General features: G+C 68.3%; 52 protein-coding genes and 1 pseudogene (1 of these 53 running past the window's edge). 31 read left to right on the top strand and 22 right to left on the bottom strand.

Annotated features, from left to right (window positions below; translation table 11 throughout):
• The 5 genes in view from L324_RS30965 to L324_RS30945 are tightly spaced (at most 10 nt apart) and all read left to right on the top strand, a layout consistent with a single transcriptional unit that may run on beyond the window.
• Positions 1-2,519: the 3' portion of a type VII secretion protein EccC gene (locus L324_RS30965; RefSeq protein ID WP_037317033.1), read on the top strand. It extends 1,468 nt beyond the left edge of the window; 2,519 of the gene's 3,987 nt are visible here — the last part of the coding sequence; the start codon falls outside the window, past its left edge; the stop codon is at positions 2,517-2,519.
• The gene (locus L324_RS30960) at positions 2,509-2,889 is read left to right on the top strand and encodes a hypothetical protein (RefSeq protein ID WP_037317030.1); all 381 of its coding nucleotides are present in this window, start codon (positions 2,509-2,511) and stop codon (positions 2,887-2,889) included. Before L324_RS30965 ends, L324_RS30960 begins: the two co-directional genes overlap by 11 nt.
• A 9-nt stretch (positions 2,890-2,898) precedes the next feature.
• On the top strand, positions 2,899-4,266 hold the full coding sequence (locus tag L324_RS30955; protein WP_037317027.1) for a hypothetical protein: 1,368 nt from the start codon (positions 2,899-2,901) through the stop codon (positions 4,264-4,266).
• 10 nt (positions 4,267-4,276) lie between these two features.
• Positions 4,277-4,693: a hypothetical protein gene (locus L324_RS30950; protein WP_037317024.1), complete on the top strand. Its 417-nt coding sequence runs from the start codon at positions 4,277-4,279 to the stop codon at positions 4,691-4,693.
• A 10-nt stretch (positions 4,694-4,703) separates the two neighbouring features.
• A complete protein-coding gene (locus L324_RS30945; RefSeq protein ID WP_037317022.1) occupies positions 4,704-5,843 on the top strand; it encodes a hypothetical protein in 1,140 nt (379 codons plus the stop codon).
• Between the two features lie 83 nt (positions 5,844-5,926).
• Here the strand turns inward: L324_RS30945 and eccB are convergent, their stop codons facing one another.
• The gene (gene eccB, locus L324_RS30940) at positions 5,927-7,360 is read right to left on the bottom strand and encodes a type VII secretion protein EccB (protein ID WP_037317019.1); all 1,434 of its coding nucleotides are present in this window, start codon (positions 7,358-7,360) and stop codon (positions 5,927-5,929) included.
• Positions 7,361-7,364: 4 nt separating this feature from the next.
• A complete protein-coding gene (eccD, locus tag L324_RS30935; protein WP_037317016.1) occupies positions 7,365-8,747 on the bottom strand; it encodes a type VII secretion integral membrane protein EccD in 1,383 nt (460 codons plus the stop codon).
• 102 nt (positions 8,748-8,849) lie between these two features.
• Here eccD and L324_RS30930 point away from each other — a divergent pair, with 102 nt between their 5' ends.
• Positions 8,850-10,274, top strand: coding sequence for a serine/threonine protein kinase (locus L324_RS30930; RefSeq protein WP_037317013.1), 1,425 nt, complete (start codon positions 8,850-8,852; stop codon positions 10,272-10,274).
• Positions 10,275-10,341: 67 nt separating this feature from the next.
• Here the strand turns inward: L324_RS30930 and L324_RS30925 are convergent, their stop codons facing one another.
• Genes L324_RS30925 through L324_RS30910 form a run of 4 tightly spaced genes read right to left on the bottom strand, consistent with a single transcriptional unit; the run spans position 10,342 to position 16,743 of the window.
• Positions 10,342-12,504 carry a transglutaminase TgpA family protein gene (locus L324_RS30925; protein WP_037317010.1) on the bottom strand — a complete coding sequence of 721 codons (2,163 nt, stop codon included), beginning with the start codon at positions 12,502-12,504 and terminating at the stop codon, positions 10,342-10,344.
• A complete protein-coding gene (locus L324_RS30920; RefSeq protein ID WP_037317007.1) occupies positions 12,501-13,628 on the bottom strand; it encodes a DUF58 domain-containing protein in 1,128 nt (375 codons plus the stop codon). The genes L324_RS30925 and L324_RS30920 overlap by 4 nt, the downstream gene beginning before the upstream one ends.
• Positions 13,629-13,630: 2 nt before the next feature.
• Positions 13,631-14,584 (bottom strand): AAA family ATPase, encoded by a 954-nt coding sequence (locus tag L324_RS30915; RefSeq protein ID WP_037317004.1) that lies wholly within the window; start codon positions 14,582-14,584, stop codon positions 13,631-13,633.
• Positions 14,581-16,743 (bottom strand): fibronectin type III domain-containing protein, encoded by a 2,163-nt coding sequence (locus tag L324_RS30910; protein WP_037317001.1) that lies wholly within the window; start codon positions 16,741-16,743, stop codon positions 14,581-14,583. The genes L324_RS30915 and L324_RS30910 overlap by 4 nt, the downstream gene beginning before the upstream one ends.
• Before the next feature lie 125 nt (positions 16,744-16,868).
• Between L324_RS30910 and L324_RS30905 the strand changes: the two genes are divergently transcribed.
• The gene (locus tag L324_RS30905; protein ID WP_162835889.1) at positions 16,869-18,179 is read left to right on the top strand and encodes a type VII secretion protein EccE; all 1,311 of its coding nucleotides are present in this window, start codon (positions 16,869-16,871) and stop codon (positions 18,177-18,179) included.
• On the opposite strand, the gene L324_RS30900 is transcribed toward L324_RS30905, so the two are convergent.
• Entirely contained in the window at positions 18,172-18,648 is a 477-nt protein-coding gene (locus tag L324_RS30900; RefSeq protein WP_037316998.1) for a TspO/MBR family protein, read from the bottom strand. The two genes, L324_RS30905 and L324_RS30900, sit on opposite strands and share 8 nt — an antisense overlap.
• A 166-nt stretch (positions 18,649-18,814) precedes the next feature.
• On the opposite strand from L324_RS30900, the gene L324_RS43925 reads away from it, so the two are divergent.
• Positions 18,815-18,940, top strand: a complete 126-nt coding sequence (locus L324_RS43925; protein ID WP_007031507.1) for a hypothetical protein — start codon at positions 18,815-18,817, stop codon at positions 18,938-18,940.
• Between the two features lie 241 nt (positions 18,941-19,181).
• Here L324_RS43925 and L324_RS30895 read toward each other — a convergent pair whose 3' ends face one another.
• Positions 19,182-19,796, bottom strand: a complete 615-nt coding sequence (locus tag L324_RS30895; RefSeq protein WP_037316995.1) for a hypothetical protein — start codon at positions 19,794-19,796, stop codon at positions 19,182-19,184.
• A gap of 107 nt (positions 19,797-19,903) precedes the next feature.
• Between L324_RS30895 and L324_RS30890 the strand changes: the two genes are divergently transcribed.
• Both L324_RS30890 and L324_RS30885 read left to right on the top strand, forming a co-directional pair.
• Positions 19,904-20,344, top strand: coding sequence for an Hsp20/alpha crystallin family protein (locus L324_RS30890; protein WP_037316992.1), 441 nt, complete (start codon positions 19,904-19,906; stop codon positions 20,342-20,344).
• An 83-nt stretch (positions 20,345-20,427) separates the two neighbouring features.
• The gene (locus L324_RS30885; RefSeq protein WP_152547058.1) at positions 20,428-20,871 is read left to right on the top strand and encodes a DUF6292 family protein; all 444 of its coding nucleotides are present in this window, start codon (positions 20,428-20,430) and stop codon (positions 20,869-20,871) included.
• Here L324_RS30885 and L324_RS41175 read toward each other — a convergent pair.
• Together L324_RS41175 and L324_RS43745 are read right to left on the bottom strand one after the other, a co-directional pair.
• Positions 20,840-21,242, bottom strand: a pseudogene (locus L324_RS41175) (LysR substrate-binding domain-containing protein). The gene L324_RS30885 and the pseudogene L324_RS41175 overlap by 32 nt on opposite strands.
• A gap of 17 nt (positions 21,243-21,259) precedes the next feature.
• Positions 21,260-21,457, bottom strand: a complete 198-nt coding sequence (locus L324_RS43745) for a helix-turn-helix domain-containing protein (protein WP_051174181.1) — start codon at positions 21,455-21,457, stop codon at positions 21,260-21,262.
• Between the two features lie 159 nt (positions 21,458-21,616).
• Between L324_RS43745 and L324_RS30875 the strand changes: the two genes are divergently transcribed.
• Positions 21,617-22,114: a pyridoxamine 5'-phosphate oxidase family protein gene (locus L324_RS30875; protein ID WP_037316989.1), complete on the top strand. Its 498-nt coding sequence runs from the start codon at positions 21,617-21,619 to the stop codon at positions 22,112-22,114.
• A gap of 60 nt (positions 22,115-22,174) precedes the next feature.
• Here L324_RS30875 and L324_RS30870 read toward each other — a convergent pair whose 3' ends face one another.
• Positions 22,175-23,065, bottom strand: coding sequence for an alpha/beta fold hydrolase (locus L324_RS30870; RefSeq protein WP_037316986.1), 891 nt, complete (start codon positions 23,063-23,065; stop codon positions 22,175-22,177).
• Positions 23,066-23,143: 78 nt separating this feature from the next.
• Here L324_RS30870 and L324_RS30865 point away from each other — a divergent pair, with 78 nt between their 5' ends.
• A complete protein-coding gene (locus tag L324_RS30865; protein WP_037316983.1) occupies positions 23,144-23,770 on the top strand; it encodes a winged helix-turn-helix transcriptional regulator in 627 nt (208 codons plus the stop codon).
• Between the two features lie 92 nt (positions 23,771-23,862).
• A complete protein-coding gene (gene mbp1, locus L324_RS30860; protein ID WP_037316980.1) occupies positions 23,863-24,099 on the top strand; it encodes a microaggregate-binding protein 1 in 237 nt (78 codons plus the stop codon).
• 66 nt (positions 24,100-24,165) lie between these two features.
• On the opposite strand, the gene L324_RS30855 is transcribed toward mbp1, so the two are convergent.
• Positions 24,166-25,023, bottom strand: a complete 858-nt coding sequence (locus L324_RS30855; RefSeq protein ID WP_037316977.1) for a SigB/SigF/SigG family RNA polymerase sigma factor — start codon at positions 25,021-25,023, stop codon at positions 24,166-24,168.
• 194 nt (positions 25,024-25,217) lie between these two features.
• Between L324_RS30855 and L324_RS30850 the strand changes: the two genes are divergently transcribed.
• Positions 25,218-25,550, top strand: a complete 333-nt coding sequence (locus L324_RS30850) for a hypothetical protein (RefSeq protein ID WP_037316973.1) — start codon at positions 25,218-25,220, stop codon at positions 25,548-25,550.
• A gap of 4 nt (positions 25,551-25,554) precedes the next feature.
• Here the strand turns inward: L324_RS30850 and L324_RS30845 are convergent, their stop codons facing one another.
• Positions 25,555-25,896 (bottom strand): STAS domain-containing protein, encoded by a 342-nt coding sequence (locus L324_RS30845; RefSeq protein WP_051174180.1) that lies wholly within the window; start codon positions 25,894-25,896, stop codon positions 25,555-25,557.
• Positions 25,897-25,970: 74 nt separating this feature from the next.
• Here L324_RS30845 and L324_RS30840 point away from each other — a divergent pair, with 74 nt between their 5' ends.
• A complete protein-coding gene (locus L324_RS30840) occupies positions 25,971-26,348 on the top strand; it encodes a VOC family protein (protein ID WP_037316970.1) in 378 nt (125 codons plus the stop codon).
• A gap of 134 nt (positions 26,349-26,482) precedes the next feature.
• The gene (locus L324_RS30835) at positions 26,483-27,262 is read left to right on the top strand and encodes a GAF and ANTAR domain-containing protein (protein ID WP_037316967.1); all 780 of its coding nucleotides are present in this window, start codon (positions 26,483-26,485) and stop codon (positions 27,260-27,262) included.
• A 412-nt stretch (positions 27,263-27,674) separates the two neighbouring features.
• Here L324_RS30835 and katG read toward each other — a convergent pair whose 3' ends face one another.
• Positions 27,675-29,909: a catalase/peroxidase HPI gene (katG, locus tag L324_RS30830; protein ID WP_037316964.1), complete on the bottom strand. Its 2,235-nt coding sequence runs from the start codon at positions 29,907-29,909 to the stop codon at positions 27,675-27,677.
• A 23-nt stretch (positions 29,910-29,932) separates the two neighbouring features.
• A complete protein-coding gene (locus tag L324_RS30825) occupies positions 29,933-30,358 on the bottom strand; it encodes a Fur family transcriptional regulator (protein WP_037316961.1) in 426 nt (141 codons plus the stop codon).
• 762 nt (positions 30,359-31,120) lie between these two features.
• Between L324_RS30825 and L324_RS30820 the strand changes: the two genes are divergently transcribed.
• The 5 genes from L324_RS30820 (at position 31,121) to L324_RS30805 (ending at position 37,814) form a co-directional block, all read left to right on the top strand.
• Complete coding sequence (locus L324_RS30820; protein ID WP_081736525.1) at positions 31,121-31,825, top strand: response regulator transcription factor; 705 nt, start codon at positions 31,121-31,123, stop codon at positions 31,823-31,825.
• A 100-nt stretch (positions 31,826-31,925) separates the two neighbouring features.
• Positions 31,926-32,423, top strand: coding sequence for a lamin tail domain-containing protein (locus L324_RS30815; RefSeq protein WP_037316959.1), 498 nt, complete (start codon positions 31,926-31,928; stop codon positions 32,421-32,423).
• A 56-nt stretch (positions 32,424-32,479) separates the two neighbouring features.
• Positions 32,480-32,842: a helix-turn-helix domain-containing protein gene (locus L324_RS41820; RefSeq protein ID WP_235783699.1), complete on the top strand. Its 363-nt coding sequence runs from the start codon at positions 32,480-32,482 to the stop codon at positions 32,840-32,842.
• Between the two features lie 79 nt (positions 32,843-32,921).
• On the top strand, positions 32,922-33,551 hold the full coding sequence (locus L324_RS30810) for a lamin tail domain-containing protein (protein WP_235783698.1): 630 nt from the start codon (positions 32,922-32,924) through the stop codon (positions 33,549-33,551).
• Positions 33,552-33,836: 285 nt separating this feature from the next.
• Positions 33,837-37,814, top strand: coding sequence for a S8 family serine peptidase (locus L324_RS30805; RefSeq protein ID WP_235783697.1), 3,978 nt, complete (start codon positions 33,837-33,839; stop codon positions 37,812-37,814).
• Here the strand turns inward: L324_RS30805 and L324_RS30800 are convergent.
• Positions 37,777-38,811: a helix-turn-helix domain-containing protein gene (locus L324_RS30800; protein WP_037316950.1), complete on the bottom strand. Its 1,035-nt coding sequence runs from the start codon at positions 38,809-38,811 to the stop codon at positions 37,777-37,779. The two genes, L324_RS30805 and L324_RS30800, sit on opposite strands and share 38 nt — an antisense overlap.
• Positions 38,812-39,205: 394 nt before the next feature.
• On the opposite strand from L324_RS30800, the gene L324_RS30795 reads away from it, so the two are divergent.
• From L324_RS30795 to L324_RS41055, 3 genes are all read left to right on the top strand, one after another.
• On the top strand, positions 39,206-40,996 hold the full coding sequence (locus L324_RS30795) for a sensor histidine kinase (RefSeq protein WP_051174178.1): 1,791 nt from the start codon (positions 39,206-39,208) through the stop codon (positions 40,994-40,996).
• A 378-nt stretch (positions 40,997-41,374) separates the two neighbouring features.
• Positions 41,375-42,088, top strand: a complete 714-nt coding sequence (locus tag L324_RS30790; RefSeq protein ID WP_201769692.1) for a hypothetical protein — start codon at positions 41,375-41,377, stop codon at positions 42,086-42,088.
• A gap of 53 nt (positions 42,089-42,141) precedes the next feature.
• Complete coding sequence (locus L324_RS41055) at positions 42,142-42,990, top strand: hypothetical protein (RefSeq protein WP_152547057.1); 849 nt, start codon at positions 42,142-42,144, stop codon at positions 42,988-42,990.
• Positions 42,991-43,525: 535 nt separating this feature from the next.
• On the opposite strand, the gene L324_RS30780 is transcribed toward L324_RS41055, so the two are convergent.
• Positions 43,526-43,888 (bottom strand): STAS domain-containing protein, encoded by a 363-nt coding sequence (locus L324_RS30780; protein WP_235783696.1) that lies wholly within the window; start codon positions 43,886-43,888, stop codon positions 43,526-43,528.
• Between the two features lie 456 nt (positions 43,889-44,344).
• Between L324_RS30780 and L324_RS30775 the strand changes: the two genes are divergently transcribed.
• Complete coding sequence (locus L324_RS30775) at positions 44,345-44,635, top strand: hypothetical protein (RefSeq protein WP_037316943.1); 291 nt, start codon at positions 44,345-44,347, stop codon at positions 44,633-44,635.
• A gap of 87 nt (positions 44,636-44,722) precedes the next feature.
• The gene (locus L324_RS30770; protein WP_235783695.1) at positions 44,723-45,079 is read left to right on the top strand and encodes an HPF/RaiA family ribosome-associated protein; all 357 of its coding nucleotides are present in this window, start codon (positions 44,723-44,725) and stop codon (positions 45,077-45,079) included.
• 24 nt (positions 45,080-45,103) lie between these two features.
• Here the strand turns inward: L324_RS30770 and L324_RS30765 are convergent, their stop codons facing one another.
• On the bottom strand, positions 45,104-45,634 hold the full coding sequence (locus L324_RS30765) for a DUF5994 family protein (protein WP_051174174.1): 531 nt from the start codon (positions 45,632-45,634) through the stop codon (positions 45,104-45,106).
• Between the two features lie 365 nt (positions 45,635-45,999).
• Between L324_RS30765 and L324_RS30760 the strand changes: the two genes are divergently transcribed.
• The 5 genes from L324_RS30760 (at position 46,000) to L324_RS41815 (ending at position 50,442) form a co-directional block, all read left to right on the top strand.
• A complete protein-coding gene (locus L324_RS30760) occupies positions 46,000-47,133 on the top strand; it encodes an AI-2E family transporter (protein WP_051174173.1) in 1,134 nt (377 codons plus the stop codon).
• A gap of 53 nt (positions 47,134-47,186) precedes the next feature.
• On the top strand, positions 47,187-47,360 hold the full coding sequence (locus tag L324_RS42900) for a hypothetical protein (protein WP_161780897.1): 174 nt from the start codon (positions 47,187-47,189) through the stop codon (positions 47,358-47,360).
• A gap of 33 nt (positions 47,361-47,393) precedes the next feature.
• On the top strand, positions 47,394-47,678 hold the full coding sequence (locus tag L324_RS30750) for a hypothetical protein (RefSeq protein ID WP_051174172.1): 285 nt from the start codon (positions 47,394-47,396) through the stop codon (positions 47,676-47,678).
• Between the two features lie 635 nt (positions 47,679-48,313).
• Complete coding sequence (locus tag L324_RS30745; RefSeq protein ID WP_037316934.1) at positions 48,314-49,306, top strand: aldo/keto reductase; 993 nt, start codon at positions 48,314-48,316, stop codon at positions 49,304-49,306.
• Between the two features lie 350 nt (positions 49,307-49,656).
• The gene (locus tag L324_RS41815) at positions 49,657-50,442 is read left to right on the top strand and encodes a DUF2637 domain-containing protein (protein ID WP_081736524.1); all 786 of its coding nucleotides are present in this window, start codon (positions 49,657-49,659) and stop codon (positions 50,440-50,442) included.
• A gap of 663 nt (positions 50,443-51,105) precedes the next feature.
• Here L324_RS41815 and L324_RS30735 read toward each other — a convergent pair.
• The 4 genes from L324_RS30735 to L324_RS30720 form a co-directional block, all read right to left on the bottom strand.
• Complete coding sequence (locus L324_RS30735; protein ID WP_161780896.1) at positions 51,106-52,692, bottom strand: alpha/beta fold hydrolase; 1,587 nt, start codon at positions 52,690-52,692, stop codon at positions 51,106-51,108.
• A gap of 386 nt (positions 52,693-53,078) precedes the next feature.
• Positions 53,079-53,858, bottom strand: a complete 780-nt coding sequence (locus L324_RS30730; RefSeq protein ID WP_161780895.1) for a S1 family peptidase — start codon at positions 53,856-53,858, stop codon at positions 53,079-53,081.
• 308 nt (positions 53,859-54,166) lie between these two features.
• Complete coding sequence (locus L324_RS30725; protein WP_037316925.1) at positions 54,167-54,601, bottom strand: LuxR C-terminal-related transcriptional regulator; 435 nt, start codon at positions 54,599-54,601, stop codon at positions 54,167-54,169.
• A 314-nt stretch (positions 54,602-54,915) separates the two neighbouring features.
• Positions 54,916-56,967, bottom strand: coding sequence for an alpha/beta fold hydrolase (locus L324_RS30720; RefSeq protein ID WP_268871962.1), 2,052 nt, complete (start codon positions 56,965-56,967; stop codon positions 54,916-54,918).
• Positions 56,968-57,671 lie beyond the last annotated feature (704 nt).

Raw genomic sequence — 57,671 nt, 5'->3', positions numbered from 1 at the left:
CCCTCGTCCTCGCGCTGGCCGTCACACATCCGCCGAGTTCGCTGAACTTCGCACTGGTCGACTTCAAGGGCGGCGCCACCTTCACCCGGCTGGACGCCTTGCCGCACACCAGCGCGGTGATCACCAACCTCGCCGACGAACTGCATCTCGTCGACCGGATGACCGACGCGATCAACGGCGAACTGATCCGCCGTCAGGAGCTGCTGCGGGCGGCGGGCGACTTCACGTCCATGCGCGAGTACGAGAAGGCACGGACGGCGGGAGCCCCGCTGCCCGAGGTGCCGACGCTGCTGGTGATCTGCGACGAGTTCTCCGAACTGCTGTCCGCCAAGCCTGATTTCATCGACATGTTCGTCCAGATAGGACGGCTGGGGCGCTCCCTTGGCGTGCATCTGCTGCTGGCCTCGCAGCGGCTGGAAGAAGGCAGGCTGCGCGGCCTGGAAACCCATCTGTCCTACCGGATCGGGCTCCGCACGTTCTCCGAGATGGAGAGCCGGACGGTACTCGGGGTCACCGACGCCTTCAAGCTGCCGCGTGCCCCCGGGCACGGCTACCTCAAGGTCGGGACCGAGCAGATGGACCGGTTCCGCTCCGCCTACGTGTCCGGCGTGTACCAGCGTGCCGTCGGCGGCGGGGTGACCGCCACGCCGGGGGAACGCCTGGTGCTGCGGGAGTACACCACCGCCTACGTCGCCGAGGAGTTCGACGCCGAGCCGGAGGAGACCACCGAACCGGACGACGACGCCGTCGGCGAGACCTTGCTGGACATCCTGGTCGACCGGCTGGCCGGGAAGGGCACCCCGGCCCATCAGGTGTGGTTGCCACCGCTGTCGGAGTCGCCGACGCTCGACGCCCTGCTGCCGTCGCTGGTCGTGGATCCCGTGCGCGGGCTCACCGCCGGGGCGAACGCTTCCCTGCGGCCGGTGCTGGGGATCGTGGACCGGCCGTTCGAACAGCGACGGGACCCGCTGATGCTGGACCTGACCGGCGCGGCGGGGCACGTCCTGGTGCTGGGGGCGCCCCAGACCGGGAAGAGCACGGTCCTGCGCACGCTGATCACCAGCCTCGCGCTCACGCACACGCCCAGGGAAGTCCAGTTCTACTGCCTCGACTTCGGTGGCGGGACACTCACGTCGATCGCCGGCCTGCCGCATGTCGCCGGTGTTTCGGGCAGGCTCGACACCGGCGCCGTCCGGCGGACGGTCGCCGAGGTGGCGACGATCCTGGCCCAGCGGGAACGGATGTTCGCCGAGCACCAGATCGACGGCATCGCCACCTATCGCAGGCTGCGGGCCGAGAACCGGTTCCCGGCGGAACGGCACGGTGACGTCTTCCTCGTCATCGACGGCTGGCAGACCCTGCGCAACGACTTCGCCGAACTCGAGGAGACGGTCGGTGACATCGCCGCGCGCGGTCTCTCCTACGGCGTGCACGTCGTGGCAGCCTGCTCGCGTTCGTTCGATCTGCGGATGAACGTCCGGGATCTGTTCGCCAGCAGGCTGGAACTGAAGATCGGCGACCCCATCGACTCCGTGATCGACCGGCGCGCCGCGATGAGCGTCCCCGCCGACGCGCCAGGGCACGGAATCGCCATGAGCGGGCATCAGATGCTGGTCGCGCTGCCCCGGATCGACGGCGTCACCGAGGCGGACAACCTCGCCGACGGCATCGGTGCCCTCGTCGAAGCGGTGAAGTCGGCTTGGCCCGGCGAGCCCGCGCCTTCGGTCCGGTTGCTGCCTGGAATCCTTTCCTACGACGAACTTCCCGCCTCCGACGGCGCGGAGGGCGAAGAGCCGGGACTCGCGGTCGGGATCCACGAACGCGATCTTTCGCCGATGCGGCTCGACTTCGCCACCGACCCGCACTTCTTCGTCCTGGCGGACACCCAGAGCGGGAAGACCGCGTTCCTCCGGGTGCTCGCCAAGCGGATCCAGAAGGCCTACCGGCCCGACGAAGCCCGCGTCATCCTGGTCGACCACCGCCGGAGCCTGCTCGGTGAAGTGGGCGAGGAACACCTTCTCGGCTACGGCACCGACGACGAGCGAAGCGGCCGGATGCTCGCGGAGACCGCCGCGGCGCTGAGGAAACGGCTTCCCGGCCAGGACGTCACCCCCGAGCAACTGCGGAAGCGGAACTGGTGGCAGGGGCCGGAGATCTTCATCCTCGTCGACGACTACGACATGGTCGCCACGCACAAGGAACATCCGCTCATGGTGTTGCTGCCCCTGATCGCGCAGGGTTCCGACATCGGCCTGCACGTGGTGCTGGCCCGCCGCACCGGTGGCGCGGGCCGCGGGCTGTTCGAGCCTTTCCTCGGCAGGCTCAGGGAAGTCGGCACGCCCGGCCTGATGATGTCCGGCGACCGTGACGAAGGCCCGCTGCTGGGCGGAATGCGAGCGCAGGTCCTGCCGCCGGGACGCGGCTGGCTGGTGGACCGCCGCGGCCAAAAGGATCTCGTGCAGCTCGCCTGGCTACCCCCGATGACCGAGAACGACCGGAGGAATGACGATGAGCGGTGACCGGATCAGCGGCGACACGGACGCGATGCGTGAATTCGCGTCGCGGATCATGGCCAGTATCGAGGCGACCCCGGTCAGCCCCATTGCCCGGATCGAAGAATCGACACCGTGCGCGGGTGGACTGGACGACCTCTGCATGCATCTCACGCACGCCGAGAACGAAACCATTCCCAAGGTCCAGACCTTCATCACGATGGTCGAGCAGGGATTCGCGGCTTACGCCTCCTTCGTCCAGCAGACGGCCACGAACTATCTCCGCGCCGACGAGGCGGGCAGGCAGGAGATCTTGACCGCTTTCGTCACGCGGCCCAAGGACGACCTTCCCTCGATCGATCCCCGGCTGCTCGACCCGCGTGCCGGACGGCGCTGAGGCGATCCCATGGCTTCCATCGAAGAGATGTACCAGCAGATCTACGCAGAGGTGCAGGGCCACATCCCCAAACTGGCGAGCACCGCGTGGCTGTGGCGAGAGGCACGAACCTGGATCGGCGAGCAGGCGAAGCTCCTTCGCCAGCAGGCGAATCAGCTCGTCACGCAGGACCGCTGGCCGGACGCGGCCGGACAGCGGTTCCTCCAGAGGGTGAACACGGACCTCGCCACCATGAGTTCCTGGACGGACCCGAGCTCAAGGATCACCGTCGGCAAGCATGTCACCACGTCGAACGTGTTCGACACCATCAGCGCACTGGACAGCGGGTTGTGGGGGGCCCAGCGCGCCGCGGAGCGGCTGGTCCTCCACTACAACGGACTGTCCGACGAGGAGAAAGGCAAGCAGCGGCAGGATATCGAGGGGAAGATCGCCGGGGAGATCACCAAGCTCGCTCCGCTCTACGAGGCCGCGGCGCTGGGCATGAGGGGCGCCGTCGGTGTGGACTGGTCGGGCCCGCGGGCCGCCACGTCCCGGCAGGGTCAGCAGGGACCGGCAACGAACCCCGGTCCCGCCTCGAACGCTGGTCCCACCTCGGCTTCTCCCAATGCCGCACCGTCGCCCACCGATCCGCAACCGCAAGAGCCCACGCCGGCCGAAGAAGCGCCCGAGGCGACGGATCCGCTCAAGGACGCCCTTGAAGCCGCGCCTGGTGCTTTGGACGCGCTGAGTCAGGCGATGCAGTCGGCACAACAACTCTTGGGCGGCGGAACCAGCTCGCCGAGCCCGTTGCCGCTCGACCCGGTCGATCCACTCGGCCCGGGCGACCCGCTCTCGCGCTCGCCGGCATCAGCGGAGCAGCTCGCGCGGATCGGCGACGGTGCTTCGGGCCTGCCGAGTCTGGCCGGAGGTGGAGTGGGCCCCGTCGGTGGTCCCGCCGGTGTGGGTGGTGGGCCGGGCTCTCCGGCCGCGCCGATCGGCCCTTCTTCACCCGGAGGCATCGGCAGCACCGCCTTCCCGCCCGTGACTTCGTTGTCCACCACGGGTTCCAGCGGCGCGAGCGCCTCCGGCAGCCCGGGCACGATGCCGCCGGCACAACAGCAACCACAGCACGGCGGAGCGAAGACCGGCGGCGGGATCAAACCCGGCGCCGCCGAACACGCCGCCACCGGACGATCCCGTGACCGCAAACCCGGTACGACGCCGGGTGTTTCGCTACTGGGCCGGTCCGGACGCGGCCGTCCCGTCCACCGTGCCACCGAACCGGCTCCCGCGCCCCGGCGCTGGGACCAGGAGAACGACACGGTGCAGCTGCTCGACGAAGAGCTGTGGCAGGTCGACCAGGAAGACAGTGGTCCGCGCTACCGCGCCGGACAGTGAGGAGGGGTAGATGCCCGATCAAATCAACGCGGATACCGAGTCGATGAGCGCCTATTCGAGCAAGCTCACCGCCCCGGAGATGCCGCCGTCACTCGCCCGGCTGGGGACGCCGGTGAATCTGGCCGGTCTCTTCGAAGGTATCGCGATGTCGGTGCTCGACAAGGCCGCCACCGCGAGTATGGCCGCGTTCATGACGAAGATGACCGAAGAGATGGTCACCGACTCGACGAAGGTCAAAACCGCCGCGCTCACCTACAGCGCGGCGGATGTCACCAGCGCCCTCGAACTGGCCACGTCCGCCACCAAGGTGCTCAAGCAGGGCATCGACCTGGTGAAGAAGACGGCCGGTTCCGGGCAGCAGCAACCGTCCACCACCGAAGAACCGGCCGACCGGCCTGCGGGCGACGCCCCGCAGAGCCTGGTCTGAGGAGCTGATCATGGCTGTTCCCTACAATCTGCTGCCGATCGAGGCACATCTGGCGATGATCACCGCCGAACAGGCCAACATCGCCGTCCTCACCGACGCGGCGCGTATGTGGACCGAATCCCGCGCCTGGATCGAAAACGCCACGACCGAATTGCACACGCGGGTGAACGAGCTGTCGCCGACCTGGAAGGACGACGCCGGCCGCGCCCACGAAGAGAAGGCGCAGCGCTCGCTCGCCGAACTCCGGTTCTGGGGTGAGCGCATCGATCTGGCCCAGCCCGCCGAAACCCTGACGACGCTCGCGAGCGGGATCCAGGAGACCATGCAGGAAGTGGCGGTGCTGCACGGGAAGTACGTGGCGGCGTTGTCCAATCCGTTCACCGCGTGGGCAGCTCCGCTCATCCAGCAGGCGTCGGGCGCGCGGATGACCGCGCTCGGCGCGCAGTTCGACATGTCGATGCTCAAGGTCGTTTCGGCGTCCGGGATCCAGCAGCCCGATCACATGATGCCCGAGATGCCACGGCCCGCCGCGGAGGGGAACTCTCCCGCCGACTTCATCAAGGCGGCCGAGGCGGGGATGAACGCGCTTTCGGAGGTGCAGGGGCTGGCCGAATCGGCCGGTGTCGGCGGCGGGAGCGGCGGCACCCTCCCGGACGTCGAACTGCCGGACATTCCCGGCTATGACGGATCTTCCGGTGTCTCGCTGGCCGGTCTCGCACCGCTGCCGACGGCGGGCGCGGTCCCCGCCCTCGGCGGGCTGCCGGGAGGTTCGGGGGCACCGCCGGTGCCGACGGGACTGCTCGGCGGTATCGGCGTGGCGGGCGGGCTGACCGGGCTCCCGGTGGCGGCCAAGCCGGTCGGGACGAAGAAGGCCCCCAGCCTGGCTTCCGAAATCCAGCCGGGGGCCGCGACGACATCCGGCACGAAGGCGGCGACCGGCCCGATGTCGCCGATGTCGCCGCCGCACGCCGGTGGGCAGAACACGGCGAGCACGCTTCGCCCGTCGTCCCGGGACCAGCCGACGGGACGGAACGGCTCCGCCCGGCGGGCCTCCTCCGGCAAGAGCGACGGGGTTCCGGCGAAGTTGCGCGGCCGGGCCGCCAACGGCACGCAGGACGGCGGGTTCACGCTGCCGCACGGGCGTCGCTGAGCTGAAGTAGCTGAAGGGCGCTTTCCCCGCATCAGATGCGGGGAAAGCGCCCTTCACCGCGTGAGACGCGGGGAAAGTTCCCTTCAGCCGCCCAGGGTCTGGCGACGGGCGGCGGCGGGGTCCAGGCTCGGGCCCTCGGGCAGCCGCGCCACCAGACCGGCGGGCAGCCGGACGGGACGCGCCGACGGGTAGCCGAGCATCTTCAGCACGTCCGGCGAAGCCAGCGGATAGCGGCGCCCCATGTCGGTCACCACGGTGAGCGTCCCGGCGGGTGCCGAAGGCGAAGGCATCGCCTCGACGACGATCGCGCTGCCCGGGGGCACGTGGACGCGATCCGCGAGCGGCGTGCCGGTGGCGGTCCGGCGCGCGGTGGTCGACATCGGGTCGGCGGGCGGCAGCGCGGGATCGACGGTCAGCGAAGGGGCCGCGGAGCCGTCGCCGAAGGTGGCGCACACGGTGGTGTCCTGGTCGCGCAGGCGCGCGATCCCGGGACGGGCGGCGGGGGCCGCGCCCGCTTCGGCCTGGACCGGGTCCAGTTGCCGGGACATGGTGGCCAGCGAAGGCGGCAGCGGCACGGTTTTCGGCTCGGCACCGGGATAGGCGGCGAGCATCTGGGCGCTCGCGCGCTGGACGTCGTACTGCAGTTCGGTGATCGGCCGCAGGGCGTCCCGTTCGGCGAGGTAGTGCTGTTCGCCGCCGCCGGAGGTCTGCACCATCAACAGCATCCCGTTCCGGATGTCGCTCCGGCCCGGCACCGCGGTGGACACCTCCCCGGCCGCCGCGACCGGCAGCGGCCCGATCGGCGTGCCTTCCGGCAGCACGTCGAGCCACGCCCGGCCGACCCTCGCCCACGGTTCGGCGGTGAGCGCGAGGCCGGTGCCGACGGCGCCGTAGTCGTTGATCTTGTGCCGGTGCCCGCGCCACACCAGGAACCGGTCGCCGGTCGACGTCGATTCCACGAGGAGCGCCTGATCCCCCAGCTCCGCACCGCCGGACGGCGAAGCGCCCGCCAGCAGGACCGATTCCTCGATCCGGCTGCCCGCGAGGTCGCTGGCGGGTGCGGAGCAGAGCGACCACGAGCCGGTGAGCAGTTTCTCGGTGCCGGGCAAGGCGTCCGGCGCGTCGGCGATGCCGATCCGGGGCCCGCGCGGGACTCCGGTGAGCGAGTCGCGCGAAACCCGTTCCGTCGTGCGGTGGTCGCCGAGCAACAGTAGCGCCGACGCGTAGTTCGCGACGGGGTGCAGTCTGCCGTCCAGGTAGACGTATCTGGTGCCGGTCTCCTTTTCCACGATCACCGCGGAGTCCTTGCGCCACGCGTTGTTCCCGCCCGGCACGATCATCCCGTACACCCCGACGCACGCCAGCGCCACGATCGCCAGCGCGACACTGGCGAACGCGGCGCCGGACGGACGGCGGAACGGCGGCTGCTCCGGATCGGTCTCCCTGGTGACGAGCGCGGAGATCGCGCGCTGCACCAGGAACTGGTATGCCTGCAGTTGGTCCCTTTTGGACGCCATGGTTTCAGCCCCCCAGTCCGCGCACGTAGCCGTACAGGCCGAGCACCGAACACGCCACCGGCACGATGGCGATCATCACCAGGATTTCGAGATACTCGGCGATCCGGCCGAGGTACGGGTTCGCGGCGCGGGTGCTCAGCACGACACCGGAGGCGACCACGATCGCGGCCACCGCCAGCGACAGCGGCCCGGCCAGGACGAGCAGCAGCGAGCGGTCCGCCATGAGCGGACCCGCCAGCAGGCAGCCCGCCCCGAAGATCCCGGTCACCAGCACCAGCAGCCGTTGCCGCAGGATCGGGTACAACCGCGCCCGTAGCCCGAAACCGGCCGCGAGCAGGGCGACGAGCGCGACCGCGGCCTCGCTGTCGCTCCGGATCAGCTGCAGCTGGCAGTACATGACGACGAGCGCCGCACCGCCCAGCATCCCGGTGAGCAGCGCGTCCGCTCTGGCCACGGCGGCGTGCACGAGGTCGAGCGGTGGCTGGGGATCGTCGCGGACGAGATCCGCGGTCGAACGCGGCAGCACCGGCATCGGCACCCGGCCGAGCCGCAGCGCCAGCGGCGCGAACGTGGTCGAAAGCACGAGGACGCCGCCCCCGATCACGGCCGCCGACCGATAGCCCGCCAGGTCGTCGAACGTGGCCAGCCAGCCGCCGAGCACGCCGAGCAGGCCGACGGTGGCCGCTCCCGCGAACAGTTCCGGCGCGGCGGTGACGCCGAGATGGCCGACCACGGCCGCGAGCAGCAAGGCGGCGCTCGCCAGCAGCAGATGACCGGCGGACAGCGCGCCGAGCGGATCGTCGCCCGCCAGCAGCAGACCGCCGCCGGTGAAGGCGAACGGGAGCGCGACGGCGGCGAGGACGGCACCGGCCCCGGCGTCCCGGAGTGCCCGCGCGAGCAGCACGCCCGCGGCCAGCAACAGCGCGGAGACCGCGAGGGCCCACGACGCCGGCGACGTCCAGGGCGGTCCGGCGCGCAGCACGGCTATGAGGCCGAAGGCCATCGCCACCGCGCCGACCGCGAGCCCGGCCTGCCGCGTATGCCGCGGCCCCCATGCCTTGCCGGTGCGGCCGGACCCGGTGGCGATCGCGTCCACGAGGTCGTCGTACTCGGGCTCCGGCCATTCGGCGCGGCGCGGTGTCAGATGGAGGATCTCGCCGTCCCGGACCCGGTGCGCGCCCAGCGTCCGGTCCAGATCGAAGGCGGTCCCGTCGGCGCGGCGCAACTGCCAACCGCCGCCGGCGACGCGAGCGTCCGCCATCCCCTCGCCCGCCCGTGCGAGCAGGCCGGGGAGGATTTCGGCGACGGAAGCGTGTTCCGGCAGCGCCATGTCGATGCGCCGGTGCGGAGTGGTGATGGTGACCCTGACCAGGCCGGCAGTCTGCATGGGAAAAGGGTCTGCCACCGGCCGGGCCGCCGGGCCGGTTCGGCAGGAACCTGCCGCCGGGAAAGTACGCCGAAACCGGCTTTCTTGCGCGACAATGGACCCATGAGCATCGAGACCACCGCCGGCGCACCGGGACTGCTCGCCCAGGGCCCCGTCGCCACCGTCTACGCGGGCCGGGATCCCGCTACGGGCAACGACTTCGCGGTGAAGATGTTCCCGTCCTCCGTCGATCGCGAGACCTCGGCGTGGCTCGAACGCGAGCGCAAGGCGCTGGCCGCCGTGCGGGCGACCCGGTCCGTCCTGCAGATCGACGACGTCATGGCCTACCCCGACGGCCGGTGGGGTCTCCGCCGTGAACTGTGCCCGGGTTCCCTCGCCGGACTGCTGGATTCCGGTGCCCGGCTGGGAGTTCCCGACGTGCTCGCCCTCGGCGCCGCGGTCGCGTCGGCGCTCGCCGCGGCGCACGGGGCAGACGTTCTGCACGGTGGCGTGAGCCCGCACAACGTGCTGTACCGCGCGTCCGGCGAATTCGTGCTCGCCGACTTCGGGGTGGCGCTGCGACGCCGGTTCCCGCGCGACCCGATGTACGCGGTCGAGTACACCGCGCCGGAAACCCTGCGCGACGACACGCTTTCCGCCGCGTCCGACCTTTATGGACTCGGCGCGGTGCTCTACGCCGCGCTGACCGGCACACCGCCCTTTCCCCGGCACACCGGGCAACAGCCCGGCGAGCGGATCCTCCAGGTACTGCGGGAACCGGTGGCGCCGATCCAGGACACGAGTGTCCCGAGGGAACTCGCCGGCACGATCCTCCGGTTGCTGGCCAAGGATCCGGCCGACCGGCCGCAGGACGTGGCCTCGCTGGCCCGGCTGTTCACGAAACTGCGCCGGCCGGGCGGCGAGGTCGTCACCGGCGAATCCCCTGACCTGCCAGGCGAAGAAGAGGAAGTGGACGTCGAATTCGACGACTTCGCCGAGGTTTCCCGGCCCGCCGCTGCGCCGTCGCCGGTCCCGCAGGCCCAGCCCGTGCAGGTGGTGCAGGCGCCGCCGTCGGGCGGCCGCACGCTGATCCGCGAGTTCAGCGGTCCCCTCAAGCGGGACCGCGGGATTCCCTGGCGGCCCATCGCGTTGACGGGCGCCGGGGTGCTCCTCGCCGGGCTGGCCGTGGTTCCGCTGGTCCTCGGCCCGGCGGAGATCGGCGGGCAGGCCGTCCCGGTGGCGGCCTCGGTCCCGCCGCCGTCACCGGCCTCCGCTCCGGCGCCGGACGTCAAGCTGGCGCTCGCCCCTCCGCAGGATCAGAGCGACCACGTTCAGCTGACCTGGACCGCGGAAGGCGAACTGGACTTCGTCGTGATCATGGCCGGCGAGCGGCTCGAACCGAAACAGCTCGTCGCCCACCGCCAGCGCGCACTGGAGATCCCGGTCGACCCGGCGCGCCGGTACTGCTTCCAGCTCAGGGCGACCGACGGCCGTCACGTCTACACGACCGACCCGGTCCCGATCCGCGGCGCGCGCTGCACCCCGTAGCCGCCGTCACCCCTCGTGAGTGGTAATGACGGTTCTAACCGTCATTACCACTCACGAGGCTTTCGCGTCACTCCTTGAACGGCAGCAGGGTCCGCGGCTCGAGTGCCGCCAGCACCCGAGCCGCGAACGGTCTGGTGGCGAGCCCCTTGCGCACCTCGCCGACCTCCTGCCAGGCCCGCCGGACGGCGCCGTCGCCCACCGGGACCCCGGACCACAACGTCACGTCCAGCACCTTGGCCAGCCTGGCGACCGGCTCCCGGATCCCTTCTCCGGCAAGGGAACCCGCCGACTCGGCGAGATCGCGTGGAGTCATACCGATCCGGAACGGCACGCCGTGCGCGCGCAACCGGTCCCGGATCTCGTCCCAGGCACCGAGCACCCCTTCGGCACCGGACCGGCGACGGCGCCTTCTGGTACGGACGACCTTCGCCACCGGGACCCCGAAGAGCCACGCGAGTCCGAAAAGGACGATCGCCGCGCCGAGCGCCGGCCACCACCAGTCCGCGCCCGCGTCGGCGCTCTGGTCCTCGGGGGCGTCCGGCGGGGTACCCGGCGGCAGCTGCGGCGGCCGCAGTTCCTGCTCGGCGGGCAGCTGGGCCCTCGCCCGCGCGACCGCCTTGCCGGGACCGCCCTGTTCCTGTCCCGACCTGCCCGCGGTGGCTGTCGGGTCGAGCGCGACCCAGCCCGCCCCGGCGACCGCGACTTCGGGCCACGCCAGCACATCGCGGTTGCGGACGACCTTCATCCCGCCGTCGGTTTCGGCCGAACCGCGGAATCCGACCACCAGCCGGGCCGGGATACCGCTCATCCGCGCCAAGACCACGTACGCGGCGGCGAACTGTTCGCTCGTCCCCCGCTTGCTCTCCAGCAGGAAATGCCGCAGCTGCGGCCAGCCGTGCCCGGTCGGCAGGTCCTCCTTGTCCACCGCGACCTGATAGTTCTTGCTGAGGAAGCGTTCCAGCTGCAACGCGGACTGGAACGTCGGGCGCAGACCGCGCACGGCGTCCTTGGCCACCTGCTCGACCTCCGGGGGCACCGTGCCGAGACCGCCGAGGCCGCCCGGCGCGCGGGCGTCGACCTCCCCGGCGCCGAGATCGACCTCGGGCGAGGACCAGCTGAGCCGGTAGGCCCGCTCGGGGCCGGACGACGGCGAATCCATCATCAGGGTGCCCGCGGACTGGTCCACCAGCGGGGTCAGGCCGTCGACGCCGGTGAGGTCCGCATGGCTCGGCAGCCACGGTCCGGCGAGTCCGCGCACGCGCAGCTCGGCGGCGCCCGCCGCACCGTCCGGGGCGCCGTCAAGGCCCGCGCCGAGCCGCCGGAGCCGGGAATCGGCCAGCCAGTTCGCCCCGTCGAAGCCGTTCAGCACGATCAGCCGCCATTGATCGACGGGGGTGTCGCTGCGGTAGCGGAACACCTCGTCGTCCGGGCGGCCGAGCCGCTGGGCGATCTCGTCCAGTGGATTGCCCAGCCTGCTCCGCGGCGGCGGCGCGGCATGAGCGTCCTTGAGGGTCAGTGGAGCGCGGCCCGCCGGATCGAATGCGGCGAACGCGACGGCTCCGGCCACGAGTGCGACCACAGTGGACAGTGCGGGCCACACCGCCGATCCCTTCATCCGCCAGGAGAACCGCGGCCCGCCCGGGGCCCGGCTCACCGGCGAGGTGCGACGGCCCGTCCACAGCAGCAGCCCGGCGGGCAGCGCGTACCCCAGTGCCGCCGCCACCGCGGTGATACCCGTCAACGCCTGATACGCCTGGGCGAGCCCGGCGACGAGCAGGCTCGGCACCAGCGCCACGAGCGGTTTCTTCAGCCGCAGGACCAGTTCCAGCCCGAGCACGACGGCGAGCAACACCGACAGCGGGACGAACAGCAGCTGCTCCGGAACCGGCCGGGCGGGCCAGGTGGACTGGAGCGTGAGTTGCCAGCCTTCGGTGAAGCCGCGGGCCACCGCGCGCACCGACTCCCCGGTGGGCAGGAAGGCGAGGGTGGTCGAGTTCAGCACGGTCTCGATCAAGCCGAGGATGCCGAGCAGTGCCACGAGCAAAGGCCGAGAGGGAGCCAGTTTCGGGAACTTCGCGGTCAGTTCGACGCACCCGTAGCCGATGAGGACGACCACGAGGACCGGGACGAGCAACGACTTCCAGCCGAACACCGGGGCGAACAGCAACCCGGCGACCCCGGTGGCGCCGAGGAGCCCGGCGACCGCGATCCGGTCGAACCGGGCGCTCACGCGGTCCCCGCCAGGGAGTTCCACTGGGCGGCGGCACCGGCGGCGTCGACCGCGATGATCACGCCACCGGACCCCGCCGACGGCCTGAGGTCACCGAGCCGGACCACCGTGTCCGGCCGCCACCGGGCGGCGTGGCCGAGGTCGGCGTCCGGTCCGGTGATCACGACCAGTACCCCGCCGGGCCGTTCACCGGCGGCGAGGACCGAGGGCAGCAGCGGCGCGCCGTCGGCCGCGTCCTGGGTGACGAGCGCGAGTTCGTCCAGCAGCGTCCTGGCCGCGCGCACCCCGCTGTCGGTCAAGGTGTCCGAGCCCGTCGCGGTGATCAGGCGGCAGTGCTGCCCGGCCGACGCCGACGCGTAGCACAACGAGGCCGCCACCTCGACGGCTTCCTCGAACACCGCGGGGCTCATCGACGCGCGGCGCGTGTCGAGTACGGCGGTGAACCGCGGCTGGGCGGGATCCGCGTATTCGCGCACCATGAGCCGTCCGGTCCGGGCGGTCGCCTTCCAGTGCAGATGCCGGACCTCGTCGCCGATCACGTACTCGCGGACCGCGCGCAGATCGGCCGAACCACGCAACGGCGGATCGGTGATCGGGCCTTCGTGGTGGTGCCGCGGATGACCGGCCTGAGCCGGGCGCACCGCGTGCCGGCGCGGGTGAACCCACAACCACGCCGTGCCGCCGATGGTCTGGTCACCGCGTGCGAGGTCGAACAGATCCGGCCGGTGCACCACCAGCGGACCGACCCGCAGTTTCCCGCGGGCCGTCGTCGGCAGTTCGTAGTGGTACGTCGCCTCCGTGCCGGGGGCGAGCGGGCGGACGCGCAGGCGATGCGTTTCGGTCCCGATCCCGTCCCCCGCCGAGAATCCGCCGTGCCTTCGCGCACCGGTGTTGCGTACGACGAGCGAAGCCAGCGCGGGTTTCCCGCGTTCGACGCGGTCCGGCTGGACGGTCCGGCCGATCTCCACCTTCGGCCGGAACCTGGTGGTGGCCAAGGCGATCAGTACCGCGCCCGCCGCGATCCCGGCGAAGGCACGGAAAAACGTGTACCCGGCCAGCTCGCCGAGGGCGTAGAACCCGGCGGCGAAGGCGAGGACGAGCACGCCGCGGCGGGTGAGCCGCACGCCTACCTCCCCATCGCGGCCATGGGAGCGGCCGTCGCGCCCAGGAGTTCGTCGACGATGTCGGCGGTCCGCCGCTGGTTGAGTTCCGCGTCGGGGGTCAGCACGAGACGGTGGTCGAGTACCGGATGCGCGACGTCCTTGACGTCGTCCGGGGTGACGAAATCGCGGCCGTAGGTGGCGCCGAGCGCCTGTGCCGCCCGGATCAGCGCGATGCTGCCGCGCGGGCTCGCGCCGTAGCGGACGTCCGGATGCGCGCGGCTCGCCGCGGCGAGGCGGACCGCGTAGTTGACGATCTCCGGTGCCAGATGGGACTTCCGGACCTCGTCGATCACCCGCTGGACGTCGTCGATGCTCAGCACCGGCTTCAGTTCATCCGGGGTCACCCCGGCGCAGTCCCCCATCACGACCCGCATCTCGGATTCCAGATCCGGGTAGCCGACGGAAATGCGCATGAGGAACCGGTCCAGCTGGGCTTCGGGAAGCCTGTAGGTGCCCTCGAGTTCGATCGGGTTCTGCGTGGCCACCACGAGGAACGGCCGCGGCACCGCCTGGCCGACCGAATCGACGGTGACCCGGCGTTCGGCCATCACCTCCAGCAGCGCGGCCTGCGTCTTCGGCGTCCCCCGGTTGATCTCGTCCGCCAGCACCACGTTGGCGAAGATCCCGCCGGGGTGGAACTGGAACCGCTCGGAGTTCTGGTGGTAGACCATCACGCCGGTGATGTCACCGGGCAGCAGGTCGGGCGTGAACTGGATCCGGCTCCACCGGCCGCCGATACTGGCGGCGAGGCAGCGCGCGATCGTCGTCTTGCCGACGCCCGGCACGTCCTCCATCAGCAGGTGTCCCTCGGCGAACAGCGCCGCCACGGTGAGCCGGACGACCTCGGGTTTGCCGCGCACCACCGATTGCACGTTCTCGGCGATCTGCTCGTAGGCGACCCTGGGGGTGAGTGTCACAGAACTTCCTTGTCCTTTCGTCGGCGCAAGCCGACCAACGCGAGCGGGCCGAGCCAGAACAACGCGCCGCCGTTGATCGTCGGCACACCTCGCCAGGTGTCCGTGGCGGTGCCCGCGTCCGTTTTGATGGTGGCATCGATCGTGATCGCACCGACCCAGCCCACCTCCGGGATGACCAGGGTCGTGGCCCCCGAACAGGCCGCCGGCTTGTTCGTGCCGAAGAATTCCGCCGTGCACGTCGCGGGGAGGCCCTTCCCGTCGGCGTTCACGGAGACGAACAGCGTGTTGTTCTTGCCCCGCACCTGGGTGATGGTGATCTTCGGCGGCCCCGAAGCCACCGGGACGCTGACCTTCCTGCTGCCCGCGGCCCCGGTGAGCGCGGGCCCCGAACCGAACTTCGTGACCGCGCGGACAGTGACGGTCGCGGTGCCGGTGATCCCGGTGAATTCCGTCGCCGTGGCCGAAAGCCTGCGCTCGCCCTGGCCCGTCATACCCACCAGGTAGTGCACCAGCGTGCCACCTCGGAGATCGGGCTGGGTCCAGCTCACCGAAACCTTGCCGCCCGCGCCCGCTTTCGCGGTGACCGCCGGTGCCGCGGCCGGCCGGGACGCCGGTCCCGGGACGACGGCCTTGGCGCTGGCGCCCGCTCCGATGCCCGCCGAGTTCTCCGCGACCACGGTGATCACGTACGGGGTTCCGTTGCTGAGGCCGGAAACGGTGGCGCCGCGCGCCGATCCGCCGACCCGCAGGGATCCGCCCGACCAGGTCAGCCGGTAGCCGGTGACCCGCGCGCCGTTGTCGGCGGCCGGGTTCCACGAGACCTTGATCGAACCGTCGCCCGCGGTCGCGCCCACGTTCCTGGGCGCGCCGGGCGGGGTCGCCTTCGCCACCGGGGGCACGGGTTTCTTGGTGGGAGGTGGCTGCTGCTGCTGGTGTTGCGGTTGCTGCGGTTGCTGGGGCTGTTGCGGTTGCTGCGGCGGGGCTTCGTTGCCGGGCTGCGACTGCGGTTCCGCGGGCGCGCCGGCGGTCTGGCTGTTGGCCGCCTTGTCGACGTCGACGTCGAGCACCTTGCCGTCCTCGCCGTTGACCACCAGCACATGCGAACCGTCGGAGCTGTCGACGTAGATCCGGTTGTCCTCACCCTTGGCCAGCCTCGGCGCCGCCCCCTGACCGGGCACCTTCGTGGTGGACTTGAGCGTGCCGGAGCCGTCGTAGGTCAGCACCTCCTGGCGGGTTTCGTCGACCATGGCCACGACGTTCGACGACGAGACCGGGCCGTTGAACCGGCTGCCCTTGCTCAACTCGACCGAGATCGGTTTCGCGGACGGGCGGTCCTGGTCGAGGCCGCCGATGTCGATGAGGTGCAGCTGGTTGCGTTCCGGGTCGGCGATGGCCAGCCGGTCCCCGACAGCGCTGTTGGCCACCTGTGCCGACGGCGAGAGCTTGATACCGAGCGGGAGGCCGTCGCCGAGCCCGTCCAGGCCGACCCGGTGCAGGCTGTCGCCGGTGGTGTCGAGGACGACCGGCCGGTCGCCGACCAGGGTGAGCCCTCCGCCGTGTCCCGGCGGGAGGTTCGCGACGCAGGTGAGGACCGCGGCGCCCTTGGGCAGCTCGCAGAGGGCGCCGTTGTCGACGCGGTGCGACCACACGGTGCCGTCGGCGGTCGCGACCGGTCGCGACAGTGGCCCCCCTGCGGGCACCGTCGCGGCCGGATCACCGAGGCGCACGATCTGGCCCGCGTTGCGGTAGACCAGGTAGGGACCGCCCGCGACCTCCATCACGAACGGGGTTTCCGGCGCGGGCGCCGGAGTGGACTCCTCCACGCTCAAGGTCGCCTTGTCGAACTCCGTGACGCGGTTGCGCTCGACCACGTAGCCCGAATCGTCCCCCTGCACGACCTGGCTACCGGGTTCGGCGCCGGGCACGTTCGCGCGCGCGTCGACGCGGTTGGTCGAACCGTCGACGTGGAACGCCGACTGGGCGGCGTCGTTGTAGACCCAGTGCCCGACCTGGACGAACTCCAGCCCGTCCGGGGTCGACGCCTGCCCGGTCACGGCCAAGCCGACCAGTGCCAGGCAGCCCGCGACCACCAGCGCCACGGCAGCCCTGGTCCGCGCCATCACGCTGAACCGCGTCGTGCCCTGCTCCTCGGTGTTCACGCGCTCAAGCTAGAGAGTGACCATGAAATTTCGATGAAACCGCCTGTCCGGGGCCTGCCGCCTCGTGTCATCGAAACCTCATGTTGGCCGGGCACGCTGAACCGGACTCCTGAGGAGGCTCGACGATGACCGATCTCGGCGCGGCCAGGACGGGCGCGCGGTACCCCGCCCCACCCCAGCCGCTTCCCCAGGCGGCACCGGCCGTACCGAGGGCCGATGCCCTGCCCGACCCGCTCGCCTACGCCGCGCCCGCCGCCAGGGCCGCGGCGCGCGAGGCCGCGGTCGCCGCCCTGACCGCCGCCCGGCAGGCGGAGCGACCGCCGTGGTCCGCCGCGATGCCCGTGCCCGCACCGCGGAACGCCGCGCCGCCGCCGAATCCGCCGATACCCGCTCCGGTACGGCGTCCCGGTCTTTTCGGCGGCATCGGGATCCCGCAGATCCTCTGCTGGCAGCTCGTCCTCGTCGCGCTCGTCCTGGTGGCGGGGCGGCCGTGGCCGCTGGCCGCCGCGGTGGTCACCGCGGCGGTGGTGACCCTGGCGCTGACCGCCGTCCGGATACGCGGACGCTGGCTCTACGCCTGGCTCGGCTCGGCCTCGGGCTACCTGCTGCGCGACCGCGACCGGGATCTCCGGAACGCGGGCGAGGCGGGCCGGGCGCTGCTGCGCCTGGTGTCGCCGGAAGCGGCGGGTACCACCGGTGAGATCGGTGACGAGACGGTGTTCATGGTCAGCCGCGCCGATGGGGTCACCGCTGTCCTGCAACCGAAATCGGCCGCGCGCGACCGGCCGATGCCGCCGCCGGAAACCTTGCTGCCGCCGCCGGAACAGGCGCTGGACTCCGCCGCGCAGGTCATCCAGCACGTCGGCGCGGACCGCTCCCGTCCGCCGCGCGGGTGGATCGCGCTGCAGGCGCTGCGCACGGTCGACGTCCACCGGGACGCCGATGTGCGGCAGGCCTTGGGGAACACGGTCCGGCGGGTGCGGCGGCAGCTCCGTCGCGACGGCCTGCCGGTGCGCGCCCTCGCCGAAAACGAGGTCTTCGGCGCCCTCGCGTCGCTGGCGCATGTCACGGCGGGCAGGGCGCGTATCCGGGAGGAATGGCGGTTCTGGCACAGCGGCCCGATCTGCCAGGCGACCTTCCGCCTCGACGGCTGGTCCTCGCTGTCCCCGGCGCTCGCGGCCCAGTCGTCGCGCCGTCTGCTCGCCGCCGCGCCCGGCGCCGCGGTGACGCTCGCCGTGACCGCGCGCCGGGGCACCGCCGAGACCGAACCCCGGGCCGACGCCGTGATCCGGGTCGCCGCCGCGGGCGTCCGCGCGGTGGAACACGCCGTACGGGACCTGGAACTCGCCGCCCGCCGGGGCGGGCTCACCCTGGACCGGCTCGACGGCAGGCACGCCCGGGGAGTGGCCGCGACCCTGCCGATCGGGGTCAGTTGAGTACGACGATCGCGATGTTGAGCGCCGTCGCGTACGACGTCCAGGCGAGGTACGGCAGCAGCAACGCGGCCGAAGCGCGGGAACGACGGCGGAAGTAGAGCGCGGTGACGACGATGGCGGCGTCGAGCAGGACGATGTCCGCCAAGGCGAGACCGTACGCGCCGGCGGCGAAGAACAGCGGGGTCCAGGCGGCGTTCAGGACCAGTTGCACCGCGTACCAGGTCAGCCCGCGGCGCTCACCGCCGGATTTCCAGTACAGCCAGCCCGAAATCGCGATCCCGAGGTACAGCACCGTCCACACCGGACCGAACAGCCAGGCGGGCGGCGCGAACGGCGGCAGATCGAGTCCACTGTAGACGGACCGGGCGTCGGCCGCGGCCAGCCCGCCGACCAGCGCGACCACGGCGACCGCGGCCAGGAACGGAAGGAACGCCAGCGGCGTGCGGAGTCGTGCGGGGATCGTGGTCATCCTCGGCTCCCGTCTGTCACGTGTTTTCGAGCCTAAGGCCGAGGCCGGGGTCTCGCGCGCTCAAACCCGTCGCGCCCGCGCCCTCGGCTGTGGCGCGCGTCACGGAATGACCGGCGATCTTCAGCGCTACAGAGAGTAGGAATCCGTTCTTACCCAAGGGAGTGACATGTCCGCCACCGCCACGCCGGAAGAAACCGCTCTGGCCGTCCCCGCGCTCGACGACTTCGACTTCCCGCTCACCGACGGTGCCGCCTGCCGCATCGACGACCCCGACTGCGAAGCCTGCCAGTAAGTCCGTGCTGGCCCCGGCGCCGGGCGCGCGGGGCTGAAGGGGACTTTCCCCTCATCACATGCGGCGAAGGGCGCTTTCCCCTCATCACATGCGGCGAAGGGCGCTTTCCCCTCATCACATGCGGCGAAGGGCGCTTTCCCCTCATCACATGCGGTGAAAGCGCCCTTCAGCCCGGCTCTGCGAAGAGGCCTCCATGCCAAGGGGCCTCCACGTGAAGGGGCCTTCGTGCACCGAGGACCCCTCACGTCGAGGACTGGCGATCCCGCCGGTTGTCGACGGCGTCCCGCCGGACCTGATCGGTATGCGCGCCGATCTCCCCGAGCCGCCGGGCGAAACCGGTGTGCTCGCGGGGAAGGTGGGCACGCAGGTCGGCCAGCGGCGCCAGGAGACCGGTCACGTCGTTCTCGCCGAGCGCCGTGCTGAGCCTGTCGGCGCTTTCCCTTGCCCTGCCGTCCAATCCGTCCAGCGCACCGGCCTGCCCGGCCAGCTGCCGCAGGATCGCCGAGTTGCGCCGCGCCCACTCCGCCACCGCCCGGTCGCCCGCCCGCCGGTCGCGTTCCGCGTCGACCCGCGCCTCCCCGGTGTTCTCCCCGGTGACGGACGGCCGCAAGCGCAGGAACCGCCGTTCAGCCGCCTGACGGCTCGCGACCCCCAGCGCCGGCGCGATCGCGGTCCAGCTCGCCCCGCTCGCCCGGGCGGCCGCGATCAGCTCCGGTTCCCACGCGGCCATTTCCTCGCGTACCGCGCGCAACGCGGCCAGCGCCGCCAAGAGCCGTTCCGGTTCCGTGGCACCGGAACGGGCCTCGGCCACCACGTCATGCACGGTCCGCACCGTCCGTGCCGGGTCTGCGTCCATATGTGTCATCCCATCGACGACTCGACAGTTGTCATCATTTCGATGACATGTTAGAACAGTAGTGCGTGTTGACACCAGAGACAGCGAACCCCAGGAGGTGGAACCCGATGTTGATGCGCACCGACCCGTTCCGTGAGCTGGACCGCCTCACCCAGCAGATGTTCGGCACCGCGACCCCGGGCACCTGGTCCAAGCCGGCCACCATGCCGATGGACGCCTACCGCGACGGCGAGGAGTTCGTCGTCTGCTTCGACCTTCCCGGCGTCGCCGCCGACGCGATCGAACTGGACATCGAGCGCAACGTCCTGACGGTCAAGGCGGAGCGGCGGCCGACCACCGGGAACGACGTCCAGATGCAGGTTTCCGAACGCCCGCTCGGCGTCTTCTCCCGCCAGCTGTTCCTCGGTGAGGCCCTTGACACCGAGCACATCGCGGCCGACTACCAGGCCGGGGTACTGACCCTGCGCATCCCGATCGCCGAGAAGGCCAAGCCGCGGCGCATCTCGATCACCGGCGCCGAAAGCGATCGCAAGGAGATCCAGGCCTGAGCATCCGTCCGGTCCGGGGCCCCGGGTCCCGGACCGGACGGCCGAGGAAAGGAAAGGGCACCTCGTTGACCGCCACGCTCACCATGCCGGTCCGCAACCCCCACCCCGCCCTCGACGCGGTGTGGGGCTACCTCGCCGAAGTCACCGGCGCCCTCGGCGTCGGCCTCGAATCCTGCACCGTCGACAACGACAGCCCGGTCTCGGCCTACGTCGCCCTCGACGAGCAGCTCCCCGGCCACCCCGGACGAGACGTCGCCCTGCTGTGGGACGAGATCCACGGCTGGTCCGTGGCGATCGAGACCCATTCCGGCGAGGACCTCATCGTCCTCCGCTACCTCGGCGGGCAGACCGTCGTCCCGCCGCCCGCACGGGTCGCGCGGTTCGTCGCGGCGTTGCGCGAGGACGACCACCGCGTCGGGCAGCTCACGCCGCCGTCACTGCGCGAGGCGACCGGTCTGGCCGACCTCGAACTCGTCCTCGACCGGGGCACCCGGCCTACGCGGGCCGGGTCGGCTCGCCCGGTCTGACCTGCTCGACGGCGTGGCGCAGCGCGGCGATCATGGCCGCGGTCGCGGGCGGATCCGGCGGGTCGCCATAGGTTGCCAGGTACACGCGCCGCCGGAAATCGCTCAGGACGCTGGCCTCGATCCCGGGCGCGCGGTGGGTGCGCAACGCCAGCCCCGGTGTGGTGGTCACGCCCATCCCCGCGGCGACCAGTGCCTGCTGGACGATGACATCGTCACTGACGTACGCGATGGGCGGGGCCGGGTTCGAGGCTGAGCAGGTACATCGGGTCCTCGAACAGCGGCGTGGCGCGCAGGTCGTCCGGGATCGCGTCGTCGTAACGGAAAACGACCGCGACATCGACGTCCCCGGCCCGCAGCAGATCGAGTGCCACCCGCGGATGCGCCTCGGTCAGGTCCAGCTCGATGCCGGGGTGTTCGCGGACAGTTCCGCGGCGGCGGTGTCGACCCGGGCGAGGATCTCGGTGGCGCGGCGGGCCAGATGATGACTGACGGCGGGCTGGGAGTAGTTCAGCTGCTTGGCGGCCTTGGTGACCGAGCCGTGCGCGGCGATCGCCGCGAGCACCCGTAGCCGCAGGATATCCAGCATGCATAAAGAGTACGCATGATTTCGCCTGGATATTGTCATTAGACGAATGAGTGAGCGCGCGGAACGCTGAACGGGACGAACCCGCGGGACAAATCTCCCGGGGACATCACCCGTGTCGGGTCCAGCGCCCGCCGCTACTGCACCTGAGGAGCCCGGACCATGGACCAGCACGCCATCGACGAGGTACTGAAGCGCCCGCACAGCCAGGAACTGCTGGCCCGCGACCTGGCGCGCCTGGCCTTCGTCGCGCCGGACGGCACGCCGCGGTCGATCCCGATCGCGATCCATTGGAACGGCTCGGAAATCGTCATGTGCACCTCCACGAACGCGCGGAAGCTGGCGATGCTGCGCCGCAACCCCGCGGTCGCGCTGACGATCGACACCGAGTCGCACCCGCCGAAGATCCTGCTCATCCGCGGCCAGGCGGAACTGGATGTCGTCGACGGTATCCCGGACGAATACCTGCAGTTCAACGGCACCTACGAGATGACGCCGGAACAACGCGCCGAATGGGAGGAGGGGGTGAAGGCACTCTACGACGGCATGGTCCGGATCGTGGTGAAACCGACCTGGGTCAAGCTGATCGACTTCGAAACCACCCTGCCCGCCAACATCGAGGAGCTCATGCGGCGACAGAAGGACCGTCAGAGCGCCTGACCACGGATCCGCGCCACCGAAGGAGCGCGGCCACCGGCTCTGTCGCACTGGCCGAGCGGCTCACCTGACCGGACGGCCGGCCCAATCGCGGAACGCGGCGACGAACTCCTCGGGCGCGTCGGATTCAACGTAGGTTCCGGCGCCTTCGACGATCACGGTCTTGTGGTCGGTGAAGGTGGCTTCGAGGCGTTCACGCTCCTGGGGGCGGAAGGCGATGTCGGCGTCACCCCACACGATCAAAGTCGGGAGATGGGCGATGTCGGCGAGACCGGCCTCGATCTCGGCGAAGAAGGCACGGCTGGTGCGGACCCGGGCCGGGAACACGGCGGACGCCCGGCGGCGCTCGGGCGTGTCCATGGCCCGCCGGTAGTGGGTCATCTCGGCCGCCGTCGGCTTCTTCCTTCGGTGTCCCAAGGGAATGAACACGTTGACGATGAGGTTCAGCCGCCGGGCGAGGAAACGGCCCAGCGGCCCGCCGAAGATGCGGGAGAAGTATTCGAAGTGGAAGACGCCGTTGACCGGCCAGGCCCAGGTGTCGGCGAGCACCAGCCGGTCGAAGACGGCAGGACGCCGCTGCACGGCGGCCAGACCGATCAGCCCGCCCCAGTCCTGCCCGACCAGGGTGACCCCTTCGAGGCCGAGCGTGTCGACGAAGGCGGTGACCACGTCCGCGTGTTCCTCGGGCAGGTAGCGGTAGCCGGGCTTCGACGTCGACAACCCGAAGCCGGGGTAGTCGAGAGCGACGCACCGGAAGTCGTCGCGCAGCGCGCTGATGACGTCGCGCCAGAGGAACGACCACGTCGGATTGCCGTGCAGGAGCAGCAAAGTGGGGCCTGATCCCTCGTCGACGTAGTGCACCGTGTGCCCGTCGATCGCGACGAACCGGCTCTCGAACGGGAACAGGCTGTCGTCGACCCAGGCGGGTCGCACGCTCTCGATGGCGTCGGCCATGGCGGTCCCTCTCGGCTCGGTCCTACGGTAAACTTGAGCTTGTCACGCACACTTGAGAAAAACAAGCAGAGGTACGCGATGCGAAGCTACGGCCAGTACTGCGGGCTCGCCCGGTCCCTCGAAGTCGTCGGTGATCGGTGGAATCTGCTCATCGTCCGGCAGCTCCTCATCGCCCCCGCCCGCTACCGTGACCTGCTCGACGGCCTGCCCGGCATCGCGACCAACCTGCTCGCGGACCGGCTCCGCGACCTCGAAGCCTCGGGCGTGATCGAGCGGCGGCTGGCGGGCTCGGGCAGCGTGGTCGAGTACGCCCTCACGCCTTGGGGCGCCGAGCTGCGCCGGCCGATCGAGGGCCTCATCCGCTGGTCCGCGCCGCTCATGACCCGCGGCCCCGACGGCGACACCTTCCGCCCGGAGTGGCTGGCCCTCGCCGTCCCCGCCCTGCTCGACGCCCGGGTCGGCACCCGCCCCTCGGCGACGATCGGGCTCGAGATCGGCGGGCCACCCTACCAGCTCCGCGCGACACGCGCCGGGTTCGAGGTCGTCCCGCGGGACGGCCGCGACCTCGACGCCACCGTCCGCGCCGAACCCGCCTACGTCCTCGCGCTCGCCGCGGGCGCCCTCAGTCTCGGCGACGCCCGCGCTCTCGGAGCGGTCGAAGTCGACGGCGACGAGGCGGTCGTCCGCGCCGTGTTCGCCGCCTGACCAGCCCCCGAATACTCCTCCCGATTCCGGGTATTCGCCGACCGGGCCCCGAAATTCGCGGCCCAGCGCACGAAGTACCCAGGGAGGCGCAGATGACCGACCGGAGCGACGCGTCCGCGGAAGGCGTCAAGGGCGCCGTCGAGGACATCAAGGGCAAGGTCAAGGAGACCGCGGGCACCTTCGCGGGCAACGACTCGTTGGAACGCGAAGGCAAGGCGCAGCAGCAAAAGGCGTCCGCCCAGGAGAACGTCGCCGAGAAGGAGTCCGAGGCGGATCGCGCCAGGGCGGAGGCCGACAGGGCCGAGGCACGCGAGCGCAGGGAGCAATAACCGCGCGAAGCGGGAGCCCGCCGGACACCACGTCCGGCGGGTTCCCCGAGGCTCATTCGGACAGGCTCATTCGGAACCGTCGAGCCGCCCGCGCAGGTCGTGCAGGATCTTCGTGAGCAACCGGGAAACATGCATCTGGGAGATCCCGATCCGCTCGGCGATCTGTGACTGGGTCAGGCCGTCGAAGAACCGCATCGTGACGATCGCCCGTTCCCGTTCCGGCAGCCGCTTCAGCAGGGGGACCACGGTGTGACGGTCCTCGATGAGTTCGAAGCGATCGTCCAGTTCCCCCACGACGTCGGACAGCGGCAACGAACCCTCACCGTCGTTGACGGGCCGGTCCAGTGACGACGTCTGATAGCTGTTCGCGGCGAGAAGACCCTCGCGGACGGTGTCGACATCGAGGTCGAGATGACCGGCCAGCTCGCGGGGCGTCGGCGCGCGGCCGAGAACCTGGGTGAGTTCCGTGGTCCCCCGCGAAAGCCGGGTGCGCAGTTCCTGCATCCCGCGCGGTACGTGCACCGCCCAGCCGGTGTCGCGGAAGAAGCGACGGACTTCGCCCATGACGGTCGGTACCGCGTAAGCCAGGAAATCCCCGCCCTGAGCGGGATCGAACCGGTCCACTGCCTTCATCAGGCCGACCCTGGCCACCTGCACCAGGTCTTCACGCGGCTGGCCGCGTCCGCTGAACCGGACGGCGATGTGCTCGGCGATCGGCAAGAGTTCGAGGATCAGCCGTTCACGCAGCCGCCGCCGTTCCGGGTGCCCGGCGGGCAGAGCCGACAGTTCGGCGAACAGGGGGCGGCAGTGCGAGTAGTCGTCACTGCGCCGCGGCCTGCCGTTTCGGCGGTCGGCAGGGGCGGGCAACGTCTCGTCGCGCCACGCGGGCTCGACGAGTTCTTCGACCAGGGCCGGCGCGCTCATCGGGCCATTCGTCCCTTGTGGACAGGCGCGGGCCCGAGGGTCACCCCGGTGCTCAACGCTGACATAGCTCCACTCCCATCGTCTTGCTGCCTGATACCCGCAAGCCCGGCCCGACAAACACCGACCGGGTGAACGAGGTCGCGGTTTGCCGGTCAACCGAGCGGGTATCCGCAGGTCACGACGAAGGAGGAGCGATGCCGGAGCAGGGCTGGAGCGACAAACGCGAACGTCAGTACAAGCACATCAAGTCTTCGCAGAAGAAGCGCGGGGCCGGCGACGATCGCGCCGAGGAGATCGCCGCGCGCACGGTCAACAAGAACCGCGCGCAGTCCGGGGAGTCGCGGACCGCGAGCAAGAGTTCGACGCGGGACACCTCGCCGCAGAAACGCGGCGGGAAGCGCTCCGGCAACCGGCAGGGTCCCGGCGGGCCGACCAAGGACCAGCTCTACAACGAGGCGAAGAAGCGCAACATCAAGGGCCGCTCCAGCATGACCAAGAAGGAGCTGCAGAACGCCTTGGGCCGCTGAATCCCTATCCGGCCAGCTTCAGTGTCGACGACAGGCCGGTGAGTTCGATGGCCCGTCGCACGACCCTGGACGGCGCGATACTCAGGTCGATGCCCGACTCCACGCAGTAACGGTGCAGCTGGAGCAATCCGGACAGCCCCGAGGAGTCGCAGAAACCGACGCCGGTCATGTCGATCACCGCGGCGGCGGGACCGGTTTCCAGCAGCTCGAGGATCTTCGTACGGAAGCGGGGGCTGCTGGAGATGTCGATGTCGCCCGCCACCTCGACGGTGAGGACATCGTCCGAGCGATCCGCCTCGATCACGGCAAGTAGTGCGGGTTGCGCGGTCTCGGTGTTGAACGCCATTCTTCGACGGTAAAAGCCCGGAGGCGGCCCTGCAACCGACAGGGCCACCCGTGACTCGCTGCTACCCTCGCCTCATGGCCTGCCGTATCACCGAACTCGTCCTCGACTGCGCCGATCCGGTCCGGATGGCGGAGTTCTGGTGCGAAGTCCTCGGCTACGTCGAACTCGGCAAAGAGGGCGCCGACATCGAGATCGGCCCGCCGGACACCGGATTCGGCGGGCCGCAACCCACGCTGATCCTCAGCCTCAGCGACGATCCGAAGCCGGCCAAGCTTCCCCTGCACCTCGACGTGAACCCCACCGACCGCGATCAGGACGCGGAACTGGAGCGGTTGCTCGCCGCGGGTGCGCGGAAGGCCGACATCGGCCAGACCGGGCTGGAGTCGTGGCATGTGCTCGCCGATCCCGAGGACAACGTGTTCTGCCTCCTTCGCCGTCGCGTCGATCCCTGAGACACCAAGCACTTCGGTCAGGTCCATTAGTCCACAGTGGACTACCGACCGGACAGGACCGGACCGCCGGGTTGGCGGGTGGCCGCATCGGGTATCCGGGGAGGAACACCGAAACCTAGTGGATTGGTCCCCCGATGACAGACGAACGACTGTGGCAGCGTGACAAGGCCGAGTTCAGCTCGGGCTTGAACGCCTCCGGCCCGTTGTCCGAGCAGTTCGTCGAGCTCACCCGCCTCCTGCTGGCCGCTTCGACGCCGGCCCAGGTCCTCGAACAGATCGTCGCGGCCGCGTACCGGGTGGTGCCGGGCGCTGATCTGGTGTCGGTCACCCTCCGGGCCCCGGACGGGACCTTCCACACCCCCGTCGAGACCGGCAAGGTGGCCGTCGAACTCGACGCGGTGCAGTACCGCGCCGGAACGGGACCCTGCGTCGATGCCGCCGCCAGCGGGAGCCCCGGCCACGTCAGCAGCGACGATCTCGCGAACGAGCCGAGGTGGCCGGACTTCTCCCGGGCCGCGGTGCGGCACGGCTTCACCGCGATCCTGTCGACCGTACTGGTGCCCGACGCGGCCCCGCCCCGGCTTCCCGGGGCGCTGAACATCTACAGCCGCGGTCCGGACGTGCTCGGTCCCGCCGCCAGGGACGTGGCGCTGCTGCTGGCCACCCACGGTTCACTCGCGCTGGCCGGTACCACCGCGGTGAGCCGGGCGGAACTGGAAGCGAGCCATCTGCGCCGGGCCGTCGAATCCCGCGACGTCATCGGGCAGGCCAAAGGGATCCTCATGCACCGGCGCGGCCTGACCGCCGACGAGGCCTTCGACCTGCTGCGCCGCACCTCCCAGGACCTCAACGTCAAACTCGCCGAACTCGCGCGCACCCTCGCCGACCGGCACACGGAACTCGACGCCCCCTGAAGCGCGTGAAGGCCCCCTTCCTCCATCCATGCCCCCGCCACCGCCCTCATGTACCGGGGAAGGTGTGAAGGTCGAGTTTCCTCGGCTGAACCGAGGGAAGGGGGTCTTCACGCGCTACCGCTGTGACTGATGGTGCCACTGAGCCTGTTAGCGATGGTCCGAGCTGGCCGTGAATGCCTCCTTCCCTACCTTCAGGGTAGGCAAGGAGGCCTTCACGGACACCCGCCGCGAGTAGGCGGTTTGGGCGCGTGGGTCGTGAGTGGTAAGTGCCGTTAGAACGACACTTACCACTCACGACCCACTTGACCGACTCCCTACCGCAGACTCAACGGACGCGCTGGCGCGTGAAGGCCCCCTTTCCTCGGCTGAGCCGAGGAAAGGGGGCCTTCACGCGGGATCCGCGCGACCGGCGTCAGTCGAGGTCGAACCGGTCGAGTTCCATCACCTTGGTCCACGCCGCGGCGAAGTCGGCGGCGAACCGCTCGCGGGCACTCTGCCCCGCGTAGACCTCGGAAAGCGCGCGCAGCTGCGAGTTGGAGCCGAAGACGAGGTCGACCGCGGTGGCCGTCCACTTCACCTCGTCCGTGGCGACGTCGCGGATCTCGTACACGTTCTCCTCGGACTCCGACACCTTCCACCGGGTCCCCGGCGAGAGGAGATTGGTGAAGAAGTCGTTGGTCAGCACGCCCGGCCGGTCGGTGAGGACGCCGTGCTTGCCGCCGCCGAAGGCGATCCCGAGGGAGCGCAGGCCGCCGACGAGGACGGTCATCTCGGGCGCGGTCAGGTCGAGCATGTAGGCACGCTCGACGAGCAGGACCTCCGGCTGGAGCTTCTCCCCGGGCCGCAGGTAGTTGCGGAACCCGTCGGCGCGCGGTTCGAGAAGCGCGAACGAGTCGACGTCCGTTTCCTCCTGCGAGGCGTCGGTGCGGCCCGGGTGGAAGGGCACGGTCACCTCGGTGCCGGCGTCACGCGCCGCCTTCTCGACGGCGGCCGAGCCCGCCAGCACGATCAGGTCGGCCAGGGAGATCTTGGCCCCGCCGGCGGCGTTGAACTCGCGCTGGATGCCCTCCAGGGTCTCCAGGACACTCGCGAGCTGCTTGGGCTCGTTGACCTCCCAGTCGCGCTGGGGCGCGAGCCGGATCCGCGCCCCGTTGGCGCCGCCGCGTTTGTCGGTGGACCGGAAGCTCGCCGCGGACGCCCAGGCGGTGGTGATCAGCTGGGCGGTCGTCAGACCGGATTCGAGCACCTTCGTCTTGAGCGCGGCGATGTCGGCGTCACCGACGAGTTCGTGGTCGACGTCCGGTACCGGGTCCTGCCACAGCTGCGGTTCGGGGACCCACGGTCCCAGGAACCGGCTGACCGGGCCCATGTCGCGGTGCAGCAGCTTGTACCAGGCCTTCGCGAACGCCAGCGCGAACTCGTCCGGGTTCTCCAGGAACCGGCGCGAGATCTTCTCGTACGTCGGGTCGATGCGCAGCGCCAGATCCGTCGTGAGCATGGTCGGCTTGTGCTTCTTGGCCGGGTCGTGGGCGTCCGGGATGATCGCCTCGGCGTCCTTAGCGACGTACTGCTTGGCGCCGCCGGGGCTCGTGGTGAGCTCCCATTCGTAGCCGAAGAGGATCTCGAAGAAGCGGTTGCTCCACTGCGTCGGCTTGTCGGTCCACGTCACCTCCAGACCGCTGGTGATCGCGTCGGCGCCCTTGCCGCTGCCGTGCGTGCTCAGCCAGCCGAGACCCTGCGCCTCGATCGGGGCGGCTTCGGGCTCCGGCCCCACGTGGTCGTCCGCGACCCCGGCGCCGTGGGTCTTGCCGAAGGTGTGGCCACCGGCGATGAGCGCGACGGTCTCCTCGTCGTTCATCGCCATCCGGGCGAAGGTCTCCCGGATGAAGTGAGCCGCCGCGGCCGGGTCCGCGCTGCCGCGGGGCCCCTCGGGGTTGACGTAGATGAGCCCCATCTCGGTCGCGCCGACCTCGGGCACCATTTCCGTGTCGCTCGCGTAGCGCTCGTCACCCAGCCAGGTGTCTTCCGGACCCCAGAAGATCTCCTCGGGCTCCCAGGTGTCCTCGCGGCCGAAACCGAAGCCGAACGTCTTGAAGCCCATCGATTCCAGCGCGACGTTGCCCGCGAGCACGAGCAGGTCGGCCCACGAGATCTGCTGGCCGTACTTCTCCTTGACCGGCCACAACAGCCGTCGTGCCTTGTCGAGGTTGGCGTTGTCGGGCCAGCTGTTGAGCGGGGCGAACCGCTGGGCGCCGTCACCGGCCCCGCCGCGGCCGTCGTGGATCCGGTAGGTGCCCGCGGCGTGCCAGCTCATCCGGATCATCAGGCCGCCGTAGTGGCCGAAGTCGGCGGGCCACCAGTCCTGCGAGGTGGTGAGGACCTCGGTGATGTCCCGTTTGAGGGCCTCGACGTCGAGCTTGGCGAATTCCTTGGCGTAGCTGAAGTTCTCGCCGAGCGGATTGGACTTCGACGAGTGGGCGTGCAGCACCGAGAGGTCGAGCTGGTTGGGCCACCAGTCCTTGTTGGTGCGCGGACGACCACCCGACTTCGGCGTCGGAGAGTCGATCGCCGGGTTCTCGCTCTCGCTACCCTGTGCGGTCACGGAGTCGTGGGCAACCGGGCAGCCCTGGTCCGGGGTGTCGCTCATTTTCTTCCTTCCGGGCAGGCGAATCATCGCTGGATGGGTTCGGCCGCGCAGCCGGGGCAGGTGCCCCAGTAGACGACCTCCGCCTCGTCGATCACGAAGCCGTGATCGCCCGAGGCGGTAAGACAAGGGGCGTGGCCGACGGCGCAGTCGACGTCCGCGATCGCCCCGCACGAACGACAGACGACATGGTGGTGGTTGTCCCCCACCCGGGTCTCGTAGCGGGCGAGCGCGCCGGCGGGCTGGATACGGCGGACCAGACCCGTTTCGGTGAGCGCCTTCAGCACGTCGTACACCGCCTGGTGCGAGACCGTGGGAAGTTCGGCCCGCACCAGCGCGATCACCGTTTCGGTGTCGACGTGCGGATGCTCGCGCAGCGCGGCGAGCACGGCCAGCCTCGGCCGGGTCACGCGCAACGAGACGGCACGCAACCGTGCCTCGAAGTCGGACATCACCCACGACGATAAAAGCCAGTCTGGAACGAGTCAAATCAGGGCGGCGAATTCCCCCGGCCGGGTCTGCCCGGACCTCATGCCTCGCCGGCGACGGTGGCGACATCGACGCACAGTCCCTTGTGGACACGGACCGCCCTTCGCCGAACTCCTCAGGACGGCACCCCGATTCCTGTCGATCGATCTGCTCGACAAGGGCCGAAGGGCGCTTTCCCCGCATCGCATGCGACGAGAACGCCCTTCGCCGCATGCGACGAGAGGAAAGACCGCTTCAACCGCCTCGAGTTTTTTCAACGAAAAGAACCAAGCCCTTACGATGAACGGCCGTGAACGGATATGCCGGGTGCCGGTTCACGACCCGGTGAGTAACAGATGAAGACCAACCCGTCGGATCATCCTTCCCCCCCAAGTGGCCTTGACCACACAACAGAGTACGGCTTTCCACGTGTCCGGCGCGACGCGTTCGGGATTTGTATCCCCGTTCCGCCGTCCGGCCCAAATCCGGCCACCGCACGGGCGGCTTTTCGCCCTTGTCACCCGATTGCTGGTCCTCACCGGCGAGGAGAAGCGGGAAGATCCATGCCGGACCGCGACGAAAGAGGATTCGACCGAAAAATGATTACCGACGTCGCCGCGGCGATCGGTTTGACGGATCGCCCGAGCGGGCAGACCTGTCCTCGGCGAATGCGGGCACCGCCCGGCCCGGACCGACCGCACGGCCCGGAGCCACACCGGGCGCCCGTCAATACCCCAAGGGGAACCATGAACCGCGTCACCACGCTCGTAGTAGACGATCAGCCCCTCATCAGATACGCGCTCAGCAGGCTGTTGCGGGATTCGGCGGGGGTGGGGGCGGTGGCCGAAGCCGCGAGCGAGCCGGAAGCGTTGTGGCAGTGCGAAAAGAGTCATCCCGACATGGTCATCACCGAGCTGTCGATCTGGGGTGAGCCGGCCGGGACCACGATCTGCCGGTTCATCAAGGAACACTTCGAGCGCGCCGCCGTCCTGGTCTTCGCCGGCGACGCCTCCCCCTCGGCCATCGCCATGGCACTGAACGCGGGAGCGGACAGCTTCGTGCACAAGTCGGCCAGCGGCGGCCAGGTGATGTCGGCGGTGCGCTCCACCCTCGCCGGGCAGCGAGTGTGCCTGCAGGCGGGCGGAATCCCGCCGTCGGTCACCGAAGCCGTGCCGTACGCGAGTGTGATGACCAGGCGGGAGGAGGAGATCCTCGCGCTGATCCTCTACCGGTGGTCGAACGACGAGATCGCCGAAGAACTGCACCTCGCGACGCAGACGGTGAAGAACTACGTCAGCCGGATCCTGCAGAAACTGGGCTTCGGCAGCAGGCGCGACCTGTTCCGGGCACTGCGATTCCGGCCCGGCGGCAGCCCGCTCCCACGGCTGGAGAACACCTTCCACGAAGGCGAGACATACGCCGCGGACAGGCTGGCCGGGTACCGGGGCTAGGTCGTATGGGTGAGCGACGTACCGGGAGTACCGAGACCGGATCAGGTTCGGTACCCGCCGTATCCTGTGGCGCCGAGATCGTTTTTCTAGCGTTGCTGTCATGAGGAAGCCAAGTTCCCTGTTCTTGATCCTCGCGCTCGTCGGCACCCCCGCCGCGGATACCGTCCGGTCTTCGTCGGCCAAGATCCATGAGGTGCTCGGCGGTCCGGCCGGTTACATCGACCTGCACAACACCGGCCACATCCCACTCGACATCGGCGGCTGGTCCGTACAGGCGTGCACAGGCGGAGCCGCACCGGTCGAACTGGCCACCCTGCCCGCCGGGAGCGAGATCCCCGCGGGTGATCACTTCCTCATCACCGGACAGGCTTTCGGCGGGACCGCGCAGATGGTCGTCGAGGCGATCGCCGGGGACGGCGAGCTGCTGCTGGACCAGCGCGGAGCCCGGGTCGACAGCGTCGGATGGGCACCGTCGTCGCCCTGCCGCGAGGACCAGGCCGCCGTCGCCTGTCCCGGTTTCGCCCAGGCGAGGGACGCCGTCAGCCGTGACACCGACAACAACAAGGCCGACTTCGATTGCGTACGGCCGCTCGGCTGACCGTCGTCCGCCAGTCCGGTTTCACACCTGTATGCGGGTACCAGAAAGGTGCGGTCGTGACCGCGAACAGCAAATGCGGGGATGCGACCCCGCTAGGCGAACTACTCGCCGGACAACGAATCGAGAAAGGCCTGTCACAAGGTGATCTGGTCGCGAAGTTGCATACCCTCTCCGGCAACGACAGCATCACCCGAGAAGACATTTCCCGCTGGGAGCGAGGAAAACGCATCCCCGGTCCGTATTGGCGACAGTGGCTCAGTGGCGTACTGGACACCTCCGATCAGGAACTCGAGCTCGCCGCCGCGGTCGCGAGAAGGCAGCGGCGGAAGACGCACCCGGGCGGCGGTGGACAATTACCGGCCGAGGAGAAAGTACCGAAAAACTGGCCCCTTCCCGGCGGCACCCCGATTCTCGGATGATTAGGTGGTCGCCATCGGGAGACAAAAGCTCCCGGTCCGGCGAGAGAAATCCCCGACAATCAAGTTGAAAGGAATTCCCGTGCGACGAATTCTGGGCGCCTCCGCGGTATTCGCTATGCTGGCACTGGGCATGGCGGGCGGTGTCGCGAACGCGGCAGGCGACAGCGAAGGAACCGAGGCCGCCCCGCTCGCCTCGTCCACCGTGGTCGTCAACGAGGTTTCGACCCGCGGTCTGAACGGCAACCTCGACGAGTTCATCGAGCTGCGCAACGTCTCGAACCAGCCCCAGGACGTGAGCGGCTACACGATCCGCATCTACTCGCCGTCGAACGTCGTGACCGACACGATCGTCCTGCCCGCGGGCACGATCCTGCAGCCCAAGGGCAACGCCGGGCAGTACGCGGTGCTGGTCGGGCAGAACTTCTCCGGCACCATCGTCGACCAGACCTACGTCATTCCGTTCACGCTGGCCAGCGTCGAGGGCATCCCGACCCTCGGTGGCCTCGCGTTGCAGAACATGTCCGGCGCGAAGATCGACGGTGTCGCCTTCAGCAACGCCGTGGTGACCCCGCGTGAAGGCAACGCCGCGATTCCGGAGAACGCCCTCACCGATCAGCTCAACGCGGCGAACACCCGCAACATCCTGAGCACCGACACCGACAACAACCGGCAGGACTTCTCGCTCCAGCTGCGCACCCCGGGTCTGTAGTCCGACCCGTCACGACCGGGCCCGGGCCGCCGTCGGCGGTCCGGGCCCTTCCATGGCGGGATCTCGCCAACGGCGACATACCGCCAACAAGAGTTATATTCTTCTGGGAACTCCTGCCTCATCCTCTGAAAAACATCTTCGCGGCGGCCTTGACCAAGGCCGCTTCGCACTATCAGAGGAGAGTGAGGCTCGATGTTCCCCCGTTCCCCTCATCCGACGAGACCCGCACGGCACCCGTTGGCGATTCTGGCGGCCTCCGCACTGATCGCCCTTTCTCCACTCCCGGTGACCGCGACCGCCGCGGCCGCCGCCGTCCCGGGACCCGCTCCCGCTCCCGCTCCCGCCGCCGGACGGCCGGACGTCCATCGTGTCACGTTGCTCACCGGTGACGTGGTGACCTACGAACGAGACGGCGCCGGGCACGACAGCGCACAGGTCGAGCCGGCGGTGCGACCGGACCGGCCGAGCCCGGCGTTCCAGATCACGACCACGGCCGAAGGGCTGATGGTGTATCCGTCGGACGCGCTTCCGTTCGTCGGCAAGGGATTGCTGAGCCCGGAGTTGTTCAACGTCACCGCGCTGGTCGGAGACCGGCGTGACGACGCGGCGAGTGCCACGATTCCCGTCATAGTGCGCTACGGCGACCGGGCGGATCTGTCCGCGCGGTCTCTGGACGCGAAGGCGAAGACGCTTCCGCAGACCCAGCGACTCACGCCGCTCGTCACGGCCAACGGAGTGGGAGTGCAGGTCAAGAAGGCGGGGACCGCCGAGTTCTGGCGTTCGCTCGTCGCGTTCGACCCGGGCGGGAAACCCGTTCTCAACCAAGGGATCTCCCAGGTCCGGCTGGACAGGAAGGTCCGGGTGGCGCTGGACAGGAGCACCGCGCAGGTCGGCGCGCCGTCGGCGTGGAGCGGCGGATGGACCGGGAAAGGGACCACGGTCGCGGTGGTGGACAGCGGGATCGACGCGAACCATCCCGACCTGGTGGGCAAGGTGACCGCCTCGGCCGATTTCACCGGAGAAGGCGACGTGGTGGACCGCCACGGGCACGGCACCCACTGCGCGTCGATCATCGCCGGCACCGGCGCGGCCTCCGGTGGCCGGTACAAGGGCATGGCACCGGACGCGAACCTGATGGTGGCCAAGGTTTTCGACGCCTCCGGTGAGGCCGACACCGCACAGGTCATGGCCGGGATCGACTGGACCGTCGCGCAGGGCGCGAAGATCGTGAACCTCAGCCTCGGCGCCGGCGTCAGCGACGGAGCCGACCCCCTGAGCGAACAGATCGACACGCTTTCGGCGAAGTCCGGCACCTTGTTCGTGGTGGCGGCCGGGAACTCCGGGCCGGGCGACCGGACCGTCACGACGCCGGGGGCGGCGACGTCCGCGCTCACCGTCGGGGCGGTCGACAGGGACAACAAGGCCGCCTGGTTCAGCAGCCGCGGCCCGCGGCTGCGGGACGCGTCGGTCAAGCCGGAGATCACCGCGCCGGGCGTCGGGATCGTGGCCGGCCGGGCCGCGGACACGGCGATGGGCGAACCGGTGGACGACTACTACACCGCGGCATCGGGCACTTCGATGGCGACCCCGCACGTCGCCGGCGCCGCGGCGATCCTGCTGCAGCAGCAGCCAGGGCTCACCGGGCAGGCACTGAAGAACACGCTCGTCACCACGGCCAAGGACGTCGGTCTTCGCTGGTACGAGCAGGGATCCGGGCTTCTCGACGTCGCACGGGCCGTCTCGCAGAAGGCGACCGGCACCGCCGTCGCGAGCTTCGGCCGTAACGAGCGGACGGCCAACGCCGCGGGACAGGTCGTCCGGCAGCTGTCCTACACCAACGCGGGGGACCAGCCGCTGGCACTGAACCTGAAGCTGACCGTGCGGCCGTGGGACGGCGGCGCCAACCCGGGCACCGGGATGCGCCTGGGGAAGACGGCCCTGTCGATCCCGCCGAAGTCCACCACCACCGTCGACCTCGCCGTGGACCCGAGCGAAGGGGTGCCAGGCGTCTACGGCGGCGCCGTGGAGGCCACGACCTCGGACGGGACCAACGCCGTACGGACACCCGTAAGCACCTATAACGCCGCTGAACTGTTCCCGGTGACGGTCCGGGTACGGGATTCGGCGGGTGGGCCGGCTCAGATCGCGTCGGCTCAGCTGATCGACGACGCGGGCGGTGCGGGTAACCGCAACGACCCGTTCCTCGACCAGGTCAGCCACCAGATCGGCCTGGTCGACGGGGTCGGCCGGGTGCTCGTGCCCGCCGGACGTTATTCGGCAGTCGGCTGGGTTATGGAGCGCGGGCTGACGGTGCGCCGCTGGTCGGCGATGAGCACGGCGCAGGTCGCCGTCACGGCCCCGGCCGAGATCACGCTGAACGCGGCGAGCGCCGTCCCGGCGGGGCTGATCACACCCACCCCCACCGACCTTCGGGACCGCACGGTGATGCTGCGGCGCGTGATCCCCGGTGGAGCGGGCGTGAGCGGCTACGTCGGCGAAGCAGGGCTGGTCTCGGGTGCTGGCTGGGAAGTCCGCGTCACCCCCGCGGCGGCCACGTCGGCAGGGGCGATTTCGTTGCAGGACAGCGCGACGCTGGCCCAGACCGCGGTCGAGATGCGGACCGTCGGAGGCGGCTCCACCGTGCTGAATCCGGCGTACGACGTGCCGACGTTGACGGCGAAGGCACCCGGTGAACAAACGCTGCCGGTCGTGTTCGGCGGCGCGGGTGGCGCGAGTGATCTCGCCGGGCTGGACGTCCGCGGAAAGGCCGTCCTGGTGAGGATTCCGGTCCAAGCCGGGTCGGCGAACCCGGTGGGTGACGTCTCCACCGGCATCGCGAACGCGGCACGCGCGGTGTCCGCCGCGGGCGGGGCGGCGTTGATCCCGTACGCCGGCACACCGGGTTCGCTGAGCATCCCGGGACTGAGCAGTGCGGTCGTGCCGACCCTGTCCCTCGGCTGGGACGAAGGGGAAAAGCTGCGGACCGCCGGTGCTGTTTCGGTGCGCCTGCTGGTGCGCGCGACTCCGGACGTGATGTACAACCTCAGCTACCTCGACGCCAACGGTGTGCCGAAGGAGCTCGTCCGGCGGGTCGACCAGAAGTCGCTGGTCGCCACGAAAACCGCCTATCAGTCCGAAAAACCGGGGCTGACCGGGCAGAAGAACTGGTACGCCTTCCCGACCGGCCTGTGGAAGACGCAGGCGGTACAGGGCACGAAGATCCCGGTGCCGGGCAAGTGGACCGAGTACACCGGCCCGGCCGACGACCGGCTGGTCTGGAAACGCGTGGTCACCCTTTCCGGCAACGACGCCGCGGGCCGTCGTGCCACACTGGCCATGAACGCGCAGAACGTCTACCGCGCGGGCGAACGGTCGAGGCCGGACGAATACTGGTTCCGCGCGTCGCTGCACAGCGGGTCGGTCGAACTGCCGTCCGACCATCCGGCTCGCTACCCGGCGACGGCGGCAGGCTGGACGGTGCTGTGCTCGATGTGCCGCGGTGGCAAGGATCCCGACCTGTTCGTTCCCGCATTGCAGTGGATGGACGGCACGGGCGGGGCCGGTTCGGGCGGGCACTACACGAATCCCTATGAGAACGCGCGGTACTTCGCGGTGAGCACGGCGCGGCTGTACCGGGACGGCACCGAGATCCCCCGGTCCAATGCGGACGATCCGCTCGCACTGGCCCCGGAGTTCCGGCTCGCCCCGGCCCCCGCCACCTACCGGCTGGACGTGACCGACGTGATGCCCGGCCAGGCACAGGTCGGCGCTCCGAGCGGGGTGCTGTTCCAGCACGCACCGAGGACCGATACATCGTGGACCTTCACCTCGGCACGGTCCGACGCCGCGGCACCTCTCGGGTTCTCCTGCCACAACGCGGGCACCGCGTGTTCCTTCCAGCCGCTCATCCAGCTGGACCACCGGTTGCCGCTGGATCTCGGCGGCCGCGCACCGGCCGGGCGCCCGTTCACCTTCGACGTCTTCGCCGGGTCGCACAGCGGCGCGCGGGGCGGCGGGCCGGTCACGCAGCTGCGCGTCTCGGCGTCGGCGGACGGCGGGCGCACCTGGACGGCGTCGACCGTCCGGCCGAACGGGAACGGGCTGTGGTCGGTGACGGTCACCCATCCGCAACTCGCGGCGAGCGACGGGTTCGTCTGGCTGCGGACGGAAGCACGGGACAGCTCCGGCAACACCGTGACGCAGACGGTCCAGCGGGCCTACGCGCTCACGGACGTGGCGAAGGTGAACCCGCGCCTTCGCTGACGTCCTCCTCACTCGCGGGTTGGGTCGCCGGCAAGGTGACCCAACCCCGGGTGGCGACCTGGAGCCCGGCCTGGAACCGGGTCGTCGCGCCGAGGGCGGTCATGAGGTCGCGGAGGCGCCGCTGGAACGTCCGGTAGCTCATGCCGAGTTGCTTGGCGATGCTTCGGTCGGGCAATCCGGTGGTGAGCAAGGCGAGCAGGCGGGCGTCGTCGGAGGGCGCGACGTCCGCCAGCTCGGCCGAACCGGGCAGGCGCAGCGGAAGTCCGCTCTGCCAAAGGAAAGAGAAGACCGCGCTGAGCGCGTCGAGCAACGCGCACGGGTGGATCACCAGTGCCGTGCCGACCTCGGGGAGATCGGACCGCAGCGGCACCAGTCCGATCCGGCGGTCGACCACGATCATCTTCAGCGGGGCGGTGGTGACCACGCGGGCCTCCTCGCCGAGGGCGAGGCCCGCCTCGAGGTCGGACGCCAGGTCGTGCAGTTCCAGCGCGCTGCGCTCGTAAACCCCGCGAAACCGCACGCCCCGGCCGAGGAGGTCACGTTCGGCGGGGTGCAGCACACTCGGCGTCTGCGCGTAAGGCGGTTTGTCGACGAACGCGACCTCCTGCTCGGCCGAGCGCAGCAGCTGATCTGCCCGGTCGGCGATGAGCGAATCCCCGTGGATCACCTCGATGAGATCGACCGGACGTTCACCGGACGTCGCCCGGTACCGCTCGCGCAACCTGTCGGCGACCAGCCGCGCACTCGCGAGTTCCTGCTCCTTCTGCCGGAGCATCGCCTCCAGCGCGATCTCCGGTCGCACCGCCGAATACGTCTCCGCCTGCCCGGGAAGCTTGGTGAGCAAACCTTTTTCGGTCAGCACGCGCAGAACCGGGAGCAGCCGCTGTCCGGACAACCCGGTCCGCCGCCGGATTTCGGCGACGGTCATCGCACCGGCGCCGGCGAAGGCATCGTAGACCTCGACGTCGATTTCCCTCAAACCGATGATTTCCAGCAAATTCTCTCCCGCCGCAGCCGCGGTCGCCGTCGTCCGACCATACCGCTGGACTCCGGCGGGCAAAAGAGACAACGTCGTGCCCAGATCATCCACTGTGGACAGAATCGTCTCGGTCGTGGTCGGGGATTTCCGTGGGGGTGATGGCCAGGTACCCGCGATGATCCGGCGAGAACACGATTTGCCACGACCATATCGTTCTGTGCTGGTTCGTGAGATACTGCGGGCATCTGGCGCGTCGGGATTCCTGCCCGGACCCTTGCGCTTCCTCGCCGCTGGTGACGTCACCTGTCCCAGATTCGGTGACGTCGGAGACTTTGTGCGCTCGACCCCGGTCACCATCGACGTCATACCGGGCTGATGGAAGTGAAGACCGATTCCCGACAGGGAGGATGCCATGGGCGAGCAGCCCGATGGCCGGCACGAACCCCGCGTCATCGAACAGAACACGGAGACAGAGACGCCGCGCGTCGCCCCGGCCGGGCCGCGGGTGGCCGCTGAGGAACCACTGACCTTCCCCGACGCCCCTCGGCTCGGGCTCGACCGGCTACTGGGCCAGATGGTGGAACACGCACAGGAGGTGCTGGACACCCAGGGGCGGCTGCGCGGGCTGCTGCGCGCCAACCGGGTGGTGACCTCCGACCTGACACTTCCCGCGGTGCTGCGGCACGTCGTGGAAGCGGCCCGCGACCTGGTCGGCGCCCGCTATGCCGCGCTGGGCGTGATCGCCCCCGACGGGAGCCTGGCCGAGTTCATTCACAGGGGTATGCCCCCGGAAACGGTGCGGCGGATCGGACACCTGCCCCAGGGCAAAGGACTGCTCGGCGCGTTGATCGCCGACCCACATCCGATCCGCCTGGACCGGATCGAGGACGACGACCGGTCCTCGGGATTCCCCGAGGGTCACCCTGAGATGCACGGCTTCCTCGGCGTACCGATCCGCGCGCGCTCAACGGTGTTCGGCAATCTGTATCTCGCCGAGAGCGTCCGGGGCCGGTTCAGCGCCGAGGACGAAGAACTCGCCACCGCCCTGGCGTCCACCGCCGGAGTCGCGATCGAGAACGCCCGGCTGTTCGCCTCCGCTCAGTCCCGCCAGGACTGGCTACAGGCTTCGGCCGCGATCACCCGCGAGATCCTGACGCCGGCCACGAGCGATCCACTGGGACTTGTCGCCGAGCACGGCCGCCGGACCTCCAACGCGGACATCGTGACCATCTCCCGGCCCGACGATGACCGCCGGCGCCTGCGTGTCGAGGTCGCGGCAGGCCCTGCCGCGGCCGCGTTGCTCGGCACCGGTGTGCCCATCCATGACTCGCTCTCCGGCCAGGTCTACACCACCGGCAGGCCCCTCCTGGGCACCTGGCCACAAGAACAGTCCTCGGCCACCGCCGACGCACCGACCGGGATGGACATCGAGTCGATCCTGATCGTCCCGCTGAGTGACCAGAGGGTGACCGGGACCATCACCGCCGCGCGGCGGCACGGTCGTCCCGCCTTCACCGCCGAGGACCTCGACATGGCGGCATCGTTCGCCCACCAGGCCTGTATCGCGATCGAACTCGCCGACGCACGCGCCGAGCAGCAACGCGTCGCGGTGTTCGACGAACGCGAAAGGATCGCGGCGGATCTGCACGACAGCGTCATCCAACGCCTGTTCGCGACCATCCTGTCACTCCAGGGAACCGTGTCCGGTCTTGGCTCGAATCCCGCCGCCGAACGGCTCCTCGGCACGATCGACGACCTGGACGCCACCATCGGCCAGATCCGCAACACGATCTTCCAGCTCGGCCGCATCACCCCGCTCGCCGACATCAGCCTCCGCGGCCGCCTGCTGGACGTCGTCACCGACATGACACAGACTCTCGGGTTCGCCCCCAGTGTGCGGTTCGCCGGACAGCTGGAAAGCAACGCCACGCCCACTCTCGCTGTCGACTTACTGGCGGCACTGGGCGAAGCCTTGAACGATATCGCCCAGCACGCCAACGCCACTCACGCCGACGTGGAGATCACCGCCCACGACGAACAAATCACCCTCGGCATCACCGACAACGGCATCGACCCCACCGAACGGCACAGCGGTCCGACCGAGGCACGCACCAGGGCCGAGAGCCATGGCGGGCGCCGCACCCTCGCCCCACACCACCCCACCGGCAGCGTCCTGACCTGGCACCTTCCGTACTTCCCCTGATACCTGGAGCCGGCCGATGGTCCGGCTCCTCACTTTCCTCCACTTTCATACCGTCCACACGCCCGGCCGATTTCGAGGAATACACCGCGGGAACACAAGCTTTCCGCGGTGCACCACCGGTTCCTTACCCGCGATATTCGCCGTGAAACATTTCGGAATTTCACTTGATCGAAAGCAGGCGAGAGACACCGAAATCGCCTCCCTGTTTATTTCCGACCAAGGAGTGTAGGGTTCGAGATGGTTGTTCATTGGCCGCCGGTGACCGCTTTCCAGCGGGACGTTTGAGCTTCTTGCTCCTCCACCATCGGTCTCGGATTCAGGAAAGTCGAAATGCGACACAATCGCACGTTACCCACCCTTGCCTGCACCATCGCCCTGGTGACCGGATCGGCTGTTCTCCTGCCCGCCTCGGCGCTGGCACGAACCGAATCCGTTCCCTGCGACGAGGCGTCGCTGGTCTCCGCGCTCGACGCGGCCAACGCGGCGGGAGGGGGCACCGTGACCTTGACGCCGGGCTGCACCTACACCCTCGCCACCGCCCACGGCGACGACGGTGTGCACGGTCCGGCCGGCCTTCCGATCATCACCTCGCCCATCATCTTCGAGGGCAACGCCAACACCATCACCCGCGCACCGGCAGCGGCCTCCTTCCGCATCGGCCAGGTGGCTCCCACCGGTGGTATCACCCTCAAAGCGGTCACCATCAGCAATGGTCACGCGGCCGTCGTGGGCACCGACGACGGAGGGGGCATCCTCAGCTTCGGCGCGGTCACCCTCACCGGCAGCGCGTTGTCCGGTAACACCGCCAACGGCCGGGGCGGCGCCTTGTACAGCACCGGAACCCCTGCCGCGGCAACGTTCACCAGCAGTACGGTCAGCGGTAACACCGCGGGCCAAGGCGGCGGAATCGCCAGCCTGAACGGGACACTCACGCTCACCAGCAGCGTGGTCAACACCAACGCGGCGACGGTGAATCCCGGCGGGATCTACTACGTGGCGGGGTCGGCGACGCTGAACACCTCCACGGTGACCGCCAACACCGCGACCAACTGCACCGGAAGCCCCTCCCCCGTCCCCGGATGCATCGGATAGTTTCCCGGTCCTTTGTGGCCGCCCCCAGATCTGATTCCAGGAAAGAAGAAGAAATGCGAAGAAACCGCAGTATGCTGCGGGCCGTCGTCGGCGCGGCGGCCCTCACCGGGGGCACGATCGCGCTGGCCCCGATGGCGCAGGCGACCACCATTCCCGTCGCGTGCGGCGAGAACGCCCTTGTCACCGCCATCAACCTCGCCAACTCCACGGTCGACAAGGACACTCTGACACTGGCGGGCGGCTGCACCTACGCACTGACCTCCCCGCACGGCGGGCCCGCCAACGGGCTCCCGGTCATCACCACGCCGATCGAACTGCTCGGACCGGCGACCATCACCCGCACCGCGCCGGCGCCCTTCCGGATCGCCGAAGTCGGCCCCACCGGCAATCTCACCCTGACCACCTCCGTCGCCTTCACCAACGGAAGCGCGGTCGGCAACGGGGGCGCCATCCTCAACGGCGGCGCCGTGACGCTCACCACGAGCAGCCTGAGCGGTAACAGCGCCACGCTCGCCGGCGGCGGCCTCGCCAACACCGACACCCCGTCCGGAACGGCACCCGCCGCGACGTTCACCAGAAGTGCCGTCCTCGGAAACACCGCGCTGCTCCAAGGCGGCGGTATCTACAACGGTCTCCGCGGCACACTGACCACCACCGGTGTTTCCGGCACCCCGATGCTCATCAGCGGTAACAGCGGCGCACAAGGTGGTGGGATCGCGGCGGTCAACTCGACCGCGACGACCATCACCCAGACCGCCGTGACAGTGAACCATGCGTTGCTGACGGCGGGCGGGGTCTACCGGTCCGGCGGCATCATGACCACCGACAACGCGCCGATCACCGCCAACACTCCCGGCAACTGCGCCGGGAGTGCCCCGGCGGTCCCCAACTGCACCGGCTGATCCCGACGGCCGTCGTGCGACAGAGACCCCAGTGAGCGGTTGCGTGGTTTCGCGACGTGGTCGTGAGTGGTAAAGAGCGTTCTATAAGAGGGGTAAGCCAAACGTGGCGTGTCCGGGTGAGCGTGGCACCACACTCGCGTGCTCAGGGCCGGAACTCACGTGCTTGAAGCCGCGACACCGAGTGCGTGATCCAGGCACGCGAGTCACGTGTCCGAGCACGCGAGTCACGCCTTCACCCTGCCCGTCACCCCGGCGAACAGGCCGCCCACAACCCCGACACGTTCGCCTTGTCCGCTCTAGCGGCGGCGCCGGCCAGCGGTTATTGAGGGGTAGGGCAAAGGTGTCCCCAATGTGGCATTGGAGACGTTCAAGGTCTCCAATGCCACATTGGGGACACCGGGGTGTTGCGAAAGTGGCTTTCGCAACACGGAGCCGGCCCACAGGGCCCGCCACGTTTGCCTTACTCCTCAAATAACCCTCGTTACCACTCACGACTCCCTTCAGAACCGTACATGTCGGGAAGTCCCGTGCCTGTTCAAGTTGACCCGCTCGTGGTGGCTTCGTCCCTCGTTCTCGAGGGCGCGGCGATGGCCGCCGGGAGTGAGGCGTGGATGATCAGTTGTTCGTGCAAGCGGGTGACCTGCAGCGGCCGCCAGACGGCGCGCGTGGTGGCGACGAGGCGCAGATCGGTGTCCTTCCCCGCCCGCCGGCGCGCGGCAAGCAGCACCTCCAGCCCCGCGGAATTGAGGAACCGGACGAGGGTCAGATCCACGACCAGCCGCCGCGGTCCGGCGTCCAGGGCCGATTCGATCGCACGATGCAGCACAGGCGCGGTGTACAGGTCCACGTCGCCGTCGGCGACGAGCACCACCGTCCGGCCGAGACGCTCGACAGCCACTGTCAGAGGCGGGGACGGGCGCACCGGGAGCCCACCATCACCTCCGGCCGAGGCCTCCATGACCGGAGGGACCACACCGAGCCCTGATCCGTCCGGGTTGCCGCTCTCTGCCGTGCGAGCCGCGTCGAGCGGTTCGGGCGACGGCCGCGGACGGCGCCAACGACGAGAATCGAGCGTTATGAGTTTCACGATCGGAGCTCCAGACATTCCCGACCGCCTGAAGAATCTCACCGCGCGGAAAACAGGCGCACGGCCAAGGAACAGAGACGGCCAGGTCGGCGATCGATCGTCGTGAGGCGGTTTCTGGGCACTCCGGCGCTGTCGTCTCGCATTCTACCCCGAAGGCGGGCGGGAATCGTGTCTCCGGACCGGCTTCTTGTTTCGAGCTGCCGGCACCGCAACGGCGTACAGTCGGCGGTATCCCACCATCAGAGTGGTAGAGAGCGAGAACCCTCGATGTTCACGATCACCGAATCCGCCGCCGAAGCCATCAACCAGCTCACCGCCGCTCAGGATGTCCAGGTGCAGGGCGGCCTGCGTATGACGCTGAGCGGCCTCCCCGAAGACGGTGCCGCGCTCTCTGTCGAGATCACCGCACATCCGGCGCCCGGCGACGACGTCGTCGACGCCGCGGGAACCCAGGTGTTCCTCGCACGCGAGACCCGCGTCCGTCTTACCGACAAGATCCTCGATGTCCGCAAGGACATCAACGGGCATTTCACCTTCCTCGTGGCAAACCCTCACTGAACCTTACGGAGTCCCGTAAGGACTGTCCATACGCGACTGTCGCCCAGGAAGGACCACATCATGAACACAGCTCGAACAGGCGCGAGTGTGATCGTCGAACGGTTACGTCTCAGCACAGGCTTCGCCGCCTCTGAACGCGACTGGGTCGCCGAGCGGCTGGCCGCACTCGGTTCCAGGCTGCGTTCCTTCCAAGACGGTCAGGTCGAACTGGAAATCGGTCTCAAGGATCGGCACGGCACCGGCCAGCAGGTCACGCTCGAGTGCCGACTCCATCGCCTTCCTCACCTGCACCTGGTGGCCACCTCTTCGGCACAGGAGCTGTCGGTCGCGCTCAACGAGGTTCGCAACGACATGATCCGGCAGGTGGACCATGCGAAGACGCGCGCCGAACCGCGGAACAACCGCGCCCTACGGAACACCCCGATCCTGCCGGAACTCGATTAGGCCGTGTCGGTCGCCTCACCGTTTTCACTCCCGCGCGGAAGCCGCGTCACCGCGTCCGCCTTCGGATTCCCAGCGGGACACGTCGCTTTCGCGGGACGTCGACACCGCCTGGCCGCCCAGCGCGCCCGACTCATCGAGGAGCAGCTCCGGGCTGGTCACGTTGTTCTGCCCGGAGGCGGCCGCCAACGCCCGCTCGGCGGCGGCGGGGTCCGCGTGCGGTGGCACGACAAGGAGCGTGACCCGGCGCATGGTGCCCCCGGTCGCGTGCACGAGATGGACGTTCTGCGAGCTGATTCCCTCCAGCCGAATCAAACGACCTTGGTAAAACAGTTCGCTGACCGTGACCGTCCAGCCCGCCGGGGAGAACGCCACGCGCCAAACCGGGCCGGTCCAGGCGGCGAGCGCGGTGGCGAGTTCGGGCACTTCCGCCACCAGATCACGCGACCGCGGCCACCAGGCGCCGTCGACGAAACCGCTCTCCGAGTTGGCAGGCTTGAGCCTGAGCCGTTCGACGACCGTCGGGACAAGGGATTCGAGAGGCGAATTCAGCGGCATATGTTTGCTCCGGTCTCCGGCCATGAAAGCCGGCGTGATGATCAAGCGAAGGCGATATCGGCTCGAACACCGACGCGCGGAATACTCTCGATCATCTTCGACTGTACACCCGCGCTCCACGGAAATCGGGCTTCACTTCTCGGGTATTCCGGGTTTCCCGTCGTATTCCACGACCGTAAGGATTCAGTCGATGAAACCGTGACAGAACAGCAATTCCCCGCTCGTGAATCCGAACGTCACGCGGCTTCGGTGATCGACTGCCCGTAGGCGCTGAGATCACCTGTTCCTGGTTATGCGGAGGCGTGGCACGCTTGGCTCACCACGCTTTTGCCGGACAGGTTCTGACTCCTGACAGGTGGACGCTCATGACGGCCGATCAGCCCGCGTCGAACGACATCGGTACTCCCGACAAGGTCCTGTCCATGGTGCCCCACGGCCTCCGCGTGGCAGCCGCCGTCAGCTGGCGCCTGCTGGTCGTCGCGGGCGCCCTCACGGTCGTGGGCTTCCTGGCCGTCACACTGGCGCCGGTGCTGGTTCCGGTCGCCATAGCCCTGCTCCTGGCCGGCCTGTTCTCGCCCGCCGTTTCCTGGCTGGCACGCAAGAAGGTCCCGCGCGGGCTCGCCACCGCGATCGTGCTGGTCGCCGGAATCGCACTGGCGGGCGCGGTGGTCACCTTCGTGGTCATCACCATCACCGTGGGCATGCCCGAACTGATCGATCAGATCACCACGAGCGTGACGGACCTGCACGCCTGGCTCCGCACCGGCCCACTGCGGCTGAGCCAGGGGCAGCTCGACGCGATGCTCGCGAACCTGACCTCCATGCTCGACCGGAACAAATCGGCGATCGCCTCGGGCGCGCTCACCACGGCGGTCACCGTGGGAGAGCTGCTCGTCGAACTCCTGCTCGTCGTCTTCTGCCTGATCTTCTTCCTCGCCCAGGGCACCAGGATCTGGACGTTCGTGCTGCGCGCCGCTCCGGCCCGGATCCGCCACCGCGCCGACGTCGCCGGGCGCAGCGGATTCACCACCCTCACGCACTACGTCCGCGGCACCGCCGCCGTCGCCTTCGTCGACGCCGCGGGCATCGGACTGGGGCTGCTCATCATCGGTGTCCCCCTGGCGGCACCGTTGAGCACACTCGTCTTCCTCGGCGCGTTCGTACCGGTCATCGGATCGGTGATCGCCGGCGCGGCCGCCGTCCTCGTCACGCTGGTCACCGAAGGCACGGTGGCAGCCGTGATCGTGCTCGCCGTGGTGATCGCCGTCATGCAGGTCGAAAGCCACGTCCTGCAACCCCTGCTGCTCGGCCGGGCCGTCCGGCTGCACCCACTGGCCGTCGTCCTCGCCCTCGCGACCGGACTCGTCACCGCGGGCATCGTCGGCGCCCTGCTCGCTGTCCCCCTGGTCGCCGTTTTCAGCTCAGGAGTGCGAAGTCTCACCACCCGGCCTCCGGCGACGGCAGGCCACTCCGCCGACACGCCGCCTCAGGACGAATAGTCGCGATGCTTGGGCCCGCACGACAGATCGCCGCCGCGCTGGTTTTGGCCGAAATGACCTTCGAAGCGGTCCTGTCCGGTACCGCCGGGCGCGCCCACAACGATCTGGGCTGGATCACCGACATTCACGCCAAGGTCCACCAGGCTTCCGGGATGGTGAAGTACGACTTCGGCATCGCGAACTGTTCCTGGAAGAAGAATGACTTACGAGCGGCGCGGCAACGGTGAGGGGATTGAGCGGCGAGTCTTGTCGAGCGGTGTGTGGAACTGCTGGGCATCGCCGCGGCGGGTGTCGTGCTGTCCGACCAGAAGGGCAAGCCGGCCATGGCGGCCGCATCCTCCGGGCGGGCCCGCCTGCTCGAACTGTTCGCCGTGCGGTCCGATGACGGTCCGTGCCTGGACTGCGTACGCACCGGCCTGCCGGTCTCGAGTGCGAATCCGGCCGACGAGGGCGTCAAGTGGCCGCGGTTCGGGCCCGCGAGTACCGCGCCCGGTCCGGCTCAGCCGAGGACCGATCTCGTTTCCAGCTGTGTCATTGTGGCGTAGCTCATGCCGATCGGGTGCTCTCGCGGCGCACTCTTCGATCTCTCGGCCGGTGTGGCTGATGACGCGCGGCCGATGCGGCCGCCCGCAGGAACTCACGCTGGGCGGCCGGCCTCGTGTCATCCCTGTGGCGCATGACGACTCAGTTCGCGGCGGGGTTACCCAGCAGACCTCAGTGCCTGTTTTCTCGGGCCGGGGCTTTCGTCTGGTCGATCACGCAGAACGCTGTCATCAATGACCAGGGTCGAGAGTTGCCCTGGAGCGCGCACCAGGTCGTACTGTCGAGGTCATGAGCGACCCCATAGCGGAAGCCACGCGACCTAGCGGACTGTGCATCAACACTCTCCGGCATTGGGAGCGCATCGGACACTCGGCTTCATCCACATGACATTCGCGCTACACCCGGCAAACTTCGCGGCGCCACCCTGGTCACGATTGGCGAGTCCGACCAAAGCCGAAAGCACAAAGCGTTCCACAGTGGATACGCCAGTCCCCTGCCAGGGGGAGAACTCTCGCAGTACCTGTGTCACCGCAGTCTCGCCGACGTCCTCAGAAGGCCGCCCAACCTCTATACCGACGCCCGGCCAAACACGAAATTGAGTGAGAACCGGACGGCCGGTACCCCAGGAGCATCTCCAATGCGACAACGCAAACTAGGACAGCACCTCGAAGTCTCGGCTCTCGGGCTGGGCTGCATGGGCATGAGTTTCTTCTACGGTCAGCCACCAGACACGGCCGAGATGACGAAACTGCTGCGGGCGGCCGTCGACCGCGGCGTGACCTTCTTCGACACTGCCGAGGTCTACGGCCCGTTCACCAATGAGGACCTGGTCGGTCATGCGCTGGCACCGGTCCGCGACCAGGTGGTGATCGCCACCAAGTTCGGCATCAAGCACGGCGAGCACGGGCCGACCCCGATGTCCGGGGTCGACAGCAGGCCCGAGCAGATCCGCCGGGTGACCGAGGCCTCGCTCAAGCGTCTTCGAACCGAAAGCATCGACCTGCTCTACCAACATCGCGTCGATCCCGATGTGCCTATCGAAGACGTGGCCGGCACGGTCAAGGAGCTGATCACCGAAGGCAAGGTAAAGCACTTCGGATTGTCCGAGGCCGGCGCCGAGACGATTCGCCGCGCTCACGCCGTACAGCCGGTGACGGCCCTGCAAAGCGAGTACTCGCTCTGGATGCGCGAGCACGAAACCGAAATCATCCCGACCTTGGCGGAACTGGGCATCGGTCTGGTGCCCTACAGCCCGCTCGGCAAAGGATTTCTGACCGGCAAGATCGATTCCAGCACGTCACTGGCCGACAACGACCTCCGCCGTCTGCTTCCGCGCTTCAGTCCTGAAGCACGGGAAGCCAACCAGGCGCTGGTCTCCCTGCTGCGGCAGATCGCCGACGACAAAGGAGCCACGCCTGCCCAGATCGCTCTCGCCTGGGTGCTGGCGCAGAAGCCGTGGTTCGTGCCGATCCCTGGTACCACCAAGCTGCACCGTCTGGAAGAGAACCTGGGCGCACTCGACGTCGAGCTGACGACCGGCGACCTGCGTCGGATCGAAGAGGCCGCGGCCGACATCAGGATCCAGGGCGAACGTCTCCCTGAACAGTTGCAGTCACGGTTCGGCCGCTGAACCCGGCGCCCGAACCTCGGGCGGGTGACGCTTGGACACAGTGACCATCACCCTCATCGCAGGGAACGGCCCCCACCCGTGACGGTTCGCTTCGAAGTGACTCAGCTCACCGCGCATTCGAATTGCCGTCAGATCAGGTACCCGCGAATGCGAAAGCAGGTGAATGGATCACCGACGCGATGCCGGCACCCGAAACGGCAAAGAGCGCCGATCAAAAAGATCGGCGCTCTTTGCGAGTACCCCCGACGAGGTACGGACAGCAACCACGCGTCGTCCAAGCCCTCTGAGCTGCGGCTTTCCGCCACTCTGAGGATCAACCGACTCCGCCGAGACCGCGGTGGAGCCACGTCATGAACCGCGGCCGCCGGGACCTCTCCCTCTGGATCCAATGCGGCTGCACGGCCCTGGTCGCCCTCGGCGCCGCCTACGCTTCCTACATCCACGGCCGCCAGTTCGCCCTCCGCTTCGGCGCCGACACCACGACCGCCTCCATCTGGCCGCTCATCGTCGACGGCCTCCTCACCACCGCAACCGTCGAACTCTGGAAGCCCAGTCGCGACGGCTCCAACCGGTGGCCGGCCTGGGCAGCGTTCGTTTTCGGCATCGCGCTGTCCCTCTGCGCGAACATCGCCTCGGCGCCCGTGACCAGTGCGTTCGGAGTCGCCGTCGCCGCATGCCCTCCGCTTGCTCTGCTACTCGCCGTCGAACTCCTCAACCGAGCACTCAAACGCCACCGCACCGAACCACCAACGCCCTCACCCTCCGACCGCATTCACAAGGAATCCGAACCCCTCACCCCAAACCCGGCCACCCTTCGGCCTACTACACCAAACCCGACGGACCAGCCGGTCAAGCCCAGCGCCGAACAACTGATGTGGACCCACTACCAGCGCGAGCACACCCAAGGCCGAACACCCACCGGCGCCGAACTCGACCGCATCGCCGGAACCCACAACTACGGCCGCCGCATCCTCCGAAAATGGCGCAAAGAAGGCACACTCCCGCATACAGCCACAGCCAACTCCGAACCGCACCCGCCATACGAAACACCGTCAGGGCCCCAAACGACGACATCAACGAACCCACGTCCACAAGCGGACACCCTCGAGCGAGAACTCGCCGAATCGATGCCCTGAGATTCGAGCCAACGTCATGATCAGCATGAGGACATTACGACAACCAAACTGAACAAAACCAGCAGTATGATCTTCAAAGGACCAGGTCAGTTAGTGTCGTCCCCGCGCGAGCGGGGTTGGTCCCATCGCGTTCTCCGACCTCATCGCGAAGGCCGCGTCGTCCCCGCGCGAGCGGGGCTGGTCCCACGTTCGTCTTGTTCCCGACCTCATCCAGCGTGTCCTTCCGCGCGAGCGGGGTTGGGCCGCTTGTCTGCGACCGACATGAGGGCTGTTGGTGTCGTCCCCGCGCAGGCTGGGGTCGGTTCTGCTGTAAGCAATGGCCAAGGAAGCATCCAATGGCGGCTAAGTAGGCCATACGCTCGATCAGGCCATTGGTGTTAGGGGTCGTAACAGAATGATCTTGGGGTGTGGTTTGATGCCATCTACGCGACTGGCCCTCGGGAACTGGCGCTGGATTTCCCAGTGCGGTTCCCGAGGACCAGTGCACCCTGGTCACAGGACCTCACCGTGCGACGAATGGCGGCGCCATCACAAATGCGCCGATCATCGGTGAACAAGCCGGTCGAGCACAGCGCCATCTGCTGGTCGCTACGCCGAGGGTAAGCGCAGCGACCAGCTCAGACGTCTCTACCCACCTTCCAAGTCCTGCGCGAGCTGGCTTGTCTAACGCATCGCGAGCGGCTCCAGCTTGGAGTCGGCGATAAACTGTCGCACCTTAGCCTCGAGGCCGGTCGGTGACAGAGGTGCGACCAGAGCTGCGTCTTCGTCAGTCGGGACGTTGGGGCGGGGATCGCCGGCGCATGTCACCCGGCTGGCCGGAAGTACGCCGTCGACAAAGTACGCGTCTACGATGTCAGTTGCGCAGGTATTATGCCCGTACAGGCCATGCGCTCCCTCATCAGACACTGAGACCAGTTGGTTGCGCAGTCGTTGGGCCATGGCCGCGCCGCCGTCATAACGAGTCTGGGTGTCGCCTTCAGCCTGAATGACGATACCCGTCTGGTAGCCGCTGCGCTGGACGTATGGAGGCCACTCATCTGGGCTATAAGAACGGAATGTGCAAGCTTTAGGGGCTGCCGCGCCGACGCCTACACCGTAAGGGTACTTCTCGCGGTAGACCCGCATGTCGTCATAGTAGGTGTTGAGATCGCGAGGCCAGTCGACCTCGCAAGTCACTGTATCGAACACACCTTTTGAAGTCTCCGCGATGCCCAGACTAGCCAGCACCTTCGCAGCTTGGGCGGCATCCTTCGTCGTCGCCTCGCTCGGCGCGGAGGCATCGCCCGGCCGGGTCGCCCATTCCAGTGCCCCAACAATCCAACCCGCGATTTGCCACTGCGGGCGATAACGTGCACCATACCCCAGCGCAAAGTCGAAAGTTCTCCTGTCCAGCAGCTTTACACCCAAGACTGCGAGGGGTTCTTGATCTAGTCGCTTCGCGATTTTCTCGATCGTACCCATGACCTCCTGCTGAGTTCTCCCCAGCCCGAACGATTCATTGCGCTCCGAGATCCACTTCGCCCACGCATCTACATTCTCGCGGGCAGCCACGGCTTGATTTTTGAACTGCTCGCGCCAGATCCACTCAGGGTGCACAGATGAGTCCAGGACGCTACGCGCAAGGTTTTGCGGAAACAAAGTTCCATAAACCGCGCCCAAATATGTACCGTACGACGTGCCGAGGTAATTGATTTTCTTTTCGCCGAGCACGCCGCGAATGATATCCATGTCCCGCGCTGTGTTCGACGTATTAATGTAAGGCCGGATGCCACCGCCCGCACGATCACAGGCCTCTTCCTTGGCACGCGCCTCCGCCGCCCACGCTGCAAACTCGGCGTCGGTCGGACGCGAGTTCGACGGCGCGAGACCAGGAGTCACTTCACAGCGCAGCCCGCTGGACCGGCCGACCCCTCGCGGATCGAAACTGACCACGTCATAAACATCTCGGAACTGACTGTCCCGATAGGCTGCAGGGAACGGGAGCCCGCTGCCGCCAGGTCCGCCCGGGTTGTAGAGCACTACGCCCTTGCGTTTCGACTCGTCTTCAGCCTTGAGCCGACTGATCGCCAGGGACAGGCGCTCACCATCGGGATCCTTGTAGTTCAGCGGAACCTTGATTTTCGCGCATTCCAGCGTTGGCAGAACTTTCTTGGTTGCCTCTTGGGAGCCAGCGTCCTGGCCCTCCAGGTCAACAGGCTCCACGACGCATGGTGCCCACGTCGGCTGCTGATCGTAGAACTCTTTCAACACGGGCGGGGCCGTACTTTCCGTCACAGCTTCGGCGGTTAACGGAGCGACGAGGCCGGCTGTGATGCCTGCGACTAGAACAAAGACCGAGGATCTGATGGACCCAGACATTACACCTCTCAAATGAGCGAGCAGGGAAAGCACGAATAGAGCTTTCCGGGATACTACGATGACGATTACCCTGCAGCAACGACTGAAGCGAGTGAGAAAAATATAATTCATTATTTCATCAGCGCATCATGAAAAAAGCACTTGAAGTCAGGCTTGTACGGCAGCCGGGCTAGGAGCCCGGCACAAGAAGAAAGAGCTGGTGCTTTCGGGAAGCCGAGTGCTTTCCGAAAGCACCAGCCCAATTTCACTGTTCTAACTCTTCACGCTCTAACATGAGGCTAACCTGCCCGCACCGTCTCCTCAGCCGGCACATCCCCGATCTGATGCCGCAGCAACGGGGCATACGTGGCTACGTTGGCATACACCCCGGCGCTACCGTGGTCTGCACATCCGTTCCCCCACGACACCACACCGGCGACCTTTCCGTCGACGATAAACGGCCCGCCCGAGTCACCCTGGCAGGTGTCGACTCCGCCCTCGGGGAACCCCGCGCAGAACTGCCCGTTGCGCGGCTCGTCCGTGGGATAGTCCTCGGCGCACGCCTCCTCTGAGTAGACCGAGACCTGGGCAGCACGCAGCTGGCCCGAAAGACGCCCATTAGAGCGCACTGCTCCCCAACCGGCGATGGTCGCCTGCTGTCCCGAGGTATACAGATCCGCGTCGTCAGCAGAGGCGATCGTCAGGTAGGGTCCCGGCAGCGACTCTCGCAAGGTCAGCACGGCGACGTCATTCCCATTAGCGGGGATCCCGTCGAACTCCGGATGAGACCAAATGGAGTCCACCTTCACAGTCTTACCATCACGCGACGAGGTCTTGTCACGACCCTGGACGACACGCGCCCGATCCGGGATCAGGCCCGGCACACAGTGCGCAGCCGTGAGCGCCTTGTTTGGGCCCACCAGCGTCGCGCCACACTCGTGAGCCCAGCTGGCCACAGTGTCATCCGAACGCTGAATAAGCTGCTCGAAGCTGAGCAACCACGGAAAGTCCTTGGTGGACGCCGGGTTCCCGCCTACGATCGCCTGTGCGGTGCCTGTTGTGAGGGCCATCGAGGCCATGGCCGCTACGACAGCCAGAGCGCACATTCGCCATTTTCGATTACGCATTACCTACTCATCTCGTTCTCGATCCGCGGCCCGTCGGGTACCGCGAAGGCAAACAACTGAAGAAAACGTTTCTTGCACGGAAACGAGCCCGGAGAATTCGGAGCAAAGATTGACTTCCGCGAATGAAAACTATTCCCACCTCTACTTGCCCGTCAAGGGCACGAGAAGACAACTACCTCCAATAGGGGAATACGAAAGTCGGACCCGAGACCTGACTCACCCGATGCGTGCCCAGAACCCACGCGCATAGGCCACCGTGATCACATGCACCTATTCTTCACGTCGAGAATTCGAGAGAGGTCTTTCACGTGCGCGCGAACTGTCTCCGGCAAGATTGTCAACGTAGTGGCGATCTCATTGTTACTGAGACCGAAGCTGATCAATTGCAGGATTCGCAGCTGCCGACCGGTCAACCCCGCAACGGTCCGATCGCCCTGCCTGCTCAACTCTTGATTGGCAAGGAGTTCTCGAACCTGGAGGGGAACGAGCGCGTCACCGTAATGTGCTTGCCAGAGCAGGTCTGCGAATTCAGTCGAATGAACCGCTCGGGAAGTCATGTAACGGATTCCGAGTTTCAGCAGCTTCTGTACGTAGTGGGCTTCGCTCACCAGAGCGACCACAGTGTCGGCCAGCCGATCCGCTGCCTTGGGCTTGAAATCCGTACTTCCGACTAGAATGTCCGATTCGATAGCCACGACGTCGGGCCGGCGAGTCGTTGACTGCCGTATCGCCGAATGAAGATCCGCACACACGACCAGGCCCAACAGAGATCGTCAGCCCCATCCAGCAGGACCTTCGCAGACATGTGCACGAGGAGCACTCGGTCCAGCAGCGCGACCGTGGTAGGCCGGGTGGCCAGCCGGACGGACTGCGACACAAACGTGTTGACTGATCCACGCATCCGGAGAAATCCATGAACAAAGCGTTCACATACGTTACTGACGGACATCGGTTCGTCGGCCTGCGCCGGACGGGAGCAGACGCGCCCGGCGCAGGCTCACGTCCAGTCCTAACCTCGAGGCTGTACCTGCTTTTGTATCGTTCCGGCCAGCACACCCGGGCGCGCGGATCCGATCGTCACGGTGCCGTCGGCATGGGTCCCGGCGTCTGCCGTCCTGGCCGATACCCGCACCACGATCGTCCGGTGGTCGGCGGAGCTTTGGTTGCTCTCGTCGACGTTCAGCCGGATCGGATCGAGTACGACCAGTACCCGGCCGTCGTCCTCCACCCGGGTCCTCAGGTCGCTTCCCTGGCCGCCACCGTCGAGCACGTGGGTGGCCACCCCGGTGAACCGGAACCCGGTCGGCGCGATGAACCGTTGCTCAGCCGAGGCCAGCACCGGCATGCCGGCCGGCGCGAAGAACGACACCGTCATCACGGTGTCCTGCCCTGGCGTCGCGTCCGGTGTGTGCGTCTGCTTGATCTCGAGGGCGGAGGCATCCGCGGCTTCGATCGTGAACTCGACCGGCGCCGACTCCGAGGCCTGTCCGCCCGCCGAATCCGTGATCGACGACGACAGCTTGTGCCGTCCGACGGCGAGATTCTCCGGCAGCTTCGTCCGCCACTTGCCGTCCGCGGATGTCTTGACGGTATGCACCTGCTGCCCGTCGACGAGCACCGAAACGGTCCGAGTTTCGGTGACCGGCGCGACATCCCCGCCCCGTCGCAGCTCACCGGTGACCTCGGCACCTGGTTTCACCGTCACGTCTGGCTGTGGCGACAGCAACACCGGTGTGGCAAGGGCCGCAGCCGCCTCCTGCCACTTCGTGATCATCGGCCCTGGATACACCTTGTCGTCGCCCGGCATCGGGACCCCGGAGCACACGACGTGCGCCAAGGGGCGTTCCCCTCGCTGCAGGTACCGGTACGCGACGATGTCCGAGCACGGATTGTTTCCACGGAACACCCCGTGAGTGCCGGCCCCCTGAATCGCGACCAGCTTCGAGTTCGGCAGTAGCTCCAGCGTGGCCAGTCCTTCCTCCCAGGTAGTGGCGAGGTCATACTCGGCCTGCATCATCAACGCGAAGGGGAAGTTGTCGCTGTTCTTGATGTCACTTGGCCCCGGCACCTTTCGAAGCTCACCGTCGCCGAACGGTGTGGCGTCCGCCAGGCTGCCGGCGAGCGCCAGACGGACCGCATAAATTCCTTGAGATATACGGTTCCCTTTCATGATGCCGGCAAATTCCGGAGGGAGCATCCACTCGGAATTGACAGCGAGTTCTAGTCCGCGATCCGCCAGCAGCACCATGATTCCTCCGGCGCTGTCCTCGTAGAAGGTGTGGATATCCGCCTGGGCCGGGCCGGACAAGAGCTTGTCACGAACCTGGATCAACGTGACGTTCCGGTCGTCGGCCAGGTACCGCTTGGCGTCGGCAAGCCCTTCGGCGAACGCGGAGAAACTCGAGTCGGCGTAGGCGGTCCGCATCCACGCCGATTCGATGTCCTGCTTCGACAGTCCTCCCAGCCTGCCTCCGGCGGCTCCCGCGAGGATCGCGGTGTAGGACTCCTGGACCGACTTCTGGGACTCGCCAAGACCGTACTTGTCGTCGTGCCTCGCCAACCAGGCTGTCAGCTGTTCGTTGCGCCGGGAGAGGCCGACGTCCACGGCCGCCTTGGCGCCCTGCACCGCGGTGTTGCTGTCGAGAATGAACCGCCCCGACCGGGTCGGGAAGAGCGCCTGGTAGGTCCGGCCGACCGTGGTTCCGTAGGAGGTCCCGAAGTAGTCGATCGCCGGCTCATCGAGCAGGTGGCGCACCAGGTCGAAGTCCCGCGCCACGTTCTCCGTCCCGAGGAAGGCAGCCTGCCGGTACTTGATCACACACGACCAGTCGGTTCCGTCGTCAACCAGCGCAGTTGGCCGGTAAGTCTCCGGATCGAGCTTCTTGCTGCTGCAGGGGATCGGACTGGACTGTCCGATCCCTCGTGGATCGATACCGATGATGTCGTGCGTTTCCGACAGCGCGGGCAGACGGTCGGCGACCTGCATGGCATAGTCGGACGCTGATCCGCCAGGGCCGCCCCGGTTCACGAACAGCGGCCGTGCCCGCTCTCCCGCCGACATGGCCGCACGCACCCGCAACGCGTAGAGTTCGAGTGTGTAGCGATCCGGCTCCAGGTAGTTGAGCGGAACGGTGATCTTCGCACACTCCACTTTCCGGTAGGCGATCTCTGCGAAGGCCGGATCCTTACGCCTGTTCTTGTCCGCTTCGCTGCAGTTGTCCTCACTCCACTTCAGTTCTTGCCCCAAGTACTTCTTCGAGAGCTTCTCCGTACCGACGAAGGCCAGCTTGCCCGTCGGAGGTTCCCGCTCCGCGGCCGCACTCGGCAGCGCCACACCACTGATGACAAGCACGAGCGACGACACCGTCGCCAAGCGTTTCAGCGCACGCGACTTCATGGTTTCTCCAGATCCATTCGCCAATCCTGGCTGAACTATCTCACAACAATCTCCCGCTTAAAAAGGATGCAAAAATTCACCAAATGGCCGTGAAGGCCATCACGGAGGCAGGTGGATTGTTGTCATGTCCAGCCGACATGATCACCTTTAGAATCGAGGTTCACACGAAATGCGGCCGACAAATCCGATACTCGAAAGTAGGCACTTGCCTACAGGTACGTTGCGCGTAGACGCTTTCTCGTAGCCGGTGGCGCCAAAGAATCTCGGTGACATGGTCAGCCGCCAGACTACCGAGGTGGTGCGAATTGAGCTTGCCCCGGTCCGGCGGACACCGTCAGAGTGGTCTTAGCGACCACGGAGAGGTGTCC

It is taken from the genome of Amycolatopsis orientalis DSM 40040 = KCTC 9412 (genome assembly GCF_000478275.1).
Lineage (GTDB): Bacteria > Actinomycetota > Actinomycetes > Mycobacteriales > Pseudonocardiaceae > Amycolatopsis > Amycolatopsis orientalis.
The sequence above is the reverse complement of the archived record's forward strand: the minus strand, read 5'-3'. Positions and strand labels throughout refer to the sequence as shown.

Excerpts from the sequence above, each read along its gene's own strand:
- L324_RS30960 (WP_037317030.1), top strand. The coding sequence starts at position 2,509 with ATGAGCGGTGACCGGATCAGCGGCGACACGGACGCGATGCGTGAATTC.
- L324_RS30955 (WP_037317027.1), top strand. The coding sequence starts at position 2,899 with ATGGCTTCCATCGAAGAGATGTACCAGCAGATCTACGCAGAGGTGCAG.
- L324_RS30950 (WP_037317024.1), top strand. The coding sequence starts at position 4,277 with ATGCCCGATCAAATCAACGCGGATACCGAGTCGATGAGCGCCTATTCG.
- L324_RS30945 (WP_037317022.1), top strand. The coding sequence starts at position 4,704 with ATGGCTGTTCCCTACAATCTGCTGCCGATCGAGGCACATCTGGCGATG.
- eccB (WP_037317019.1), bottom strand. The coding sequence starts at position 7,360 with ATGGCGTCCAAAAGGGACCAACTGCAGGCATACCAGTTCCTGGTGCAG.
- eccD (WP_037317016.1), bottom strand. The coding sequence starts at position 8,747 with ATGCAGACTGCCGGCCTGGTCAGGGTCACCATCACCACTCCGCACCGG.
- L324_RS30930 (WP_037317013.1), top strand. The coding sequence starts at position 8,850 with ATGAGCATCGAGACCACCGCCGGCGCACCGGGACTGCTCGCCCAGGGC.
- L324_RS30905 (WP_162835889.1), top strand. The coding sequence starts at position 16,869 with ATGACCGATCTCGGCGCGGCCAGGACGGGCGCGCGGTACCCCGCCCCA.
- L324_RS30900 (WP_037316998.1), bottom strand. The coding sequence starts at position 18,648 with ATGACCACGATCCCCGCACGACTCCGCACGCCGCTGGCGTTCCTTCCG.
- L324_RS43925 (WP_007031507.1), top strand. The coding sequence starts at position 18,815 with ATGTCCGCCACCGCCACGCCGGAAGAAACCGCTCTGGCCGTCCCCGCG.
- L324_RS30895 (WP_037316995.1), bottom strand. The coding sequence starts at position 19,796 with ATGGACGCAGACCCGGCACGGACGGTGCGGACCGTGCATGACGTGGTG.
- L324_RS30890 (WP_037316992.1), top strand. The coding sequence starts at position 19,904 with ATGTTGATGCGCACCGACCCGTTCCGTGAGCTGGACCGCCTCACCCAG.
- L324_RS30885 (WP_152547058.1), top strand. The coding sequence starts at position 20,428 with ATGCCGGTCCGCAACCCCCACCCCGCCCTCGACGCGGTGTGGGGCTAC.
- L324_RS43745 (WP_051174181.1), bottom strand. The coding sequence starts at position 21,457 with ATGCTGGATATCCTGCGGCTACGGGTGCTCGCGGCGATCGCCGCGCAC.
- L324_RS30875 (WP_037316989.1), top strand. The coding sequence starts at position 21,617 with ATGGACCAGCACGCCATCGACGAGGTACTGAAGCGCCCGCACAGCCAG.
- L324_RS30870 (WP_037316986.1), bottom strand. The coding sequence starts at position 23,065 with ATGGCCGACGCCATCGAGAGCGTGCGACCCGCCTGGGTCGACGACAGC.
- L324_RS30865 (WP_037316983.1), top strand. The coding sequence starts at position 23,144 with ATGCGAAGCTACGGCCAGTACTGCGGGCTCGCCCGGTCCCTCGAAGTC.
- mbp1 (WP_037316980.1), top strand. The coding sequence starts at position 23,863 with ATGACCGACCGGAGCGACGCGTCCGCGGAAGGCGTCAAGGGCGCCGTC.
- L324_RS30855 (WP_037316977.1), bottom strand. The coding sequence starts at position 25,023 with ATGAGCGCGCCGGCCCTGGTCGAAGAACTCGTCGAGCCCGCGTGGCGC.
- L324_RS30850 (WP_037316973.1), top strand. The coding sequence starts at position 25,218 with ATGCCGGAGCAGGGCTGGAGCGACAAACGCGAACGTCAGTACAAGCAC.
- L324_RS30845 (WP_051174180.1), bottom strand. The coding sequence starts at position 25,896 with ATGGCGTTCAACACCGAGACCGCGCAACCCGCACTACTTGCCGTGATC.
- L324_RS30840 (WP_037316970.1), top strand. The coding sequence starts at position 25,971 with ATGGCCTGCCGTATCACCGAACTCGTCCTCGACTGCGCCGATCCGGTC.
- L324_RS30835 (WP_037316967.1), top strand. The coding sequence starts at position 26,483 with ATGACAGACGAACGACTGTGGCAGCGTGACAAGGCCGAGTTCAGCTCG.
- katG (WP_037316964.1), bottom strand. The coding sequence starts at position 29,909 with ATGAGCGACACCCCGGACCAGGGCTGCCCGGTTGCCCACGACTCCGTG.
- L324_RS30825 (WP_037316961.1), bottom strand. The coding sequence starts at position 30,358 with ATGTCCGACTTCGAGGCACGGTTGCGTGCCGTCTCGTTGCGCGTGACC.
- L324_RS30820 (WP_081736525.1), top strand. The coding sequence starts at position 31,121 with ATGAACCGCGTCACCACGCTCGTAGTAGACGATCAGCCCCTCATCAGA.
- L324_RS30815 (WP_037316959.1), top strand. The coding sequence starts at position 31,926 with ATGAGGAAGCCAAGTTCCCTGTTCTTGATCCTCGCGCTCGTCGGCACC.
- L324_RS30795 (WP_051174178.1), top strand. The coding sequence starts at position 39,206 with ATGGGCGAGCAGCCCGATGGCCGGCACGAACCCCGCGTCATCGAACAG.
- L324_RS41055 (WP_152547057.1), top strand. The coding sequence starts at position 42,142 with ATGCGAAGAAACCGCAGTATGCTGCGGGCCGTCGTCGGCGCGGCGGCC.
- L324_RS30775 (WP_037316943.1), top strand. The coding sequence starts at position 44,345 with ATGTTCACGATCACCGAATCCGCCGCCGAAGCCATCAACCAGCTCACC.
- L324_RS30765 (WP_051174174.1), bottom strand. The coding sequence starts at position 45,634 with ATGCCGCTGAATTCGCCTCTCGAATCCCTTGTCCCGACGGTCGTCGAA.
- L324_RS30760 (WP_051174173.1), top strand. The coding sequence starts at position 46,000 with ATGACGGCCGATCAGCCCGCGTCGAACGACATCGGTACTCCCGACAAG.
- L324_RS42900 (WP_161780897.1), top strand. The coding sequence starts at position 47,187 with ATGACCTTCGAAGCGGTCCTGTCCGGTACCGCCGGGCGCGCCCACAAC.
- L324_RS30745 (WP_037316934.1), top strand. The coding sequence starts at position 48,314 with ATGCGACAACGCAAACTAGGACAGCACCTCGAAGTCTCGGCTCTCGGG.
- L324_RS41815 (WP_081736524.1), top strand. The coding sequence starts at position 49,657 with ATGAACCGCGGCCGCCGGGACCTCTCCCTCTGGATCCAATGCGGCTGC.
- L324_RS30730 (WP_161780895.1), bottom strand. The coding sequence starts at position 53,858 with ATGGCCTCGATGGCCCTCACAACAGGCACCGCACAGGCGATCGTAGGC.
- L324_RS30720 (WP_268871962.1), bottom strand. The coding sequence starts at position 56,967 with ATGTCGGCGGGAGAGCGGGCACGGCCGCTGTTCGTGAACCGGGGCGGC.